Below are 57,671 nucleotides of genomic sequence, written 5' to 3' on the forward strand. Positions count from 1 at the left end.
TTGCAGGCTTTTTGTTTTTAGTACGTTCAGATAATTCATCTAAACTCAACCTGTTTGAGTGAAATCGGTGAGTTATTGGAAAGTTGCAAAAAGACTCACCAACTCTCTCGCAATGGATTGACGATCAACCTGTTCAGTATATGAACATCTTGATTTGGCGGTGGCTGTAAGCATACATTTAAACCATGCTTAAATACCATCGTTATGAAGAACAGTCGATTTGGCTTACAATTCGTTTTCCGGAAACCTAAGGGTGAAACGAGATCATTGCTCCCTCTTTATCTGCGTATCAGCGCCGGCGGGCAACGCACAGAAGTTTCGACGCGTCGTTCCTGGCAGCCCGACCGTTGGGATACTATCACGGGCAGAGCCGTAGGCACGCGTGAAGATGCTCGGACACTCAATGCGTATCTTAGCGCGTTACAGGCACGCGTGTACGAGGTATACCTGCAATTGGTGAACAACCATCAGGATGTAACAGCCGAGGCGCTAAAAGACGGCCTGAGCGGGGATAAGAAGAGCGGTCGGACATTGGTCCCAATCTTCCAGCGGCATAATGAACAACTGGCGAAGTTGGTGGGAGCGGAATTTGCGTCGGCCACGTTGAGCCGATACCAAACTGCGTTGGATCATACCGTCGCTTTTCTCCGATCAAGATATCAGACGGACGACATTAGTATCGACAAACTGGATTACGAGTTTGTGACAGAATATGAATTCTGGCTGAAGTCAGCTCGCAAGTGTGGGCACAATACAGCGGTTAAGTATATCAGCAACCTGCGGAAGGTGGTCAACATCTGTTTGAAAAACGGCTGGCTTGCGCGTGACCCCTTTCTGGGGTACAAGATGACAAAGCGGGAGGTAGTGCGGGCCGTGCTGACGCAGAATGAAGTCGACGTATTGACTAAAAAAGAGTTCGCTATAGAGCGACTGGCGATTGTTCGGGATTTGTTTCTGTTCAGTTGCTACACGGGGCTGGCTTATGCCGATATAAAGAAACTGAAGCGATCTGAAGTTGCTATTGGGATCGACGGTGAGAAGTGGATCTTTACCAGTCGTCAAAAAACAGACACGGCGTCGCGGATTCCGTTGCTACCGCAGGCTATGACAATCATTGAGCGTTACGCAGACAACCCGATTTGTGCAAATAAAGATACCCTGCTGCCGGTGCCAAGCAACCAGAAAATGAATGCCTATTTAAAGGAGATTGCGGATGTATGCGGAATCTTAAAACCGATGACTTGTCATACTGCACGGCATACCTTTGCTACTACCATAACGCTTACAAATGGCGTACCGATTGAGACTGTTAGTAAGATGTTGGGCCACCGCAGCCTAAAAACAACGCAGCTTTATGCCAAGATATTGGATACAAAGGTAAGCGACGATATGTTGAAACTTCGAAGCAAACTAACGTCGTAAACTGGAATGAGTTAGGAGCGCCAATAAGGTTCGACTATAGAAAACGCGAATCGCCAAATTTTCCTATTTTTGATAGAGAATTATATGTAATGAAGACAACGTTGAACCATCTACCCGCCGATAAGCAACAAGAGATTCTGGCCATAACCGACATAATTAAAGAAGTAGCCAAACCAGAAAAAATACTCCTGTTTGGGAGCTATGCAACAGGGGAATACGTTGATAGCGACCGATACGTTGAGAACAACGCTGTATACGAGTACCAAAGCGACTATGATTTCCTGGTAGTTACAGCGCAAAAATCCGGTCCTGAATATGTCCTTAAAAACAAAATAAAGAATCGGTGCCGAGAATTCAGAACACCAATCAATCCTATTATTCACGACATCGACTACATTAACGAAGGCCTGTCCTACGGACAATATTTCTTTGCCGACATCATTAAAGAGGGTGTGCTACTGTATGACACCCAAGTGACCGAATTCGCTAAACAAAAGGAATTGACATCAGCGGAAAAACGTACCGTAGCCCAAGACTATTATGATCACTGGTTTCAAAGCGCAAGTCGATTTTTGGATTTCGCACATTTCGGATATGAGTCTGCCTTGGCAAATAACTACAAACTGAACGACACGGCGTTCCAACTACATCAGGCTGCGGAGCGGTTCTATGCTGCGATACTTTTGGTTTTCACCGGGTACAAACCAAAAACGCATAACTTAGAGGAACTACGTGTACTAGCAAAGCACCTGTCCACCACACTTTATCAGTTGTTTGCGTTCCCACCGGACAACAAAGGTGAGGAACATCTCTTCGAACTTTTAATAAAGGCATATGTCGATGCCCGTTACAAGAAAGACTACGTGATCACGTCCGAAGAGACAAACGATTTGATCAAACGCATTGAAAAGATGAAGGAGATAGTTGGCCGCGCCTGCACTGACCATATCAGCTCTTTGTAGAGGAAGGTTATTTCCCCCGCTTCTTGTAAAGAAAACCTCGACTGCTTATATCCTTGTTGCGGATAAGCTTCTTGCGATCCACAAGATCTTTCAAGATTGCCGATATAGCCGGTTTCAGCAATTCAATTTGAAATACTTTTTTACATTGGTGGGAAACGGCGTCAACCGAACGGGGTATCTCAAAAAAATCCGTCTCCATAAGTTTAAAAAGAACCTCTTTTGTTTTCGGCCGCCTTTTACCTTTTGGGGTGCTACCAACATTGAGATCCAGCGACACGCCAATATTGAAAAGGTCGCGGGGTTGTTTTCCTAATGCTTTAGATATAGCCAATATGGTCCGCAGCGTCGGCGAGTGCTTACCTATCTCGACACGCGAAATCTGATTACCCTCACTTCCGACTAAATACGCGAGATCTTCCTGAGACCAGTTTTTCTCTTCTCGAAGACTTCGAATATTTCGACCGAACGCAAGCTCGAATTCCTTCTCTTTTGTAGTCACAGAGTGAAGGTTCAACTATGTTATAATAATTCTATCATCAAATTTGTAGAACATAATTATTTTAGTATTTTTGGTATACAATAATGTAACAACAAGTCTTGACACTGAGGATTGAGAACCCGCAGTAACTCAAGACTATGAAAGATAATATACTTATATTCAACGCATTAAGTGCGGGCACTCTCTTAACTGACTCAGGAAGGTTCTCAATCCTCAAAGCCGTTAAGTGGAGTCCCGCATTTTTTATTGATCTGTCTATCTCCCGTCACCGACCGCGCGGCAATCCTTCAGCGCACTCTCCTCCGCAGCCACCACCCGGCTTTCCCCTCGTAGGCCAGGTCGCTAAAGGCACCTCCATGCTTTCCGAACTTAGCGCCATCGTGCCACGGTAACCCCAGGCGCGAGTTTCCCCAAAAATAGGAAAGCTTCGCTGGTCTCTTTCTCACGCCACCCGCTGAAACCAGCGGGACCAGAATACTCATGCCCAAAAACTGACCCTTTTCAACCCACAAACTAAAGCACCATGAAAACAGATATAGACCAAGACGTATACGATCCCCAACGCCTCCTGGAGGCCATTACCACGCTTATCGAAGCCCGCCCTGTCCAGCAGCTCCAGCACACAATCGAGACACTCTACGGCTTCTACGATAGCCACAAACAGCCGATAAGTGGCGCCATTAGATGTGCCATCGAAATCCTCACAGTTTTCCTGAAGACTCTTGAAACGATCACCACAACCCTCGGCCCGGTGAACGGACCCTTCGAGCGCGAGTTCAATGCCCTCGGCAAGAAATTACTCGCCTTGCGCCTGGAAGCAGGCACAGACCAGCAGACCGTCGCTGACGCGATCGGCATCGAGCTAAGCCTGCTCCATCGCTTCGAGCAAGGGCAATGCGGTGACATCAGGCTTGGACTGGTGGCGGAATTCGCCGACCATTTTGGCGTACCGCTGAAAACGCTCTTCATGGGAATAAGCTCTGAAAAGTTTAGCGGACCTACGGACGAACCCCTACCAGCAGACCCGTCACCGGAAGCAAGCGACAACGACGAAGGTTCCCCCAACCCTTAAACGCACCGCTATGACAAGCCTGGAATCGATCACCGAGCATCAGATGATGATCCGCGAACTCGCCCATGGTAACGAAGAGGCCTTCCGGTTTTACTATAAGAAATACTGGGACGTCGTCTACCACTTCATTTTCAAGTGCTACAGGTCCGGCCATATCGCCGAACACGGCAGCCAGCAGGTCTTTGCCTGTGTCTGGCAGCGCCGGGCATCCATTACAAGCATCTATATCCTCCAACGCATCATCGCCCTTGGCTGTACCAGCGTCGTTTTAAAGGGCCTGAAGTCAGGCCGTTTGCCGGAGGTGGATATTTTTCCGAAGGCCCGGAAAACAGCCGTAAGCGACCTCGTACGGTATACGCCGAACCTACAGGAACACCTCCAACAGATCGGGCTCATGGCCAATGACCTGAGTAAGATGGACCAGAAGTCTACCGAGCAGTTTCAGGCGGAGCTTGATTTCTTGGGAACGTTCCTGCGGGAAGCAAGACAGCTTAGCGATGACCGCGCTGGAAAGGCGTAAAGAATCCCGGCTGTCGGACGCGTACCCTGAGTGGGCGAACCAAACTATGAAACCGGGGACCCGTTCCCCGGCTATCTCTTTTCCAAGAACACTAAAAAATCGATCATGCCCAACCATAAAAACAAAGATACCGAGGTAACGACCCCAGAGGCGGAAAAGCACATACTCAGGCAACTGTCCGAGCCTGTATCAAGAGTATTCATTGCTATGCGAAAAGAAAAGGGTTACACGAGCTACGAGTCGTTTGCCTTCGACGTCGATTTTCCGAGAGCGCAGTACTGGCGGGTTGAGACCGGACGCCACAACCTGACCTTGCGCACGCTGGCCAGGCTTCTGGCTATTCATGACGTGCCTGTCGTGCAATTCCTTCGGCATGTAATTGCAGAACATGAAGCCATGTATCCGCCGTCAAAAATGGCTGGACGCCCTTCAAAAGAGTAAGCATTTTCGCTGTAGACAAATTCTTATGGAAATGAATAATACACCACAGCCTTTCCACAAGATGTATTCACCGATTTTTCACCAGCGACCGACAATATGAAAACAGATCCGAGCCAGCGAGCAACTGAGATTCACCACGGTGAGAATATCCGCAAGGTGCGGACGCTCCTCAATGAGAAGCAAGACCAACTCGCGAAAAAAATGGGCGCCGCCTGGAGTCAAACAAGATTATCGAAACTCGAACGTACTGCCACGATCGACAAAAAAACAATTCACCTGGTTGCGCAGGTGCTCGCCGTAAGCCCTGACATCATTGAGAGATCAACGCCGGAATCCTTCCTGCTTGTTCTCGAGATGGTTAGATTGATAGCAATCGAAAAAGCAACAACTCTTTCCCAGAATTTAAATAGGCTGATACGACTTTCTCCGCTCGTGGATGCACTAAATGACCAAATTCATCTAACCGAACTGTTATTGAAAGGCCAGCAAGACAATCAAAAACTGCTCGCAGGAATATTGCAAGATGATTTGCCGACAGCGGATTCACATTGTGAGATGGTAAAAGTCAAAGCTTCGCCGGGAGGACCCTGAGATGGCTATCTCATGCACCAGTGTGCGAAAAAAATTACAAGACAGACGGACCGAACAAGGCTGTAATGTCGGCCGCCCTGTATGTAAAGGATTGCCTATATTTTCCCGTCGGAACAAGTCTACGTTCACGTACCAGGCGGCAAAGGGTCGAACGGCTACGGCCCCACCGACGGCATGCCTCGGCGGTGGTAACTAACTGGTCTGCACCGCCGCGCTCTGCGCCGCGAATATCCTCCTTATCGGCCTGCGTCCTGAAAATCTCTTCCCGGAATACGGCCAATTCCACGCTGACAACTTGCCGAATTATCACCGTCAGCTGGTCCACATCAATCTTAATGCTAGCCATGCCATCATGTTAAAGTAAACTGACCTTGCTCCCGAACTTGGGATGATACGACGGTTCATAGGCGATATACTTAAATTCCACCAGACGGCCCATGACACGGTGATATGTGACAATCGAGCGGATCTTCGCCAACTCCATGACCTTCTTGCGCGATATACTAAAACTACACTGACACTGACTTGCCAACCAAAGATTGCACAAGGCCGTGTAAAGGCTGATGTGAATAGCCTGCATTCTTCCGTCGTGGCAAACCTTATGCAGCAAAGATTTTAATCGGAATATCGTTTCCATTTATTTAACGACTAACCCCTGGTATTGTCTGATAATAGCTTCTCTATGTCCTGTGAATTGTAGAGAATGATCCTCCCTACTTTCGAAAACCTCAATATGCCCTTGATCCGGAGCGAATGTAACGTACCGAACGATATGCCTAACATTTTGCTTACCTGGGCTGACTTTAGCCACTGTACCGGTTTTCCAATGGCCTCATTACGTAGTAGTTTCGCTATCTCACTTAAAAGCTCTTCTCTTAGCAAGATCAGATCGCCAACGGTCGCGATATGGTCCCGATGCACTTTCCCCTCTATCATAATCACGTTTTTTCTGAATACAACGTAATATATAATGCTCAGTTCGTCGTATCTCAGGGCTTTAACGATTTTTTCTGATTATTTAAGATTATTTCGGATTTTACACTCTTTCGTGAATCAACCGATCGAGCCCATGCATCCCAATCCATTTGAGCACTTACTTTAGCAGTAATCAACCAAAATCAACAAGATCCAACAGTTGTGAACAGTTTTAAACCTTGGAATCTGTCTTTTAGAAGGACCCGAAAGAGCCGACTCCAGAGTCAGAACACTACTATAAACCGCGCTCCTTGATCGTGGGCTGTAGATATAGCTGACGTGCCTTCTCAGCAGGGACGATCATAGTCTGGAGGCTTTATTACGGCAGCCGAGCCTCATTTTTGCGCGGCCTTCTGCTGCAAATATTTTTGATCGTTATATAAATTAGTGAACTTGTAATCTCCGGCTGATGATACATAATATATTTTTCGAAGCCTGCCTTCCGATTTTATTTCCAAGAGAAGCCGATCACTTTCCTCGGAAACAACAAATTCTGATCTTTTATATAAGTTGACAGAATCAGGGGGAAAATACTGCAAATTTATAAAGTAGTACACATTCTTAAGACGCCGCTTTCTGGCATTTATCTTTTCATAACGTATGGGGTTGGGTTCAGAAGCATAAGTTTGGATCAAAATATCATTCCCCGACGTGATAAATCCATTTACAGGAATCAATAGATTATCAATATTGCTGGTGTCGCCCTTGAGCGATGCTTCAACGTACTTCTCGGGGAACCAGTATTTTGCATCTTTTCTCAATTGCTGAGCACAACAAGACAAATGCACGAAAGTCAAAGCGATCAAGATCGTAGTTTTCATTTTTCTAATTATTTAATCTCCCAAAACCAAATGTAATTACCCGCATAGTAGCCAGACCCCGTCTTACCCTTATTAAAAACATCAATATGATGAATCCCCCCAGGCGCAGCTTGAATAAATATTATCCCGGTCTTGTTCCAATACTTTTTTTCAAATTCCGCCTGCGTCACCACCACGTAATCAGGATAATTTGTTTTAAGATAGTGTTTTAATCGATTGGCTGTCAAGGCCCATTTTTTAAAGTCTTTGTCTAGATCATCCTCTGGATAACCGGCTAGTGAGACCCCAGATTTAATTAAAGCATCGGACAACCTAATGGCACATTGGTTAACGTACAACGGATTATCGCTGGGATGTTGTGTAGGTGTGATGCCGTGAGGATAATTAGACCAAAGTGTCTGAAAATCAGGGAATTTATTTGCTTGAGGTTTAAATATGCGATTAAAAAAACCTTTCCCTTCCTTGAAAGAGATGTTGTTTCCATTCCGGTCTTTCCGCCAGGTAATATCCTTCGCATGGCCGGCCCAGGCAGTGTGACCCTGAAACGTTGACCCCGGCCCAGACATTTCAGCCCCTGCACTATTGTAATAGTGATACCCCCCTGTTGGCTCCCATGTTGCTGTACCACCGGTAGGAGTTCCGAGCCACAATGTCTGGATGATACTCCAGGTGGCGGCAGTAAAACCCGGGTTCGAAATTCCGTAACCAGAAGAGTTGGCCCCGGCAAGCCAATTCAAATAACCATTTCCATAACTGCCCTGATAGGACGTCCCGCCCCCGCCGGTGAAGTTTGGATCACCATAGTTGGCGGTACTGCCATCATCACTACCCCAGCTCGAAGCGCCGGTGGGATCATTGAAAGAAATGGGGTTGTTATAAGCATAACTATAAGGACTCCAGCTGCCAAATTGATCTGCCAGGGGATCCACTTCGTTAAATCGCCCGGTCACAGGATCGTACCCACGAAAATATGTCTCGTACAAACCCGTGGTACTATTGAGTTCATTTTGCTGATTATACAGGTAATTGTTGGGTGTGGCATTCGTGCGTGTCCACGAGTTGGTGGTCGACATCCCAAAGGGATAATATTCCGTATATTGAACAACGTTGGTCGGCGTGAGCGCTATCGTTAGATCGTCAAAATAAACCCAATTATTGGACGCTCCTTCATAACTTAGGTATACAAAAAGATATCCGGGTTCCTCAATGCTCAGTGTATTGAACGATAGCTTTTGTTTATTAAACGTTGTCGCTGGCGCGAGCTGCCAGCCCATATCGACCATCTCGTATTTTTTATTAAAAAGTATATAATTCAGATAGGCGGCAGGTCTCGTATTTCCCTGGCTGCCCCCCGACCCGACGGCATTGAGCGCGTCATTGACCCCTGTGAATATCTGACCGCTTTCCCCGGGGGAACCGCTTACACCGCCAAAAGCAGCAGCGATTGCCGTGACGAGATTTGTCAGCGGAGTGCCGCTTGTGCCATATCCCGAAGTAGCCTCATGGTATTCCCAGGCTTCAATATTCACCTGGTCGCCAGGATATACGGCCAGACTTTTCGATGGACCGATCTTATAACTTTGATTCATTCGAACAACCTTACTGCCCGAGGCTGTGTGGTTTGCTGCTGCAAACGTCACTACGTTAGCAGCGTTAACGTTTTGATACTGGGTACTGCCATCAGCCGCGTTTCCTTCGAAAGAAGCAGCCATTTGTGTGGTCGTGGCCGGGCTGGAACTAAAAACCAGCCTGGAGTTACCCTGGTGGTCGTTGATAGAATATTGATACTCCAGATTATTACCATTTTTAACAACCCGTCCCTCGGCCGTGGGGAAGAAAGCGAGAATACCGTTATCGTATACGAAACCATTGACATAGTCCGTCGTCTGCACCAGCGTTGTTCCCTGGAAAGTCTTCATCGTCAGTTTCTCCCCTGCGGCAGAGTAGAGATATTCCACCTTTCGGCCATCACCAAATGTAATGCTTTCAGGAGTTCCTGTTAGGCTTCGCACGATCGTCGTTACTCCTTTGTTGTTATCGGAAGCAAGGCTACCATTGCTATCGTAAGTATATTCATTGGTGGTATGTATTCCGTCCTTAAATCCCTCTGTCAAAGAAGCTCCGTCTTCGATTTTATTCAGTTGATTTCCGGTGCCATATTGATAGATTAGATTGTCGATAGTACTGACCATACCGTCGGGGTTGGCAGCATTCCTGGTGAGTCCATTGCGCTGAAGCTCCAATATATTACCATTTACGTCGTATCGAAGTGATTCATTGAATCCATTTACCTCTTTATTCCATGCCGTCTCGAACGCCTGGTACTGTGCCTGTTTTTTTCGGTTAATTTTATCGTAGGTAAACCTATAACTTCTCGGATTATTATGTTCACCGCTCGCTGCACCTTTCCACTTGACCGCCGCGATATTTCCGTTATAACGAACAGCACCAGGCGCGTCCGTCAGACCTGTCTCAACCTCGTTATATAATAACTCTAAACCAAACAGATCGTTTGCATCATCATTGTTGCTCGAATTGGCCTGCAGACTCGCATTGTTAATACTGGACAACCAGCCTCGTATCGTGTAACGGTAGTCTATCGACTGTAGGAAAACTGATGATACAGTTCCATGAAGCTTCTTATCAGTTAGCTGACCGAGCTCATTGTAGTCGTATTGTGCCAATAACTGATAGTCAATCTCCGCATTATGCTTCTGAAAGAGTTTTTTCAGCCTCCCCTGATTATCGTACTCCAGTTTATTGAACACCGTGCAGGTTCGCCCATTACCTGCATTGTGATAAGTCTTTGCGGAGCTCATTGAGCCGTCAAAATTGTATTGGAGTGTAGCCAGGTTGTCCACAGCACTGGACAGATGGTTATTGCTACGGATTTGAATGAGTCTCCCATAAGTATCGTAAAATCGATACTCTGTAAGCCAAACGGAAGAACCGAGGACCAATCGCTTCGAACCGGTGAGTTTATCGAATCCGGTACCAGGAGGATTAGTCGATTCTTCCGGCAGGCCCTGACTAGTGTATGACCAATCGGGAGTTCCATCAGAATTAAAGTCATAGTCATCGTAGTAATTAATAATCAACAATGTCGTTCCAGCTGTTGGGAACACGAGGTTCGTATACCCCGAACTCGTAGAACTCCTGTTTTCATGCTGCGACGAAGGATTGACTGGAACTGATTTCAGGTAGTTTTGAAGTTTCTCGTGCGGAGTAGATCCCGCCGTTCCCGGATCAGTGTATGCGTAAAGTCCTTGCAGGATCACACGATCCTTTACATCGTATTTCACAAAATACCACTTGTCCTGGGCCCGGGATATACCGTCCTGAAAAAGAACAGGGCGGTCGTATTGGTCGTAACAGTAGTATACAACCTGCTTGTCGGGCGTCTTTTTTGAGATGAGACGGTTTAAATTATCGTAGGTGTATACGAATATCCAGGAATCTCTGAAGGTGGTACTCCAAACAGTACCGGTTTTTAGTTTTTGGACTGCTTTGGGAGGAACCTGAAAAATTAAGTTCCCGCGAAGATCGTACACATTGTAGGTATCGATATACTCGACGTGGTCCGTAACATTATTCTCTGTGACATCCTCATTAAAATATGACCTTGTCAGTATGACTCTACCAAACTTGTCGGTAAATATCCATATATCATTGTTATTCTCATCTGTCGTTTTAAGTGTAGATAACTCGCCAGCCGAGTATTCGCCGGATGGTCCACTGGCTGTCCACTGAAAGACGTGATCGGCGACCGTATTAGAACGCCTTTCATAACGTGTGGTGTGTCCGGTGCCGGGCTGCCACGCACTACCTTGCGCGCCTACTTCGGTAGCACGTTTCAACGGCGAATCTTCAATCAACATCTGGGCGAAGGGCGATTGGTCATTCGCTATCTGATCTCCATTGGCCTGGTAAAATGCAAGCAGTGAGGGGTAGGCATCGCTTTTCCATTCGCCTGTCGCCGTGGAAGCTACAAAGGGAAGAAACTGTTTTGTTTGTTGTCCATATTTGTCATATTCCTGATGAAGTATGATATCGTACCCTTGGGGACTGGCCTTTCGTTGTACAGTCTGAATGTCACGACCAAGGCCATCTCGATAGTCAATGAAGATGTTTTTCTCCTGATCGGTAGCGTTTAAGACATCAAGCTCTGTCAACTTTCCTGCCTTTTTTAACACAGTCGTTTTCGCATAATTGTCCGATGGAAGTAGTTGCGCAGGAAGACAGACTGGCAGGGACAAAGCGAAGATCGTTAGGAGAATTCTTGATAATGATTTCATGGCGTGCAGCGGTTCAATTACATTTAGCGGGGTCTATCGAACAATTACTGGTATTGTAGGTAACCGTTATTGCATTCGTGATGCCAGTGACGCCAAAGCCAGACACTTTGCAACGTATTGTGAAGTCGAACGGCTGACAAAAATCTACCGCGTAAGAGGCACCGGGCAGAATTTGTATCCAAGTACCCTGACTAAACCTCTCCCAAATAAATGTGAGATCTTCCGGCGCGTAACCTGGAAAGTCAACCCGGAAGGTCTCTTTATAGTCAGGGCTACAGGCGTCGATTTGAGGCTGAGCCAATGACACAAGCGTAAGTTTTGGCATAATTGTCCGCTGCTCCACTTTAAGCGATTTGACGGTTTCGCTTGAACCGAAAACCGCATGGGTAACGATATGCTTTACCTCATAGTTACCCGGGGAAGAGAAAACATGTGAGAAACTGGCAGCAGTGGAGACTGGTACTCCGTCAATAAGCCATTGATGTGATACCGGCTGAATACAGGTTTCTCCCCCTGTTATGACAAGCTGGTCGTTGGCAAACAATCTGCTTTCTTGTGGATAAGGCGTTTTCGTGTATGAAAAATCGGAATAGGGAGCAGTTGAGGGATCTCCTTGAAACTTATAATCTACTTTCCGCGTGATATTCCTTTTATGGTCGCGATAAACACTGGGGCGGCCCATAAAGTCATACTCGACTATTTCACACAATCCGTTTGACGTGCTTATCGAAGTCCGCCCAAAGGCTGGGTCATACGTATAGGAGGTGAGCGAAGATGTGCTGGGATAAAAGGATACGTCATCCATGGCAACGGAAGTTGATGTCGTAACCTCAATCCAAAAACTCGTTCCTGTGATCCCGCTGGTGCCTACTTGTCCTTCTATGAGATCCCACTGATTTGCAGCCGAAAATGGAAGAGTCAAGAGCATCATGTAAGCACCGTCGGGAACAATGAAAGGATGGATACCAACGGTTTTGACTTTGTATATTTTCACCAAAACATTCCCGGAAGTGGATGATTTAACACGCGCGGTAAACCGGAACACCTTGTTTGCAGATTGGGTAACAATTTGATTGAGATCTACTCCTGTGGGCATAATGAGCGCCTTTTTGCCCGTGTAACCTTCACCATACGATACAGTTCCATTGAGTTTGAATTCATGCCCGGTGATTGTCTCAAACCCGGAGAACACTACCTGGTCAGGCGTTGCATTGTTGAACTCGGCCACAGCAAGCCGGTCCTCGTATCCCCAATGATGAGAGAACAACCGACCCTTGCCGTTCGTCGTTGTAAGTGGCTTTCCATTTGAATAATTTAAGAATTCTTCCGAAGTGATATATTGTTCATCCTCAGAGAACTTCTGAGCACCATTAATTGTCTGGAGCGACGACTCCATGAAGCTTACTGAATACGCTAAGTTTTTTGTAACTGAGGGGAGGGGGAAAGAGGTTTCGTATGTCTTATACTTTGTCAGGGTCGCGGACACAACACCCGATGCACCATCCTTTGTTATCGTGGAGAATGTCTCTACAGGTAATCCATGCATGTTGTTTTCGTTGAGTGCTTTTAGTCCGGCGGTGTATTCATCAGCGGCAGTAGAAATACCGGCGTAGTCTTTAGCATACTTGTACCGAGTTTGGTAGACCGCACCATCGCTATTCAACATGCTTGTTCTGCTCAGTAAGGGATGTGTGGGCGTATCATAATAATATGACTTTACAGTCTCAATGGGTGTTGTCTGACCAGACGGATCAAAAATCTTTTCACGTTCCGTCATAGTCACCTTTCCCGTATTTGTGATTAATTTATACTCACCAAGTACAACCATATAATCATAGCTCTCGACCTTAAATGCCCTTATTTCGATGGGCGTAGGTGAAATAATTTGATAATCATACGACGTCGTTTTAACTTGCGCACCTAATTCGTTGTATTCCGATTTAAGGGAAAGCAGCCCTCGTACGAAATCATACTCTCTATTCGGCGGAAATGGATATGCGTAATTACCCGTTTGAATGAGCCCGGGGTTGATGCAGCTACCTCTTAATAAACGCACTTGCGTGACATCCCAGTTGAATATGCTGCCGGATTGTTCGATATATGATGTTGCAGGATAAACTCCAGGCATCTTATATTCATAAACTATTTTTCCTTTGCCGGGTTCTCGAACACTAACACAGCTATAGCCAATTTCCTGATCTTGCGACAGATTGTCTTTGACACGATAGGTAATGTTCTGATGAGATCCAAATGTAAACACCGGCGGATATGTAAATGCACCACTGGATTGCCCATTGGATAGCTTGTACTCATATTCCGTAAGAATGTCATTGTCATGACTAAGACCATCATAAATAGACACTTTCTTCACGCGAACGCCACCGCCCTTGTACGATACGTTTGCATATGTATCTAAATATTCTTTAGGTTCATATTCCAGGGTCGCACTACCCCCCGGAGGAAAAGTGACTTTTGTAAGCGCCCCGCGACTAATGACCTGGTCATTAACTTGACGATTTCCCCCTGATAGCGTTGTATTCGGTGAAACGCCAGGCAGCATATTAATACGGTATTTTTCAGGCCCATTGCCAGAATTATAGACATAGATAGTGGGCGCAAGGGTACTGTTGGGTTGATTATTGAAATAGCCCCAATAATCCTGGCTTTTACTTTCAAACACCGGAAGGTTATTTTGCTTAGCCGCCCAGTTCACGCCTTCGTAGTCAAAGTAGAATGGCGGGTAGCGGTAACATCCGGTGCTTTCTTGTACCGATCGGAGAAAAGACCGCGTTTGAGGACTTCCCAAGGCGTTATTAATATTCTGAATGTCGATTAGAAAGGATCGGACTTCTCTGCCTAACTTCTCGCTGAATACAATTTTTGATTTTGAGATTGATGCGGCATTCGACTCCGCCCGCACAACTTTAAGTTCCCGTTCCTCTATTTCCAACCTCACCTCATTCAGCGTTGTAGCTACATTAGTCTCATTAATGACTTCTACGGGGACAGCGTAGTATTTAGTCACAGGTGTGGTGTATCCGAACTCAATCAGACCGCCTAACGGCGACGTGATTTTGCTTAAATGCCAAGTCGATTTGTAGTTTATCGCAATCGTTCCTTCTTTCATGTAAGTATTGTATTGCCGGCGATAAACTACCACAGGAGATCCGGAGGTGGCGACAGTTTGAATATATTTTACTGTCTTATCGGCGTCCGAATTCTCGAAGGTATAGCGTGTACCTGTATTTGTGATAATCTCAAACTTTATGAGACCGCTAAACTCCTGTGGGTTGATAAAGTAAGGAATAATCTTGACATCGAGGTATGGAACCATCCTGATCTGTTTATTTGAGTCGAAGAAGAATTTTCCCGATAATCCAGGAATGCTAAACGAGAATTCGTCCGGCTCGGTGTCTGTATACGCAAAAGTACCGCTATAAAATGCGGTCCAGTTGGTAGTCTCATCTGTACAGGTTGCTGTGCTATTATCGGCAGTGATCGCGTAATTTGCTATATCCTGCCCGGTAGTACCAATAAGCCATCCTTTTCTCTGAGTGGATTTATAATCGTCGGGCAAATCCCTCACTTCGCGAACAATTTCCCCTTGCCCAAGAAGTCGCCAGCCAATTCCATAGTCTTCCGCTTCTTTTCCAGTCTCCGATACCCGTACAGATGCTTTGTTATAAAACAAGCTTAGCGGTACCGATAAGTCCTTATCGGTAACACTGGATAACGGGATTTCAATATAAGGATCACCTGTCCGTAGATTAATGGGGATATCGATCTGTGCACAGGCAGGGGAGCCCATAAGCAGGCACCAGAGGATGCTACGTATTCTCATGAACAATGAATAAGGAAACTGGCTATTTGGATACTTTTTTCTTAGGTATGTCAGATGCCAACGGTAATAACCCACAAAATCACAAACCAACAGAGCGTTTCAGCATCGTTGTTACAAACTGCAAATTATTAGCGTAAAAAACAAGATATTAACACTTATAAATTCTTATCAGTCAGCGTTGACAAGAGCGCACACCTGCTGCTTTACCCGACCTTTGGCAAACGCGGTATGCTGTTAGAGACGTTCGACTATACCGACCTTGTCGGCCATGACAAAAACTCCTCGACATCGCACAGGTTTTCACCGTTGGCGAGGCGCCCTGGTCGCGCGACCTCATCGGGCAGAAAGTATAACCCAACTACGCTGTGAGTGAGGGAATAAGACCAAAATAGGATCGAATTTCAGGTGACCGGACAAAATCTATTATAATCAACAAATTTCAACAACTCTGAACAGTTTTGAACGTTGGAAACGTCCGAGCAGTAGCGGGGCGGAATAGTGCAAAGTATCAACACGTTGGAAGGGATGATGGTGAATTGCTTCAGCAGATCAGCTAAAATCTTTCAAATCAAGCTATTTTTAGGTTTTTTTAGCTATAATGGCTCCAATTTAGTCATTAAACTGCCTGGCTATGCCGAAGACCCGAAAACCCCAAGAAAGGGCTGAAATTCTGGATGAACTGCTGGCTCATCGAAACTGGACCGGGAATGAATTGTTGGAACAGGTAAATCAAAAACTCCAGAATTTAGATGAAAAGCCCGTAGATATGCGTACACTCAGGAGAGATCTGAACTATCTGGAATTGAAAGGCGCACCGCTTCACAGGCCAAAGAAAGGTGATATGACATATTCGTATGAATATAAATTTTCCTTAAAGGATGTACCACTCGATAGCGATGATTTGCGGGCTTTAAAACAGGCGATAAATATTTTACGAAAGGTTGAGAACTTTCAAATGATGGATGAATTGGATTTAATAATTGGGAAGCTTGCCAACCGGATACACACTAATGTACCGGACAATCAAACAATTGTTCAGTTTGAAAATCATACCAGTGCGAAAGGAGCCCAATGGTTCAATGAACTGTTTGACTCTATCCGTGAGCAAACTACACTGGATATTTTATATCATTCCTATAGACACGCGGAACCAAAAGAGCACGTTGTCCATCCTTATCTATTGAAAGAGTATCGTAACCGATGGTGGCTTATTGGCCGCGAAGACAAGTCAAATAAAGTTTTGACACTTGGTCTCGATCGAATTCAGAAAGTAAAAGTATCCAAGCAAAAATTTAAGTTTAATGATCTATTCCACCCGGACACGTTTTTTGATAAGGTGATTGGTGTGTCCATGGACTACGACAAAAGCCCAGAGGATATCACTTTAAGAGTCAATCCAGTATCAGTTCGGCACGTTGAGTCGAAACCTATTCATAAATGCCAGGAACCAGTTAGAATGGAACGTGATGGAAGTCTTGTAATAAAACTCAATTTGATCATCAACTATGAATTGAAGGCAACAATACTTGGGTTTGGCGATGGAATTGAAGTCCTTGAACCTTTGACATTAAGAGACGAAATTAAATCCATCCTTGAGCGATCTCATAGCCAATACCGACAGACGTGACCTAAAATGTCACAGATCGAAGATTAATTAGCATAGTATTTAGAGCGGATGACATTACACGAAGCAATCGAGCGGGTTTTGATGGAATATGGACGACCAATGACAACTGGAGAAATTGTTCGTGCAATAAAAGATAGGAATCTCTATGAAAGGGAGGATGCCGAAAATCTTTCGACTTTTCAGGTTTCGGCTAGGATAAGCAGTTACCCTGAGTTGTTTGATAGAATTGGCGATGAAATCGTTATGCGCAATAGGTCTTCTGATTCCTTGTTGAGCCTGCTATTTCACATATCCGATAGGTTAAGACCCAAGACCATTTACAACCTTGATTTAGTCATAGGATATTTACTGTTTTATTTCCGAGCCTCTGGGAATTATCTGGGTGAAGAGTATTTTAGTGGCTATAGGTTCGATAGAAATATTGACTTCGCCCATGGGTATAACGAACATTTGAAGTCAAAAATCCTCGATTCGATTAAAAGATTTACAAGGCATGTCAATTTTTTAGATTTGGATGAAGAGTTAATGTCAACATTCAAGAAGTTATCGCACAACAATCTAATCGAGATTGTTGGCGAACTTCAATATTTTGATTTTGAATACAGTTCAATAAGCGAGAGCGAGTTTGCTGATACTTTCAATAATTTTCTTAATTCCTTTTCAGGATGGGGACGCGATAGTGGAGAGTCCATCACACCAACAAACATTGCCAGGTTCATTTCTACAATTGTTCATGTTGCTCCCTATGAGAATTTGTGCGACCCGTTTGCTGGAAACGGAGGACTAGCAAGCGAAATACTAAAGGGACATTCTGGATATGGGTGTGTATTTCAAGACATCAATCCGGTGAGTGTCATGCTGGGACGCATGAACTTGATCCTCCATGGGGTTAAGGAAGTCAGCTACCATATAGGTAACACACTTGATTTATTTTCTAATCATCTAAATGACAGGAAATTTGACTACGTGGTTACACATCCTCCATATGGAGTAAGATACCACCAACATGACTTCTATAAGCTTCCTCCTAATTTTTTACCTTCCAATTCGAGAGGCGAGAATGTGCATATTCAGCTAGCTGTTCATCTATTGGCTGATTATGGTAAGGCCGTAATACTGATACCTGATGGTTTCTTATTTACGAATGATAAAGGGTCAAAAGAAATCAAATATTGGCTACTTCATAACGATTGGATCGAAGCAGTTTATTCGCTGCCCGTTGGCAGCCTTAAACCATACTCTGCAGCCAACACATCAATTCTTGTAATCAACAAAAATAAAACACCGCAGCAAGCTAGGCAGATTCTTTTCAAAGAAGTAAGTGAAAATGAATTAGAGTCAGGTCAAGTGCGCAACACCGGAATGGCGACACTGTTCGAGCCCTATGAATTCTATGATAACTCAAAGAGTAATCGAACGACAGTGATCGACTTGAATGAGGTTTTTGATAATGATCTCTTACTAAACGTCAACAGATACCTTGACAGGATTGAACTTGGGCCGGAATATCAACCCATCCACACTGTACTGGCAAATCATTCAATTGGAGTTGCTGTACCAAAAAAGCATCTTGATTCGAAAGAGGGAATTCCTTACATAACAATTAAAGATCTATCAAGTTCCGATGAGGATTTCTTACTTCCCCAGGAAAGCATCACAACTTTCATCAATAAGATGTCAATAATTAAACCGCACTATATTGTGCGCGGAGGGGCAATATTAATTGCAAAAGTTGGCACTAAACTAAAACCAACATTATTTGCTGGGAGCTCCGCAGCGTTTAGTTCAAATATTATAGCGCTTTATCCGAATGAAGATTTGGTGATTAGCGAATATCTCATTACTCAATTCAATGAACCATATTTTCGACAACAGTTGAATCAAATAAGGGGCGGTGCAGTACAGGTTTTTGTTCGATTAGAAGACTTTCTTCGACTGAAAATCAAAGTACCAACGCTCGAAAGCCAGGAGAAAGAACTTCTTCAAATTTTTAGGCTGCGGGAACATTCAATAAAATCCATTAAAGGAGAACGGGAGCAGGATGAAAAATCGGCACAGCGTGTCCTTTTCTCAGCTATTAAACATGAGTTTTCTAATCTGCATGTTGTTCTGTCCGGCGGTATTACCTCAATTAAGCTTTACCTTGATGGAAAAGCCAAGAGCGGAGGTATAGCTTGGGACGATAAAATTGTTAATCTTCCAGACTCTCGTACAATTCAACAGCTCATTTTCCAACAAGAATTGGTTCTTCAGGAAATGGGGTCATTGTTTGATGACGTACAGGCGCTATTAGCGCTTGACCGATCACAACTAAGAAAGGAAAGAGTTGTTCTTAGATCATTTATTCAGGATCAGGTTGACCTAATGAAAGGTCAACTAAGAGATGTTGAAGTAACCGTTGGATTGACGGAGAAGTCGAGGAAGGACCGGCTCGTAGTGAACATTGATAAACCACTCTTCGCCAAGGTCATTAAGAATTTTTTAACGAACAGCGTCAAGCATGGATTCGCAAATACAACGTTTGATCAAAGATTGATTGCATTTGATGTTTCTGTTTCAGAGGATGAACTATCGGTGGAATTAACCATGATGAACAATGGCAACAAATTCCCAGATGGCTTTACGTTTGAAGATTTTATCTCATTCGGGGTTAAAACGGGCAGTAATAAGGGTGCAGGCATTGGCGGTTTCCTGATAAATGAGGTGGTTAAATTTCACGATGGAACATTTGAAGAATTGAAATTTCCAGAGGGAGCAACTTTGTATATTGCAACCCACTCAGTTTCAACAGGTAAAGAAGCCAACGCTGTATTATCAAAGGCCTTCATTCCGGGCGTAGGATTTAAAATAAGGCTTCCATATAACGACTAACATGATCAAGATTTTATTAAGTGATGACAACGAGGCATTCCGGACGTCCAGCCGGGAGATTGGAGCTGCGCTCGACTGTGACTTAAATTGTTATGATGACTGGGAAAGCGCCCAAGTAGAATTGGACACTAACTTTAATACATATCATGCTGTTGTTATAGATGGCAAAGGGCGGTTACGTGATAGTTCGAAAGGGGAAGATCCCAGACACCTGCTGGAGGCAGTAATATGGTTACGCGAGCAGCGGGCAAAAGGAAGATTCGTGCCCGTTGTTGTTTATACCGGATTCCATCCAGACATTGAACCGGTAACGACTCTCAACGATCAAATTCTCAAAGTCTTTGATAAATCAAAAACGAAATTTGAGGATGTTCTTAAGTTTCTTAAAACGGAAGCCTCTAAACTCCCATCAGAAAGACTTAAAAATAGCTATCCAGCTGTATTTAACTTTTCTGCCAAGTACTTCAATAAAGAGAAGCACGAGCTTTTAATTGAGCTGTTGGACGGATTAAATAATGGTCTTCATGACTTTGTCAGGAAGAAGACGACCTTAGACGCGCTTCGGTTACTAAATGAGGCCCTGGTTGACACCATTCCTCTACATTATTATAGCGCACCGTTTGAGCTGAGAACTTACATTGAAAAAATAAACCGAGAAAATCCACCAAAGCGCCCAGCAAATATGGGTAATCGAACTGTCGCTATTGTGGATTTCTTTGTCGTTGATTTTAAAGCAAAAACTCATACTGAATTTCCCTCATACTTAGTCAATACCATTAAAAATATTTACTACACGGCATCCACCTATGCTTCACACAATCCTGAAACAGTGGGTGCCGACTACCCTTCCTCTGAAATGATCTTGGGATTAGTATATTCCCATTTTGGATGTTATCATTGGTTCAACTCTATTATTACAGACTAACATGCTAACAGGCGAACTACGTTCACAAATCGATAAAGTATGGGACACCTTCTGGTCGGGAGGTTTGGCCAACCCATTGCTGGTAATGGAACAAATTACCTACCTCCTTTTCATTAAAAGACTTGATGAGATTCAAACGCTAAAAGAGAAGAAAGCTAATGATCTTGGCAAGCCCATTGAAGAACCCGTTTTTACAAAAAAACAGTATGAGCTAAGGTGGAGTAAGTTCAAGGACAAGGATGCCGAAACCATGTACCAACTCTTTACAAAAGATGAAGGTGTCTTTGCATTCATCCGTTCATTGGGTTCAAAATCGAATAGTACTTTTAGTCGCTACATGAAGGGCGCTACGTTCATGATCCCAACGCCCCGCTTGCTTTCACTCGTCGTGGATTTGCTCAATAAGATCGACATGAGCAACCGCGACACGAAAGGAGATGTGTATGAGTATCTTTTGAGTAAGATCGCAAGTGCAGGGCAGAACGGACAATTCCGCACGCCACGTCACATCATCAAATTGATGGTAGCGATGATGGAGCCGTCACTCGATGACATTGTCTGCGACCCCAGCGCGGGTTCATGCGGGTTTCTGGTAACAGCGAGCGAATACGTTCGCGAAAAGCAAACTAAAGATTTGCTGAAGACGGAAAACAAAAGACATTTTGAGAACAAGATGTTCATGGGTATGGAGTTCGACCCAACGATGTTGCGTATTGGTGCCATGAACATGATGCTGCACGGCATAGAGGGCGTTCAATTGAAAGATGTGGATGCGTTAAGCCAGGCGAATGCCGGGTTCTTTGATGCCTGTACGCTTGTGCTTGCTAACCCGCCATTCAAAGGAAGCCTCGATGAAGATGTGATCTACGCCGAGCTGACGAAAACAGTGAAGACCAAGAAGACCGAGTTGCTGTTCCTGGCATTAATGCTACGTGGACTAAAAAGTGGTGGACGCGCTGCCGTGATAGTGCCCGATGGCGTACTCTTTGGAAGTAACAAAGCCAATGTAGATCTGCGGAAAGAAATTGTCGAACGCCATCATTTACAAGCGGTGATCTCGATGCCGAGTGGAGTTTTCAGACCTTATGCTGGAGTGAGTACCGCTATCCTGATATTCACGAAGACTGGCAACGGAGGAACCAAAGATGTGTGGTTCTACGAAATGAAAACTGATGGCTACTCACTCGATGACAAGCGTACGCCTCAGGCACCCGAGTTTGAAACATTCAAACAATTAGAGGACAATACAGAGATGAATGACACTGATCTGCCACACATTTTGCACATCTGGAAAAATCTAAAAGCACATCACAAAATGCTGGATAAACTTCCCGAAAAGGGCAGGAATACGAAAAGCTTTTTTGTTACTAAGGACGAGATAGCTCAAAATAGATATGATTTAAGCATGAATCGATATCGAGTCATCGATCATGTGGAGGTAAAGTATGATAAGCCAACGAACATCATTAAAGCAATTCGCAAACTCGACGAACAACGAAGTAAAGAATTGTTACAACTTGAACTGCTGTTGAAATGAATTGGAAACTCACTTCTTTGTCATCAGTAGCAGAAATAATTTCCGGGCAATCGCCCGAATCGAAGTATTACAATACTTCTGGTGAAGGAATGCCGTTCTTTCAAGGCAAGGCAGACTTTAATGACACCCATCCTACAGTACGTTACTATACAAATAAGGCAACTAAGATTGCAATTCCAAATGACATTTTGCTGTCAGTTAGGGCCCCAGTAGGACCAACTAATATCTGCAATATTGAATCGTGTATTGGAAGAGGGCTCGCAGCAATTAGACCTGGAAAAGAATTACATTTCAAATATGCCTACTATTTTTTTAAATCTATAGAAGAAAAATTAGCAGCATTGGGAAATGGCTCTACTTTTTCCGCAATAACTAGCGGTGTTGTTCGAGATATTCAGATTCCTGTACCTTCTTTAACTATTCAAAAAAAGATTACCAACATACTTGATGCGGCCGATCGCCTTTGTCATAAGGATAAACTGCTCCTTGAGCATTACGACCAACTATCCCAAAGTATCTTTCATGACATGTTTGGTAATATCACAATAAATGAACGGAACTGGCCATTAAAGAAATCTGAGGACTATCTGACCAAACTAACAGTTGGAGTGGTGGTAAAACCCGCATCATATTATACCGAAAAGGGTGTCATTGCATTACGGTCATTGAATATTAAACCCAATAGAATTGATCTTGGAAATTTAGCCTATTTTTCCAAGGAGGATAACGAGAAGCTACTTTCAAAATCAATTCTACGTGAGGGTGATGTTGTTTTTGTGAGGACAGGGATTCCTGGAACTGCTGCTGTTATTCCAAAAGAGCTTGATGGTTGCAATTGTATAGATTTAATCATATCTCGGCCCAAAGACAATGTAATCCATCCAATCTATTTAGCATACTTGTTCAATTCTGAAGAGGGTAAAATGATTGTCTCATCAAAAAAAGTTGGTGGAATTCAAAAACATTTCAATATTGGTGAATTCAGAAAACTTAAAATTCCGATACCAGATTTCAATCTTCAAAAAAAATTTGCTCAGATTATGAAGGTTATTCATTTGGAAAAGAGCCTAGCTGCGCACTCCTCAATTAAATCCGGGGAACTTTTTCAGAATCTTCTCCAACAAGTCTTCAAAGGTGAATTTGTAAAAGAACACTAAACTCTTATCTTGGTAAGATGTAGCTAACCCTTGGTTAACAGATGGCCTCTAATTTCTCATTCTTCCAACAGGATTTCCCTGGTCTTTACGAACTCTGCACTGAAGCAGAGAAGGTTGCCATTAGTCAGGCCGATGTGTCGCTTATTTTGTCGCGCAAATGCCTGGAGGCAATGGTGAAGTCGGTTTATAAAATAGAAAACCTGGCATACCCTGCTCTGCGTGATGAAAAAGCGAAGCCAACACTTGGCGTACTCCTTTTCAATGGGAGCTTTCTCAATCATACCCAACTAGCTCGATACATTATTACCGACAGTTATGGCAAAAGACACAATACCGGTCTCATGCAAAGTGCAGACATCGTGTTACATGCAGGTAACGATACCATTCATTTGGATCATGATTTCGACCCACGACAAAGCATAGGCAAATCAAAGTCAAATAAGGCCAAAGTCATTTTGCGTAACTTACACAATGTGGCCACTTGGTTTTACTATCGATATGCCGGTGCTGATGGTCAGCAAGTGAATGCCTTTGATCCCACGCTTGTCAAACCCGTTAGCCCCACTGTGCCAGTTGCCGAACTTGAGAAGCTTGATCTTGACAACCTCAAGGTTCGCAAGTCCAACAAAGAGCTTAAAAAGCAGTTGCTCTCCAGCAAGCCTCATGTGTTGGTCATTGACGAAAAGCAAACACGCAAAGACTATATTGATCTTGCATTGATGGATGCCGGTTGGGATCTGGATGCCGCCAATGTAAAAGAGTATCCGCTTGTCAGCGGCAAACGCGCAGATTATGTGCTGTGGGGTGATGACGGTAAACCACTTGCTGTTGTAGAAGCCAAGCGCACCATGCATGATCCTCAAGTTGGCCAAGGCCAGGCCGAAGGGTATGCTAATGAACTGGAGCAGCAATTCGGCCAGCGCCCGGTTATTTTCTTCACCAATGGTTTAACCATCTGGTTGTGGGATGATCACCCTTCGTTGACCTACGTGCCACGGCCCGTGCAAGGGTTTTATCGAAGAGAAGAACTTGAACGCCTGATAAGTCGCAGGGAGCGAAAGCCGTTGCTGATCTCGAATATCAACAACACCATCATCGACCGGCTCTACCAGACCAAAGCACTCGAGAGTATTGCCGAGGCATTTTCGAAAGAGAAAACTAGAGCAGCATTGTTAGTGATGGCTACCGGGTCAGGTAAAACACGTACAGCCGCTGCGCTGGCAGATTTCCTCAGCAAAGCACATTGGGTGAAGAACGTTTTGTTCCTTGCCGATCGAGACTTCCTTGTAACGCAAGCCAAGGCAGACTTTACACAGTATCTCACCGAATATTCATTAAGTGATCTGCGCGATGATAAGGACCCATTGCGAAGTCGTATAGTATTCTCAACCTATCAAACACTACATAACGTGATTGATGGTGCGAGAGAAAAAGATGGCAGCCGCACTCTCGGTCCTGGTTTTTTCGATCTGATTGTATTTGATGAAATCCACCGTAGCGTGTACAACAAATACAAAGCGATCTTTTATTATTTCGATGGATTCAAAGTTGGGTTGACTGCGACACCAAAAAAAGATAAAGACAAAAATACCTATCGGATTTTTGGCCTTGAAGATAAAGATCCGACCTACTCATTCGAGTTAGAAGATGGCGTTGCTCTTGGAGTTTTGAAGCCATTCAAGCGAGTTCCGGTTCAAACAAAGTTTTATTCGGAAGGCATTACATATAAAGACCTGAAGAATGATGAGGAGAAGGCGCACTATGAGGAGAAGTTTACTGATCCTGACACGGGAGAAATACCTGATGCCGTTGCAGCCTCTCAGGTTCATCAATGGATCATGAATAAAGATACCGTTCGCATGATTCTTGAAAAATTGATGGAAAAGGGATTACGCGTGGCTGGTGGTCAACGTATTGGAAAGACGATCATTTTTGTAAGCAGGCGTGAACATGCGCTGTTTATGATGGATGTCTTCAATGAGATGGAGCCTAAAGATGGCGGAAAATTGCTACGTGTAATTGATGGGAAAGATAAATCACGCTATGATGATTTCCGCACCGCAGAGAAGCTTCCACAGATTGCCATAACCGAAGACTTGTTGGAAACCGGGGTCAATATTCCGGAGATTGTAAATTTAGTTTTCTGTAAACCAGTGCGTTCATACACTAAGTTCTGGCAGATGTTGGGACGCGGTACCAGGCCAGTTAAAGACCTTTTTGGCCCGGGTCTTGATAAACACCATTTTCTGGTATTTGATTGGTGTCATAATTTTGAATTCTTCGATGAAAATCCGGAAATAGATAGCAGCAGTAGAAACAAAACGTTAGGTGAGCGCTATTTCAATAGCAGACTGAAGTTGGGGCGAGCTCTTATTGAACAAAAGGAAAATTCCCTCCATCAATTAGGATGCATATTAGTGGATGAGCTTCAAAGCGAGGTAAGAACCCTCGATATTAAAAGTTATGCAGTAAAAGCTGAACTCTCATATGTCGAGAAATACAAGAGCATTGAGAATTGGTATGCTCTTGCCAAGCCTGCGGTACGCGACATTATCGAACACATCAGTCCATTGGTGAGACAAACCACAGAGGCGGACAATGAAGAAGATGCACTCCGTTTCGACACTAACGTGATGACTTTGCAAGAGCAACTGTTGACCAAAGATCCGGAGCAGGAATTGAGCACAACGCGGATTAAGCGAATTGCAGAAGGATTATTAAAAAAACGAACAATGCCATCTGTTCTTCAGAAAGAACCGTTGATTCGTTCTCTTTTAAAGGATGAATACTGGGCAAATGTCACTCTACCTCAGTTGGAAGAAGTTCGTAAGGAACTACGGGATCTTGTCCGCCATGTTGATAAAGAATATCGTACTGTCATTTACACCAACTTCACGGATACGTTTACGGGGAATCTTGCCGAGGAAGAAGTCCAAACCTATGCCAGCTTTACGTCAGCTGATTACAAACGAAGAATGGAGAGTTTGATCTATCAACACAAAAATGATCTCGTTATTCAAAAGATAAGAACTGCTCAACCGATCACTGTTGATGAAGCGAACAGACTTAGCGACATTTTTTTTGCAGAGAGCAGGATACAGGACAAAGAAGCATATTTGAAAGCATTGGATGGCAAACCTTTGACAGAACTCATCAGGCGCTCACTCGGTCTCGATCAGGGAGCCGCCAATGAAATTTTCAATTCTTTCGCAAAAACTCATAATGCCACGACAGAGCAATTTTCCGTACTCGAACTCTTGATTAATTCCTACATCTCAAACGGAATCGTTGAAAAGGATATGTTATATGAGTCGCCATTTATCGATGACGGCAAGGGACTGGACAACTTTCCGGACAAAGACCGGAAGGAACTTCTTCAGCTTATCGACCGGATAAACCAAAGCATACAGGTAGCATAACGTTGTTTCAGCCAGACAAAAATGGCGATTTTTGGCCGTTTTAAGCCTTTTCAGGCTTTGAGCGAGTGACAATAGATGTCACACTTGGTGAGTTATTTTGAATATTCAAAGTAATCAAATCTATATGCGGCTTAATAACGGACAACTGGAAAACTTTATCACCCGAATCAAACTGAAGCGGGATGATATGCCCAAGTTTAGAACTCAGATTAACAATCTGCGAGAAAAACTTGAAGAAAAAATTAAGAATGACAAGAGAACCGGGTTAAAAGTAACAAGGTTCATTATTGCGGGTTCCTGGAAAAAAGGTACCATACTTCGACCAACAGGAGAACATCCAATCGATGTTGATCTCGTTCTTTACGTTGAAGGTGATGAGAACATACAGGGTGACCTAAAGAAACTGCACGATTTCGTAGTTGAGTATCTCAAGGAAATATACCCAACGAAAGACATTAACCGGGACGTGGATGCTGAGGGTAATACAAAGTCCATCAAGATCACCTTCACAGGAACCGGATTGGAGATGGATATTGTTCCAGTTGTTCCATTATCATCGCATAAAGAATATGTGGTTCAGCCTCAGCGTGGTGGTGGTGGAAAGAAATACATCACGAGCGTAACAAAACAGCTTGACTTTGCTCAGGGAAGAAGATCGAAGAATTCATCCTACACAGCAATAGTTCGAGCGATCAAGTGGTGGCGTAATTACAAAGAACTAAAGCCGGTTGATGATGAATCTGGCATTTCTTCCTTCGCGATTGAACTTATTGCTGCCCATCTTGAAATTACGAAAGGGTGTGCACAGAGCATTGAAGATGGATTGCTTCGCTTCTTCAAGTTTGTAAGCGATCCCGGATTTCCTGTCATCACTTTCAAAGATGCCATTGGGAAAGTACCCTCATACGATACTCCGATATTCGTATCGGATCCCACTAATAACGAAAATAATGCTGCAAAAAAGCTAGATGATAAAATCTGGAAAGAGGTGGTAGCGGAGGCTAATGATGCTTTCGAATCACTATGCATCGCCCAATCTAAAAACTTCGAGGGCGAAACAATTGAGGAGTGGAACCGGGTATTTGGATCATCTTTTAACATCGAACCAACGGAATAACCATGTACAGTACTTATACAAACACATCAACTTATACAGTTGTTGATATCAGAAGAACTTTCGAAGGTTTCAGTGCCGACTTCCGGATGATCGCTGCGCGCACTGAGAAGATGTCTGTCCAGGATGTTGAAAACACTTTGCATGACATCATGGCCTGGGCTGAATCCAAATACCTTGATTATGTTGATATTACCCTCCTTGATCAGAATAACAAACCGGCACGTGCCACACGCTATACGGTTGATGAAAAGGGTAAAGCTATACAAAGTGACAGAGCAGGAAGCAACAACTGGCCAAACATAGCCAATACGCACCTTACAGTGATTGTGAAAAATAACAAAGCTTGGGATGGGCTTACGCAAGAGCAACAATCAAAATTTGAAAGGGACAATGGCTTTAAGCGAAATTGGGGGCCTTCCTCCATCGATAACTCCTATTCGCATTTGTCGAAATCGGGCGCTCAACTATACGGAAGCAATGGTTACGAACTTAGAAAAGACAATTTTCAATAATGGCAACCTCCATATTTGACAACACGATAGAATTACCAAGCACAGCCGTGAAGGAAAGAGCAAGCCATTTGATTGGCTTCGAATCCAGGTTTCAACGCATCCACGGCAACCTTAAACTTCTACTTGATCAGGAAGGTCTTGTGAAATGGAGTAAGCAGTTTTATAAAGCAGAGCTTCCAATAATCAGCCAATTAACGGACCGACATCCTTTGATAATTTTAGCGGGAGACGCGGGTACCGGCAAGACAGTTTCAGCTGAGGCAATCGCTGATAGAATGGTTCGGGAACTTGGCAAAGAAGGTTTTTTCCTTAAGCTTAGTACCAGAGTGCGGGGTGAAGGTCTGCACGGTCAAATGGGCAACTTGGTAAATGATGCATTTGATAAGCTCAAGACCGAGGCTGGCAAAAAGAGACTCGCATTTCTGTTCATTGACGAAGCCGATGCGATCGCAACTACACGTTCAACGATGCAGATGCACCAGGAGGAAAAGGCTGCGGTTAACACACTTATCCAAAAAATTGATGAGATCCGAGAGCTAAAAGGAAGAGCTGTTGTATTTATGTCTACCAACCGGCTTCATTTTATCGATGAAGCAATCGTAAGACGCGCGGCGGTAGTTCTTGAATTTCAAAGGCCATCCGGAGAAGAACGGGTTGAGTTATTCTCCAAAAGTCTCGAGGGCGTTTCACTAAGCAATCGGGACTTACAGGAATTGGCAGATCTAACTGGACCCGAGAATAATGATGGGTTAGGTTATTCATTTTCGGATATCCGACTGAGGATACTTCCGGAATCAATCGCTAAATGTTTTCCTAAAGAAGAACTTACTTTCAAGATCCTGAAAGAAACCATATCACACGTTAAGCCAAGCCCCAAAATCATATGAAGTATCTATTACAGGTTATAGCAGCTACAATCCTTATTGTCGTCGGAAGATATTTTCTAAGCGATGAACTACGACCGGAATTTGTTGGAAATGGTTTGGGCATGTTTGTCCTTCTGTTTACGGTTGAACTGGTGTATGACGCGTATACGAACTGGCATCGGCTTTGGTTGGTTATAAGGTGCTGGTGGTTGGGTCTGTTCGGTGGTCACGTTCGTTTCTCTATGTCTTATCTCTACCGAATAAAAGTAAACGATAAGTACCTACTGGTGAAGAATTCTAATTGGGATCACTATCAGCTCGTTGGTGGTAAGTATAAGCGATTAGCATTAACGCAAAAAATACTGAACGACTTCGATGCTATTGATGATCTACAGATGCCTACAAATGGATTAAAGAAGGATGATCTTGCCGTTTTTGTTCCTGCAAAGAATGCGATTAAGTTCATTGACTGGTTTAATACAGGCAAGGACAGAGAGGTCTCGCATTGGCGTGAATTTTATGAGGAGTTGATTGATGGTAAGGGAAAGCTTTTGGACCAGAAAGCTTTCTCTTACGTGAATTATAACTTTAGAAAGACGGTATGTACACCGCTAAAGCGCGCATCAAACTGGGATTGTTGGGAAATCCTGCAATACGATATTCTTGACTTTGTTCCGAATGCAGAACAGGAAAAAAGGATGGAGGAGCTGTTCCAAAAAGGAGACTCCGACTATGTTAAATGGGCAGATGTTTCTTTGATTCAATCGTTGGGCTTTGATGGCCGCCAAGCAAAGACGATTTATAAAATTGGACAACATACCAAGTGGGCAATAAATCTTAAATGGTCGAAATAAATATGGATATGTTCGATGAGAGGGCATATGAGAGGCGAAGCAAAGAACTCATTCCGGTGCGGATGAAGATAGCCTTGGAGGGCTTTTTCTGTGAGGTCGAAAAGTTCGAGATTGCACCTGAGCTTATGGTAAGGAGAGCTCCACTGGACGAACGTCAAGCATTTTGGTCCAGGACGAATAACCCCAAGGATGTTGAACAAAAGGCTCTTGACAATGAATTTTTTGCGGAATTTGACTTTCACATTCCCCGTGGGTTGATTCAAGGACTAGCTCCAGGTAATGGAATAAATCTTGTTTCAATTTTCTTTTCGGTGGTCTCTGCAAACATTCTCAATATCAACAGAGGAAATTTCTATTTAGTGAATGGAAAGGAATTTCAGTCAGCGGGGTTTTATACAATGCCCAATGAGTACCGCTTTGCCTCCAAAGTCAAATTCACAAGTGATGAGTTGAATTCTTTGCGTGTATTTTGGCCGTCTTTTAAAGGTGAATTTGAAGGTAACTTCAGTTTTGCACTTGTTGCACGAAGATATTTTTATTCTCAGCTTCGGTTAAATCTGGAGGACAGGATTATCGACCTTATGATTACACTTGAGGCTTTATTGGTTCCTGAAAAAAGTGGAACTAAAGGAGAAAAAATAGCAACCCGGTTGGCGCAAATGATTTCACCTGAGCACGATTCTTCTGTCGTTAGAATTCTCTCTAGCGAAGCCTATCGACTTAGAAACAAAATCATCCACGGTGGACGGGCTCACTTAGCCGAGGCGTTCGACATTGACCTCATGTCAAAGTACTGCAGGGCTGCCATCCGAAAATACCTGATTTGCTATAAAGGGCTAAGCTCGAGACAATTGATAAAGGTTTTATCACCAGGCGACGACTGTAATTACGCTAAATGATTACAATGAATAAGGAATAAATGTTGATGATTGTGAATCATTAGCGAAGTGAAAGCTATGGCGACCCGTAGGTTTTCATAAAAGTAAAAGTATCTATAGGGAGTTATCAACGACATTTACCGACATTTAACAAACAGATGACTCCAGTTCTATAAATATACAGTATTTTATACGGCTTAAATGCATAAAAGAAATAATTCAGAATAAAAAATATGAATCTTCAAATCGGAACAGGAAAGAGTAGAACGCTAAACAAGAAAAATATAGGCGATGCAATATCCTCCTATTTCAGATTACTGGATAGCGTGTCCCTGTCGATTTCGGCGACCAATGTTCATAGTTTCCTACTGGGCTTGAAACGTGAGACTATCAAGGCCGGTCCTTACCCTAATGTTTCAATATTCGAGGCGGCCAATCGGATAATGACGGACCTCACGATTTTGTACGGCGTGCAAGCTCTACTAAATGGAGTGTTGGAGGCTGTAAGATTTGATGAGTATGAAGTACTGTTTGGAAATGAAAATCACAATGCTTTTGACGTCATGGCCAGAAATGAAAGGAATAAATTGATCGGTGAGGCGTTTAATGTGGCTACGTCCTTTTTTCCTGGAAAGAAGGCAGCTTCCATGAAGAAGTTGCGTGCATCCAAAGACTCTGATGTAATAATCCTTCTTTTGTACAATGCAGATGCTGTCAGCGATACCTATAAGCCTAAGAAGGAAAATAACGTATTCCACTTACCTGTTCATATTCCGTTCTAAGGGAAATTCCGCCCTGCCCTTCCGTTGGAAAGCAAGAGTCAGTCGACCTGCGTGAGCGTCCATTTTAATTCGACAGCACGTCAAAATATGCCCCAATAGCCTTATATTTGACGTACTTACAGCACTGCCACTTTTATTGAAAAAGCGGTGAGTACGAAGCAGGACTTAAATAAGTGCGTTGAATATCAGTCGGTTACGGAATAGTTCTACTCCCGTCCGGTCCGCATCCAGAAACAAAAAAGCACCGATCTCTCGATGCTTTTTTGGTTTTGCGCGGTCCTATCACAACTTACTTATTCTTCCACAAGACCTAACTCTTTCAGACGAATCGCCATGGCCTTTCTAGAGACGTTAAATATTTTTGCCAATGAATTAAATGAGCGTCCATTAAAATATTCTACTGTTGCGAGATAATAAGCAAGTCCACCTATCTCTTCTATCCTCTTCCGAAAGGCGCTAGGAACACCTCCACGCAGTTTGAAAACTGTATTTTCATCGGCTACGAATCTGTCCATCCCGAACAGTTCATAAAAGTATGATGTGACAAGTGTACCTGGCATAAGAAAGAAAGCTGCAAATTTATCAGCTTGCTTTTCCCTGACATCTTTATTCTCATCAGAACCATCTAACGGGCGATCACGATGAAGCACATTGCCACTATGAAGCAATGCATGCCCCAATTCGTGTGCCGCCGTAAAATTCCGAACTGAAGGGCGCATGTCCCCAGAAACTCTAACTACTCTCCTGCCCTTGTCAATTTCACCAGCCGCTTCATATTCCCTGCCGTCTTCTGCCACAAATCTCCCCAACGATGCGTAACCAAATTGGTAGCCCAACAGCCTGTTGATCGCCACTTCCGGCTTGAGTACATCTATATAATTTTCTGGAACATCCTTTTTCCAGATTAAGTCACGATACATCCATAACACATTTTGTACATCTCTCGCCAACTTCTCTATCGAACTTTCAGAAGTAGTAAGCTCTTCCCACTTACCCGAACGCAAATCAGTCACTATTTTCAAAAATGCTTGATGATGAATATCCGCGTTTTCTTTTTCAAGTAATCCAGCACATTCTGCTGCTTTTCCCAATAACTCCCGATGCTTGATCTTCAACATCGAGATTTCTTCCTGAACTTCACAGCTCCATTCGTCACGGCTAGTAAAGCTGACGAGATTGAGTTCAACAATTGAAATGCATCCCGCTAATGCTGCTATAGCACCACTAAGTGCAACAGCAGAGTCACCTCTCACATCTTTGAAGGCATTCTTAAAGATAAATTCCCCGACTTCCGCAAGTCCAACGCTAAACTGAGCAATAGCGACAGTGTTTTCCGTAGCCTCAGCCAAACGATCCAACTTTATACGATGCAAGTGCTCTCGTTTCTCAGGATTTTTTTCCGCTTCCCACTCCTTGTAAGCTCGTATGTATTCATCAAATTTATCAGAGTCTTGCTGGAATAAATTTTCAAGCTCCGGATAAATACGATCGTTGATATCCAATTCCCGCCGTCGCAGTTCGGGCAATACGTTGTCATAAGTCGGCTTGAATTTATCCTTGCCTGTGAGCTTAATGACTGTTAAAATTAATTTCGCTGACAACATCGCTTGCAAAGACGCTGCACTGCCAGATCCAGGTGTCGGTCTTCCCGCACCAAATAATTCCAATAGATCGTTTGCCTTATGATCCAACAGTTTACCTTCCATATTATTGATATATATTGAAACGTCAGCCTTCATGACCAGCACTAAACACTGATTGTACGCAATAAGCGGATGGCCAAACGTGAATTAAGATACTAAAAATACCTGATATTCAATCACATAAGACCAAACACCTAGACTAGAATTAAACATGACACTTAGTGTCGAAAAAAAATATTTCTCTAAATATCATTATACCTATCAAATAAAAACATCTCTAAATAACAGCCCTGTCTCATTATCGTTCAACTAACCGGCAGGATTTCATTAATATGTTTGGACTGTTTACTGCAAATAAGAAGCTTCCTGAACGAAGCTTAGACGAGATAAAACAGATATGCAAAGTTCTTTTTATTGATGACAAAAATTTCCCTTTAATTGAGATCCTAAAAACCGCTGGGTGGGTAAACACCCGGCGGATCAAAGATGTCGACTCTTTGGATCAGTCAGAGGTAAGAGAATCTCATATAATGTTTGTTGACATCCAAGGAGTAGGAAAACGCCTCAAATTTCACGATGAAGGACTTGGTCTAATCGTAGCTCTTAAAACTAAATATCCAAGCAAGAAGATTATTGCTTATAGCGCCGAAGACCAAGGCCAGGTGCAAGCTTTTTCCGACGGTATCAACATGGCCGACAGCCGAATGAGTAAAAATGCAGACCCATACCAGTTTCAATTTTTGGTTGAGAAATTTGCGAAAGAGGCATTCTCGCTTAACGAATGCATAGAGAGAATTAAGCAACTTCTAATAAAAGAAATAGGACGAAGCGTGGAAAGCGATGCAATACTTAAAAAACTAACCAAAATTGCAACCAGCAAAAATTTCTCTGTAGATGAAGTTGGAAAAGTTTTCAACCTTCAAAATGCAGCCAATGTGTCGTCAGTAATTCAACTGTTCTTAACTGGAGGCGGATGAAAATTAAATACTATCATATCATCTATGAGGGGAAAATTATTGCATCAAATCTCCCAGAATCACATTTAAATGAATTACAGTCTTGCGACACATCTATAAAAAAATGTGTCTGCGAAATAGAAGGATCGCACAAGCGACATGGAGCTCGGAAATACACCTCTGGCCTCGTTTATCTTGTTTCATATGACAAAAACATAACCAATAAAATTCTCGAACACTACTTTGACGCATGTATATTTTTCATTCCGTATATAATAAAAAACAAAGAAGACATTAGAGATGGTGAAGAGAGGAACTTCAAACGTCTCAGACACAATTTAATCAGTCACAATGCCAATATTTTACAATACATCTATAATCTTGTCCCTCAAGATTCACTAGTTTTGAATGGGAAACGACAGACAGAGGTTATAAAAGAAATTGTCATAAAAAAACCAGACGAAACATCTCGAACAGTCTTGCGGGTACTTAAGAGCGCTAATTTCATGAAATCTGAGTTCGACGTTTTTGACATGATCAATATGGAGAATCCGTATCTGGAATTTCACAAACACTCGGCACACAAAATAACTCTTTTGAATTTAACTCCCTTTTGGCTTGACTTAATCGAAAAAGGTATCATTATAGAAATAGGTCCATGCCACGAACATGTAATAGTTGATTATAAATCAATTTCCGTTGCACTCTGTCATCTGTTTGACAATGCAACTAAATATATTCTACCTAACACCAGTTTTAGTATATACTTTCGAAGTAGCCCAAAAGAAATAGATATTAATCTGGAAATGACCAGCATAAAAATCACCGACGCTGATATCGGAAACATTTTCAAGGAAAACTATTCTGGCGAGATAGCTACTAAAATTGGTAAATCAGGCAGTGGATTGGGGATGAATATTGTAAAAAAACTAATAGAACTAAATCATGGCGAAATATCAATTAGAAGAGATATTGACACGAGGCAACGCACTAAATCTATCGTCCCTTTTGAACGAAATTTATTCCAAGTTAAACTAAGCAAGTAAGATATAGCTGAAGAGGAAGCCGAGCACTACGAGTGGCAGGCAGCCGAGGTTACGATTTTCTTATTTTGTGCTTTGCGATATTCACGTTCGGATGGGGATAGTGGGACCATAGGCTAAGTTTTAGTACGTACATGACGAGAGGTATGCAAACGTACTATTGCCGTGGGACGGACGCATGAGAAGTTTTCCGGATTGGTTCTTTTAGTTTCCGTGTGTTATGCCGGTGAGCTTGATGACAGTGAACTGACAACTGCCTGGAGCACAAACTGATCCCCCTACGTCATACGTAAATTCACCCTCTTCAATATTAGACAAAACAAAAAAGTTTCGAAAACTTTCGCTTCATTGCGTTCCGCCCATATCCGATGCCGGGTATAAGAACCGACCTTACGGACTTTGAAACAAAGAGATCTTTTGCCAGTATGGCTGACGGAGCGGGCTCGAATCCCCACATTGCCCGATGTTCCAGGAATGTCTTTTCCCAAATTTCTATCATGACCGTATTATGTATTATTTACAAACCCTGTCCGGCAATATATCACATAGGTGTGGCTATGCTCGCGATGTGTATGAAGCTTGCCCATAAATGCAAATTTAACGCCGCAGTCGATGCTGGCATGCAGCATTTCGCGAAGCTGATCCACGGGGTTTTCCGAGCTCATCATGGCCGATTCCATCGCTTTCTTACAGCTTGACACCATCTCTTCGCTACAGCTTTTAATGAGTTCCTCACGATCCCGGAAGTAATCTTGCTTTATTATTAGAATAATTAATCAAAAATAATGCTTCCCAGCCGTTGTTTTGTGGTAGTACGTTCGGATGGAGATAGTGGAATTTGTGATTTTTTATCTGACCGGTTATTCCTAACTTTAATTTCCGCGGATACCTGGAAGATTGCTGATTCATTTCTAAAAAATTACACCATGGATCTATCTAATTTATTGTCTATTCTCTATCCTGTCATCGGCCCCTATCTGAGCAAGGGGCTGGAAGAATTTTCCGGGGAGGCTGGGAAAAGTCTTTGGGAATTGATTAAGAAGCCTTTTCAGAAAACGGAGGAGAAAGCCATTATCGCGAAAGCTGAATCTGCGGCTAGCAGCGCGGTTGACCACGAAGCCCTCCGGACGCTGATAGCGGAGCGCCTGGCCGGAGATCTGGCCTATCGAACCGATCTTCTGAAATTCGTCCATCAGCGCAATTCCACTGTGATTGTGAATCAGTATGGTGAAAAGTCGGTGTCGGTGATTACAAGTACAGGCACTATCAATATCGGTTGAGTGCCCTATGCTGCAGGGGATCACGCAGGTTATACAGATCGGAGGCGTTAATGTTCTGGTTTCGGTCAATACCGGTACGATCAACATCAACGTTCCCGCGAGGCCTATTCCAAAACTTCTGACGACGATACCGTTTGTTGATGAAAAAAGAGTCGTCGGACGGCTGCCGATTATGGAAAAGCTTGCCCGGACAATCGAAGAAAACCGAGGCAGAAAAAGTATTCAGCTTGCCGGCGTTGGCGGTATTGGTAAAACTACGATTGCCGAATGCTTCCTTAACACCCATCAAGCGCTGTTCAGTCATATCTGTTACCTGGAGGTCAAGTCCACGGTAAAACATGCTCTTGTTAATAGTATACAGCTGGTGGATAGCCTGGGGCTTCACGATGAGGTTCGTGGCAAAAGCCAGACGGCCAGGTTTAATCTGATTGTAAACCGTCTTCAGCAATTAAAAGGCGATAATTTGCTGGTATTGGACAATGTTTCGGAAGAAACTGAACATTCCGATCTCTATAGCGCACTTAGCCTTTCTGGTGGATGGAGCACGGTGGTGACCTCGCGCGATCCTTTGCTGAACTACGTTCAGGTACCGGTTGATCCATTAACTATGGAAGACGCCGTACAGTTATTTTATCAGCACTACACTTTCGAGACAGATGACCGGCTCGTGGAAGAAATCATTCGAATGATCGATTATCATACCCTGACGATAGAGGTAGTGGCCAAGACCTCTGAGCTGCGAATTTTTAAGCTAGCGGAAGTTTTAGCGATTGTAAAAAAAAAGTCCTGGGTATTTCAAAAGGACTTTCCCCGGGAGTTAAAATTAAACGAAACAAGTACAGGCAGTTTGACAAATACAACCGGTTCCTATCCGGAATTTTCGATTTAAGTCGATTCGACCAGGAACAACTAGATTTGCTTTTTCGCCTCGCTTCGCTGCCTCCCGTGGAATTTCAGTATCGGGACGACCTGAATGCGGTGGACCTGTTAACACTTTTTAACGTTGGAGATGAGGAGCGGTTATTTGATTTCCCCGAGAGGCTTCACCGGCTGGTGCGGGCCGGTTGGATTCAGCGTAACCGCCGGGCTTTCAGGGTGCATCCGTTACTACAAGAAATCGTCCTGAAAAAACTGCGAAGGAAATTCAACTCGGAGAGTTTGGCGATACATTTGGGCAGACGGCTGGCCGATGGAAACCAGCAGGATCCATTTGACAAACTGCCGCTGATCCCTCTGACCAGGGTAATCCTGGCGGAGCGTCTTGCAAGTGATCACACGTTATACAAGGTGGCAAATGTAGCCAGTGCCGCATTCATGCGGGTGAAAGACTGGAAACCGGCATTGGAGTACCAGATGATCTCGTATCGGTTCAAGCGGTATGTACATCGAAGGAATTCCATTTGGGAGGACCTTTCATACGCACATGCCAACCTGTTTCAAATCCACCGGTCGCTGGGAAACATCAGCGCCGCCAGGTACCACTCAAGAAAGGATCTGAACGCCAAACGGGAAGCCGGCATTACGGGAATCAATCTGGCTAAATCTATGGATGCCGTTGGGCTTCTCAGCGAGGATTTGGGAAGATACAAGGATGCTCTTTCGGCTCATCAACAGAGTATCGTTATCAAGCAGGCATTGCTTGCGCAGCTCGACGAAAGGCGGCACAAACTGGAGGCAGACACGGATGGGAAACCCACCTTAACAGATCAGGAAAAGATCGAGTTAGAATTGTCTCTTGCTGTCTCATATAACAACATTGCGTTAGCCTTTCGAAAATGCAACAAGAAAGAGGAGGCTGTGCGGTATAATCTCGAAGCCATTGCTATCCGAGAGCGCAACTTACACCCCAACCACCCTGACCTGGCTCAGTCATATGGCAACTATGCGGATACCCTATTTTTTTTAATGGATTCATTGGACGCGGCGATGATCTACCAGAAAAAGGCTGTTCGCATTCATCAATCGAAAGGGAGGTACAACCCGGCGCTTGCAATTTCCCTGAATACGTTTGCCCAGATGCTGATGCGGAAATCAACGGAAGAAGATGCTTTCCGTGCGATTAGATTAGCCATCAAAATTCGCCGGATTGAATATCCTAAAGATCATTTTCTGTTAGCTCCCGTCTACAGAACCTTTGCTGAGATGTTGAAGGCAACGGCTGAGACAGGCAAAGCAAAGTATTACATCGACGAGGCAGTCCGGATCCTTAGCGCTTATAATCCCGATCACCCATTGCTTAAAGAATATGTCCAATTCAGTTTCGAACTCGCGGGTATATCCATTAAATGATCGGAAATTCCAGGGGTGCTCACTGTCGTCGTGTACACCGTTGCATCGATGTCGTGTTCTGCCATAGTTTAGTTTGGCGGCGACGTACGTATAGCGTGAGAGGGTACACAAACAGCGGCCGCGCGGCACATTTTCCTGAGTAGCACTTTTAGTTTCCGTGTCCACCGAAAGCCGGTTTGCAGGTTTCGGAAAGAACACGTTAACGCACGGAAACCCGGTTGCCGTTGTCAACTAATCTGTCATAACTATGGCAACCAATATCCTGGACCGAAACAAGGTCAAGAGATCGGCCAAATAAATACATCATCTTTATTATACTTATTTGATCTTGTACACTCTTTACACTAGTGAAGCTGCGACCTGTAAGTGTATATCCAGCCACCCTACAACCGAATCACGCCTAACTTTCAACAAATGAAAAGCATCATTTTACTGTTTACATTATTATTTTGGGCCATTTCAAATGAGGCGTCAGGCCAACGGATTGGCGTCGGCATAAGCTATGCTACAAGCAACGCCGTAGGCTTTGAACTCCTCTACTTAAAGGATTATCGCCACCTCTTCAAGTTGGGCGGTGCATTCCAAATGTCGGACATGCGTGGAAAGGAGGTCGAGAATCAACTGGCAAATTATGGACAAACTACCGACGGAAGTGGCGAATCCTTTTTCAGTATCGACTTAGGCTATGGACGAGTCATTAAGCAAAAATGGATCGTGGACGGTGAGTTGTCTATTGGTTCTAATAGCCATTACACTAACTTTATTGACAGAAGATTTAGCGATGACGGTTATCACATAATAACCGCTAGAGAATCTGTCGTTGGTGTTGGTGTGAATGGAAGCTACATGATTAACGAGAATTTTGTCATTTTTACCGGTTTCAATACACTGAAAAAGTTGCAGGTTGGTCTTCGGATGATCCTGTAGAATAACAGAGCGCCTTGAGATTTCAGGCCGGCCCGCGTCGAAGTAACGGTGAATTTCTAAAAACAGGAATTGCAGCGCTGTAGCTTCCGTGTCGATCTGGTGAAAATTCGGAATACCCTTGCATGATGTGCGGCATTGAAAAGGAACAAACAACCGTACGATGAAACAAACCATACTTTTCCTGACTTTTTGTTTTCTAATGCCTACCGTTTTCGCCCAGCAATATTTGTGGACGACACAGACAGGTGACAGTGCAATCGGTAAATTCCAAAAACAGATCGCCCTGGCAGACGTTACCGGCGCGGTGCTGGAGTTTTACGACCAGTACCAGCTATACCACGATATGGCCGGTTACAGCAAGGAAGCGTTCATCAAGACAGTTGACTTCGGCTTCAAAGATTGGAGTTGGCTGAATGACGTGCACGAGCTTACGGTGTTTGCCGTGCGCACGAATGCTGGGCAGGGTTCAGTCGTGATCGTGCTATGCGTGAGCAATGACAACGTGAACATGCTGGCATTTGCCAACATGGCCATCGCGGGAAACTACAATTCTCGGCCGACCCTATCGCGCGAGAAGTTCACGAGGTGGTTCCAGACGCTATTAAACTGATCTTTGGTCTCTTGATATGATCCACTATATATTGTGCGATTTGGAGAACAAATTCGTGCATTTGTCCGCGCGGGATCCGATGAACCTCGAATTGTTGCGCCCCTACAGGGCTTATACGTGGTTTGTGTGTCCGTCCGCCCCAGGCCTCCGCGGGCGCTTCAGCCTGGGCTGTGGTATTTCGCCCTTTCAGGGCTGGCCGGATTATTTCAATGCCATTCCAACACTCATCCCGTATGAATTCCAGCGAACCTAATTCTTCCAAAGCCGTTCTCGAAAACAATACGCAGGTATTATCGGAGAGGACTTACCGGCGAGCCTGCGTGGCAGGCTTGTTATGCCCCGATGGCTGGCGCCCGGAACCTCCGGCCCAGAAGGGATACAGGGTATGGGTGCGACGTGGCACGCTTCCGCCGAAAAACATGCCGTCGGTGCCACCGGTACTGTTGCGGATGTAGTTTTTCAGTCCGTCGTATCCGTCAAATCCGGCGTAGTCGACGGCGGTGAAGTAGGTTTGTGTAGCAATGTTTGTTTTTGGTCCGCTGCCAGGAAGTGGCGTAGGAATCCTGGGAAAGATTATTTGCTGCGTGCCGGGTGGCGCGAATATCTCCCGTGTTAAAGAATATTCGTTGCTGACCATATAGCTATAATAAGCATCGACGCCGGTGCCGGTTACTGTGCCTTCGATGTCGTTGTCGGTGATGGCGAGGTTGAAGGAGGCACTCAGTGCAGTGCCGTCGGGCAAGCCGTTTAGATTATTACGGTGAAATTCTCCTTCAAACTCATAGTAGTATTCGTGGTAGTAGGAGGCAAATGCGTTGCCCGGATATGCATACTGCAAGGTATTGTTCAAAGTATTAAAGCGCCCGATCCAGAATAATTCGTTAGGGGCGGAATTTGCGGGGACTCCCCAAAGGCCAACCGTACCGACAGGAAGTTCCGTTGTGACGGTTTGCTGCGTTGTGGGTTGGTTTACCTGGCTGAGGTCGATCGTTGGATTCAGACCGGCCGTAATGTTGGACGACGTCAGCCCATAATGCGTAGGGTACCGTACGCCCGTGACGGGATCGATAACGTCTCGGGTAATGAATACTTTGCTGTACGGGTGGCCATAGAGACCAAATGTAGTTTGCGTGGGCGTATTGAGCTCTTGGTACGTACTGTTGATCGCTACGGAATAGTCGGCACCGGGTATGGCGTTGCTGAAGCTGACGGACGCGCTGCCATAATTGGGCGGTATATAGCTCTCCGTATGATAGCTACTGATGACCCAGGGGCCGCGTTCTACATGACAGAACGTCTGGGCGCGCGTCAACCCAAAGGTGACGATGTTGTAGAGTTCGGTTACGTAAAAAGACGCGCCATCGAACCCGGGTGCCCGCAGTCGCAGTGTGTCGCCCGGGTGATACTCCTGCACGACGATTGGTTCACCCTGCTCGTCAGAGAGCAGGATGTAGCCCTTTAGGGGAGATTGCCCTGGCGGCGAGAAAATATCGGCGGGTATATTGATCGACAGCAGAATGTTGCGCACGGTTATCGACACCTGCCGTGCCTGTTGACCACCCAGGCTGTCCCTGGCAACGATGGTGAGTGTGTGCGGGCCGTCTTCCAGCGGCTGGGTGTCAACAGCCAGCGAAAAGGAAGGGGCGGTGTGGGTGACGATGGCTGTGCTGTCAAGGCTTACGGTCACGCTTTCAATGCCGGCGTGGGGCGGTGCTGTAATACTTAGCGTGAGGATGTTCCAGACCAGGCCGTCGCTGGGAATACCGGCTACCACGATGTCGTCAGCGGTAAACAGGGTGCTGGCGGCCGGGGCTTTCGTGTCTGCGGGGGCGATTTCCTCCTGCTCGTGGCAGGATAGAGCTGTCAGGGCGATAACCAGGGCGAAGGCAACGGTATGCGTCCATGCCCGGGGAGAATTACTGCTATACATGGTAGAATAGATAGAACGTTTAGCAATGATACGGAATTTTTTGACGATTTATAGGCGGGCGACTATAAAGAAAACCCGGGGGTGATCCAGGGGCTCAAACGATTCTGGCTTTAAAAACGAAGGAGGCCGTCTCTGACTTTTGAGACGGCCTCTTTTTTGTTTTCAAGGTTTTCTCGGAAGCCACCTGCACAACACCGGTATGCCCGGTTCCAACAGACTCACCCCGTATGCATCCATCGAACCGTATCTATACCATGAACCTGCAGATCAAATCATCGTGAGCTTCTGTTTTACCTTGTCGTAAAATCTGGAGTCAATGTGTTACGGGCTCAAAAATGTAGCGAATATCGCTAAACGGGTAAAAACTGACGAAGCACAACGCCTGGGATACTATAAATCTCCCAAAAACAACGGATTCATTACATGCGGAAGATTTTACCCACGGTCGACCATTTACCTTTCTTTGCATCCGCTACTTTCGTTACAAACGAAATCAATAAAGATTCTCATGAAAAGAAAGATTTACTTACTCCTGGCGGTATCCGCCGCTTTTATGACCTGGTCTTGCAGCGATGATGATGACACCGTTCACGTCACCGAAGTGAACGTCAGCGACGACGCTTTCACGCTTTTCCTGGACGAAGAAAAAACCATCACCGCCGAGGTCATGCCGGCGAATGCCGGCAACCCGGCCATTGAATGGAGTACCTCTGCCGCAGACGTGGCCACGGTAGACGCCAATGGCAACGTAAAGGCCGTAGCACCCGGTACCGCTGTCATTACCGCGAAGGCGAAGGACAATGCCGTAACCGGCACCGCCAATGTTACGGTGGTCAACGGCTTTGTATTGGGCACCGAGCGCACGGAAATTAAAGCCGCCTACTATGACGACGCCGACCTGGGCGAGACCGAGGGTGGTGGCTTGAGCTTCTACTTCTACTCCACAACAGAGGTTGGCGACGGAGAGGATTATAGCATCTGGATCGATATCCCGACGGAAAGACTGAACACGACGTTCTCGTTGACAGAAGAAGATCCGTACAACTGGAGCTGGTGGATTGAATACCAAAAAGCTGAGCCGGCCGTGCATTACGAGGGATTTGGCTCCGAGGGGAGCATGGAAGATGTCGTGAGTGGCACTATGAGCTCGAAAGTAGAGGGTGGTGGCAAATTCACCGTAACATTCGACATTCTCCTGACCGACGGAAAAACGCTGAAAGGCAAATACTCCGGCGTGATGCTGGACTCGGAGACCGCCAACGGTCGTGTAAAAAGAGAAACGGTAAACAGAAATCGTTAATACGGAGTCCGGCTTTATATCGATACCTGCCCAAGGATAGGGCAGGTATTTTTTTGCTTTCCCCTGTCCCAAATCACCCCTAAAGTCTGTATCCCCTACCTCACAAGTCTGCCTCGGAAAATAACCAGCACCGCGCGCTGCTATATTTCCTTTAACATCCGATCGTATATTCTTAAAAAGAATTTGTGGCTGATATACTCATGGAAAAACCAGGTAGCGATAGCTGCGCTAAGAACGAAAACCTTTAGTGCCATCGGTAATGTGGCAATGGGCATGAAAATTAACATACCTATGGCATTAACAATCATACCGCGAGCAACGCGATCACGGCTGCTGCGCATGTCCATTTGATTCTGAATATCTTTGTATTGATGTTCTATCAGTGCTTTCACTTTTTGTGATTTCCGCAAATCAAAAACATTCTCCTCCCGTCGATAATGCATGTATTCAGCGAATTTCCTCACTACTTTCGTTTTAAACCAATACGTCAGAACGAAGGCAATGCAATCGATCAACATGCCCAATATATAAGCAACCGGGACCAGAAAAATTCCAAAAGATTGAATTTCCTGTTTGGGAAAGGTTGATGGACAAGAAATAAAAATCCAAAGCAGCGTTATCGCACCGGAGATCAGGTGCTCAATAAGTAAACCGGGTAACGAAATCATTTCAGGGTCATTAAAAATGTTATAAAAAGTGGATTCCTTTTTGGTCTAACTGTCGCAGCATCAGATTATTTTTTACACGTGATCAAAAAGAACGGATGCTATAATCCTGGCCGGATCTCTCACCGGTCCCTCTACCCGCAACACTGTAGCGTCGCAGCCGGAAGGTTTCCGGTCGCTGAGATCAACATTGACCCGTAGTGCCGGAAAATCCTGCTCAAGAAGCATGATGTTGGCAAATTAGACAAATTTCTCGCATTTGAGACATTAGGATGGGACCGTTACACGACAGGAACACGTGGATGGATGGGATTTACCAAATGGTAAAATCAGCACTCATTACAGGAGCCAACAAAGGCATTGGCTTCGCCACAACCCGGGAATTATTACAACACGGCGTCATCCATAGCGCGGGGAAATATGCGTGGCCAGATGTAGCAGCGGCATTACCGCAACAGACCGTTGTGACCAAATATAGGCCAAACAGGAAGCCGCGCCGTTACACGCGTGTTACAGAAATTTTTCCGTATGTAACATAAAGTCATTAAATTGGTTATCAGATCATTAATTCATAAAAACAGTACGGTGGCATTCAAGTACCCCATAGTAATTCTTCTCGTTTTTACATTTTCCCACGGCTATACGCAGCCTGGAAAGTTGTTTACAGTGGATGCCGAGCTCTCCAGCAGCATGGTGAACGATATTTACCAGGATCATCACCAGGTCATCTGGATGGCAACAGACAACGGGTTGAATCGGTATGACGGATCCAAATTCACCGTGTACAAAAACAACAGGAATGACAGCACGTCGCTGTCGCATGACTATGTCAGGGCCGTGTCGGAAGATAGAAAGGGCCGACTATTTGTAGGCCTGGTGAATGGTTTGCAGTGCTATGACCATGCGTTCGACAGGTTTCAGGCCGTTCCGCTGCGGCTCCTGGACGGTAAGATATTTCCGGCGCATGTCACCGCCGTGCTGGAGCGGAAGAACGGCACCATTCTTATCGGGACAACAGGGCACGGGCTTTTTGTACTCCGGGAGAACACCGGAAAGCTTGAAGCGCAACAGCTGGCCACCCCGATGCCGAGCTATCTGATCAAGACGCTCTACGAGGATACGCATCAGAATTTATGGATCTGTACACAAGACAAAGGTCTTTTTCGGGTCGACCCGCATAACCAGCTCACGCAGCCGGGCATTGCCGGAGACAATGGAAATATTTTTACGTTATGCGAAGATGCGAAAGGAAACCTGTACGCAGGAAGCGGCACCACGGGGCTCTATACGTACGACAAAAAGTCAAATACCTTCACCCCCACCCTGGCAGCCGCGTCGCGATTGCCGATCACGAAGTTATTGCTGACGCGTGCCGGCAAAATCCTGGTCGGTACGGAAGGAAGAGGCCTCAGCCTGTTTGACCCTGAAAAACAGGAGCTCTCGAACGGCAATTTTACCGTGAGCACCATCAACCTTTCACGAAATAAAATTCACGCGTTATGCGAAGACGATGCCGGCAACCTGTGGATCGGGGTATTTCAAAAGGGCGTGGCGTTATTACCCTCCAGGACAAAACGTTTTCAATATTATGGTCACCGCTCGGTCCAGCATGATGTGATCGGTTCCTCCAACGTAACAGCGCTCCACAAAGACCGGCTCGGCATGCTGTGGGTGGGCACAGACGGCGACGGTATTTATGGCCTCGACAGCACGGGCAATCGAAAGGTACACTTCAAACCTTCCGGGGAGGCGGAGAGTGTACCGGCTACGATCCTGGACATTTACGAAGACTCCGACCAAAACCTCTGGCTGGGATCGTACGACAATGGCATTTGTATCGTTAACCGCGCCACAGGGCGGTGCCGGTATATCAACCCGTTGCTCATACCAGACGACGGCCAGGTGCCCAAGGTATTTGAGATGGTAGAGGATGAAGAAAAGCGTCTCTGGATCGCAACCATGGGGCTGGGACTTTATTCGCTCGACCTGAAAACATCCGAAGTACGGCACTACAGAGCGGTAGGCCCCGGCTATCGGCCTGATCTCGATGTGTTACCCAACGACTGGATCAATGCGGTTTCTGTCAGCAATAAAGACAAGCGGGTATATATCGGCACGGCCGATGGATTGGGGTGTCTGGACTTGAAAACAGGAAAGTTTAACGCCGCGTTCCATGGCTCCAGCCGGATCCTTCCCGGCGTCATCGTCCACACGGTGTATGAAGACGCCGCGGGCATACTTTGGCTGGGAACCTCGGAAGGTCTCATCGCGTATCACCCGACAGAGGGCAGTTTGATGAAACTGACGGTGGAAGACGGCTTACCCAGCAACGTGGTGTCTGCCGTGCTGCACGATACCCTGGACCACCTTTGGATCGGCACCAACTACGGACTGTCGCGGGTGCATAAGAAAACGCACAGCATCGTTAACTACTACCAGGACGACGGCTTACAGGGGAATGAATTTTCAGGTGCAGCCTATGCCGACGCGCATGAATTACTCTTCGGCGGCATCAACGGGATCACGATCTTTAATCCCGGTCATATCACCGACGAAGCGAAAAAACTGGAAGTGCACGTTACCGGCTTTTACATTCACAACCAGGCGGTGAAAAAAGGAATGAAGTCCGACGCGCGCGACATCGTAGACGCCGCCGTCATGGATGCCGACGTGTTCGAGCTTTCGCAGAAAGATAATTCTTTCACCATTGAATTTTCAGTCATGGAATTCAACAATCCAAACCGCATTGCCTACATGTACTCCTTGCAAGGAAGCCATGAGTGGATCGAGCTGCCCCCCGGAAAAAACACCGTAACGTTCAGCGATATGTCGCCCGGCACCTACGCGTTCCGCGTGCGGGCAAAAGACTACGGAACGTATTCGGAACCGAAGGTGATTTCCCTTGTCGTCCATCCCTTCTGGTATTTTTCGTTTTGGGCGAAACTGGCGTACGGATTTCTGGCGTTGGTTATTGCCGGTGTTATTGCACAACAGATCCGGCAGCGTAAAGAGACGAAGCGTAAGATACAGGAGCATATCCACGCCAAACAGCTGAACGAAGCAAAGATCCAGTTTTTCATCAACATCGCCCACGAGCTTCGTACGCCGATGACACTGATCCTCAGTCCGCTGAAAAAACTCATGACCAAAGACAAAGATCGTGATCGACAACGGTCGTACGCGGCCATGGAGAGAAATTCAGACCGCATTCTGCGTCTGGTAAATCAGCTGATGGATGTTCAGCGCGTGGATCGCGGCCAGCTGGTGCTGACCTTTCAGGAAACGGAAATGGTTGCGTTTATCACCGAGCTCTGCCGCGCATTCGATGAACAGACACGGATGAAGGAAATAGACCTCTCCTTCACCCATACTCCGAAGTGTCTTACCGCATGGGTCGATCCGTTCAATTTCGACAAAGTGATCTTGAATATATTGGCCAATGCCCTCAAGTTTACCCCCATCGGGGGAAAGATCCAGGTTACATTGAGCACGTGTATAGAAGAAAATGCGGCTGCCGCACCTCGGGAATACCTGCAGGTGGACATCGCCGACACGGGAAGCGGGATCCGCGAGGGAGAATTGGAGAAGGTCTTCGAATGTTTTTACCAGGCACGCGACAGCCACCATAGCGTCAGCTCGGGCGCCGGGATCGGCCTACATTTAACGCGTTCCATTGTAGCGTTGCACCATGGCAGAATATGGGCGGAAAACAATCAGAACGGGCAGGGCTGTCGGTTTGTTTTCCGAGTGCCATTGGGGCGGGCGCATTTGAAAGCCGAAGAGATCAGGCTTCCGGAGACAGGACAAAAACCGGCGCATGCCATCGAGATGCCCGCCCGGGCCGTGGTGGATACCCCCGGGGCAAAAGTGAAGTCCAAAAGTACCTACCGGGTGCTGGTCGTAGACGATGACGCCGAGATCCGGCAATACATACAAACAGAAATGGCCCGCGACTACCACGTGTCGACCTGTAAGAATGGAAAAGAAGCGCTGTCCTACGTATTGCAACATGCCCCGGATGTCGTCATTTCCGACATCAGGATGCCTGAAATGGATGGCATAACGTTCTGCCAGAAGATCAAGCAGAATGTGAACATCAACCATATACCGGTCATTCTGCTCACCGCCAAAATGGAAGAAGAATACACGATCGAAGGATTGGGAATCGGGGCGGACGCATACCTCCAAAAACCTTTCAACGTAGAAATCCTTCGAAAGACCGTCCAGAATGTCATCCGCACCCGCGAAATTCTGCGCAACAAATTCACGGGAAATCAGCTTCAGAAAGATAAGGTTCAGGATATCGTGTTGGCTTCCTCGAACGAGAAGCTGCTGACGCGCATCATGGGCGCCATCAATAAGAATATATCCAATCCGGAGCTGAACGTAGAGATGTTATCCCGCGAAGTAGGGATCAGCCGGGTACATCTGCACCGTAAGCTCAAAGAATTGACAAGCCAGTCTACCCGGGACCTCATTCGGAACCTTCGCCTGCAGCAAGCCGCCAGATTGCTTTCCGAAAAGCAGATGAACATCACCGAGGTTGCATTTTCAACGGGCTTTGTCAACATCGGGCATTTCTCGAATTCATTCAAGGATTTCTACGGCGTGCCTCCGTCGCAGTACATGGAACATCATCTCAACGCAGCAAAAGAAAAAAAGCTGGCGGACAGAAGCATTCCCGAGTAAGAGGGCATCCTTGTGAGACGCCCTCTTTCAACATACGCAGGTGCCATGCTATTTCAAGGCATCGCTGAAGGCTCCATACGCGCGTTTGCGGGCATATCCCTCCGTCCACAACCCGATAGGCTCGCCTGCCCGCCAGGATGAACCCGCCGGACTGTCCCGCGGGCTCCAGACGGTGATGCCGTACTGCTGCTTCACGGGAATGATCTCCAGATATTTCTCCACCACGAATTTATACAGTTCAGCCTGGGCCTGGTAATGATCATCGGTCGCTTTATCGGTTTGAACACCAACGCCGATATCCAGTTCGGAGATCTTGATCAGCTTGCCCGTCTCCGCCAGCAGCTCGAACATGGCCACGATCTTTTCTTTGTCGGCAGCGGTACTGATGTGCATTTGCGTTCCGATGCCATCCACACGTCCGCCCTGACTTTCGATATATTCGGCATACTGGATCAACCCTTTGCACTTATCGAGGCTATACTCGAGGTTATAGTCATTGATAAAGAGCTTGTCTGTGCTATTGCCATACTGCACGGCCAGTTTGAACGCCTCCACGGCATAATCCTTACCCAGATAGTCCTGCCAGTAAAACTCGTCTTCGCCCAGCTCCCTTCCCACGCCGGTTTTTAATTCATACGGGTTTCCATCATCCATGGGCTCGTTCACGACATCCCAGGATTGTACATACTCCCGGGATACTTCCATCATACCGGCAATCCATCGATCCAATTCATGGCGGATAATCTCCCGCTTCTGCTCCGGCGTTTTTTCAATGACCTGCGCGCCACCGCCGTCGGGGTTGTATTTCGTTACCGCGATATTGTCGAAGTAATAGCTCGTAGCCGTATTGCCAAGATTAAAAGCAATGGCCGTTACACCCGATGTTTCTGCCGTGATCGTTATTTCCTTGACGTACGGCGCCCAGGTGGTCGTGGCGCTGATCTGACCGAAGAAATCCCAGTGTTTGTACTGATACGGAACCACATGCGCCTGGGTAGAGAACGTTGCGGCGGCATCGGCGCGAATGTCCAGGCGCAGTGTATATTTTTCACCCACTGCCGTAGGTTGCGGAAACGTAAAAAAGAACTGACTGTTCCAATCGTTTGCCTGCACCGCCGCGTTGGTAACTTTCAGCGCGCGCCCTGTGCCGGCAGCCCCGGGGGAAGAAAAACTTCGGGCCGCCTCGCCATTGGAGGTATAGTTAGCTTCACTGTCGGTTTCGAAGTCGTTCCCCGACATCAGATCCCACGTGGGTCCGCCACCGCCGCTTTCATTGAGCTTCTTCACGGTGACGTTGTCGAAGTAATAACTGGTCGCGGTGTTCCCGAGATTAAAGGCGATGGCCGTAACACCAGACGTTTCTGCCGTGATCGTTATTTCCCGGGTGAATGTTGCCCAGGTGGTGGTGGCGCTGACCTGACCGAAGAAATCCCAGTGTTTATACTCATAGGGGACAACGTGGGCCTGGGTGGCGAACGCTGCCGCAACATCCGCCCGAACGTCCATGCTGAGCATATACTTCTCTCCTACGGCCGTAGGCTGAGAAAACGTGACGAACAGCTGACTGTTCCAATCATTGGCCCGCACCTCGGCGTTGGTAACTTTCAAGGCCCGGCCGGTTCCATCCGCCCCCGGCGTGGAGAAGCTACGTACGGCTTCGGCGTTGGAAGTAAAGTTGGATTCGTCGTCGGTCTCGAAGGTGGCAGAGGTCACAACGTCCCACGAAGGTCCGCCGGTACCGGGGATGACAGTCGGTGCAATCGTACGGTTCAGATAGCCGGCATTCTGATTGGCATGCCAGCACAACGTATGACCGTAAACCGATACATTGGCAGCTTTTGCTGTAGAAATAAAACTGGAGACACTGGTAAGATTGAGGCTTCCGTCATCCTGAACCACGGCGCCATGTTTCATTTCCCAACCGGCAACGACTTCATCAAAGTTCGATACAATCATGCTGTAGTCTACTCCCTTTTTTGTGAAGTCGCCGACGGAGATGCCGGCACCCAGTGTAAAATTGGGGTTGGCTCCGCGGTCCACGTATGACTTCAGCACATCGTATCCGCGGAGGTATTCCAGCTGCGCCAGGTTGGCCGGCTTATTTGCGGCGAAGAACAATTTACTCTCATCGGCGCAAGCAGCCAGCACCGAAACGGCCATCAGGGTTATCCAAAGTTTTTTCGAGCGTATCATAACATCGCTGTTTATCCGTATTATTCTTTATAAAAAGGCGTTAACACCTCCACCTTGACGCCCCGGTCGCGAACGACCAACGTATCATGGGTGACATAACGAACCTGGTCAAGTCTGTCGGGAAGTCCCAAGCTAGGGTACCGGGTTTCCACCTGGTAGCTGACGTCGTATTCCAGGTATAATGCATCCCGATCTTTGTTGCCCCAGCTCTTCTTCTCCCCCTTTTTTACAAAGACCCCGTTTCCGGTCGCAGCAATGTTGAACACGCGCACGGAATCGTTTACATCGTATGCCGCCGTCAGGGGCGCAACAGTGCACTTTTCGCTTTCATCGAAACGGAGCTTCAACGACAAACCGAGGTTGAGCCCGGCGTACGATTTGTAGTCCTGCGGATACGCAAGCTCGTGCAACGACAACGTGCTCAACGCACGGACCTCGTCCGCTTCCACCGTAGGTTGATGACGCGTTACCGAGGACGCGGCCCCGTTAACGGTGATCTGATCTTTACCGCGCCGGAGATAGTTGGAATGCCACGGGTTGATGAATTTAACGAAGTACAGAACGTAATCTTTCGGCTGAATATCCCAGTGTGCCGTATTCACGCGGTCGGGGCCCTCCACCTTGGCCGTGCCGGCGAGGATGGCATCGGCATGGGTGACGTTCACCATCCGCAGGGGAATGGCATAGGTGGTTCGCAGGGCATTGGGGTCGGCAAAGAAGGCGTCGGTAAACTGCACGCCGACGGCACCCTGCAGGGTATGATCCAGCGAGATCTGCTCTCCTGCCAGTGTATAATAGTTTGCCGGCATGGCCCGAACGGCAACGGTACGGGCGTCGTCGAAAAACAGGTTATCCGCCAGGGAGTTATCCACGGCAATTTCGATGTCGATCTTTTTCCTGTTCTGATACACGCCGCCCATGGTCGCATAGATCTCGCACCGGTGCTCGTTGTCAAGCGATGTATCATAGATATCTTCGCCCAGCACAATGGTTCTGACCGGGTATTGATAGGCGAAATACACGGTGCTCTTGTCATAATCCGGGAACTCGATCTCCTGGTTTTCGCACGACATCGTCCATACGGAAAGAAGCCCGCCACACACCATCGATTGTATAGTATACCATTTCATATTTTGCTATTTATCGTCTTGATGAATCCGCTATTTACCAGCCTGCATTTTGTTGCAGCAAGCTCCATTTATTGATTTCGCCATACGGAACAGGACCGTGATACATATGTTCCTGGTAATTCCGCGTTTCCACCTGTACGGGGGTATAGTGCAGCGAATTGCCGGATTGGGAGATCTCAACGCCACGGACGGTTTCGTTCAACTGACCGATGTCTACTTTCCACCGGCGAATATCCCGGAAGCGATGGTTCTCAAAACAAAGCTCCAGGCGACGTTCGTTGCGGATCAGTTGTCGCATTTGCTCCTGGTCGTTCTTTACCGATTCGAGATACGCGTCGCCGCCGGTGATCCCCGCGCGTTGACGAATGGCCCGGATTACATCATAGGCCGAATATGTATGCGTGCCGGTGCCGGTAGGGCCCCAGGCCTCGTTCGCAGCCTCCGCATACGCCAGGAAAATCTCGGTATAGCGGATGCGCGCGGTGTAGTGCTTTTGATTCGTGTTGAACGCCGGATCGGGGTTGACGTCAGACCGCAGCAGCTTTCGCAGGTAATAGCCCGTGCGGGTCGAGAATCCCTTCTCCTGGTTTATGGCATCGTTGTTTGTGCCGTACGTACCGGTAATGATCACAGCGGCTGCCGGCCCTTGCTGGCTTTCGTTGACGACAATATATTTTGTGAGCCGCGGATCGCGATTCTGATAGGGATTGTTCGCGTCATAGCCACTGGACGCATGCGTGATCGGGTAACCATTTGCCATGGGGAATGCATCGACCAAATTCTGACTGGGGTTGACCCGGCCGTTTCCAAACAACGACGGTGGGTAGTTGTCCCGTTCCAGGTCCAGGCTTTGTGTAACATCGCTCCGCCAGAGGATCTCGGCAGGCGTTTGTCCCGAGGCCAGTTGCTCCACGCCGGAATCGGCCGTATACCACGTGCCCCCGCTCGGGGCAAGACCGCCCACGCCGCCAATGCCGTTGAGCACCTGGGCGGAATAATTCGCGGCAGCTTCCCAGGTAACATTCGTACCCGCACGGTAGGCAGGGCTGGCCGCGAGCAGCGCCGCCTGCGCGCGGATGGCCTCCACGATTCTTCCGGACATCCGGCCGCGCATATGCTCGCCGTTAACACGTTCATACTGCGTAGCCGTTAGTCCTTCGATGCCCGCGTACCTGGGTGGAATTTCTGCCTGCGTGAATTTTTTATAGTCGCGGGGCAGAAGCTCTAGGGCCTGCTCGGCGTCTCGTAAAATCTGGTCGATACACTCCTGGAACGTGTTTCGGGGTTTGTTGAAATCAGAGGTCGGGGTTTCGGGTTCGTTGACAAGGGGCACGCCCAGCAATTGTCCATCCAGCGTCCAGCCGCCGTGGGCGAGCAGCAGATGATACAGCTGCAGCGCACGCAGCCCATAGGCTTCTCCCTTCAGGCGATCGCTGAACAACATGCGAATGGTTTCGTCGTTTGCCCAGGCTACCTGGTCGGCGTTCGCCAGGAACAGGTTGAGGTATTGTATGGCATTCTTTCGCCCTTGCCATTGCGACGTGGGGTCGTTGTTTGCCGACCATGCCCCCGAGGCCATTTGCAAAAAGGCGTTATCGATATTGTTGGAGACGGCATCATCGGTTGCCACGTCGGTGGTAGGGGATGCCGAGTATGGAAGGAGAATGTACGCGTTTGCCAGGATACCCTGGGCATACCCCGGCTCCTGATACATGGCGTCGAGTCCGCGTATATTTTCCTTGGCCGGATAAAAGACATCCTCGCACGCCGTAACAAGCAGGAAGAGGGCGAGTAGTTTTATGGGATTTTTCATCGTGTAATGCCTGTTTTGTGAAGGTTCTAAAATGCTGCGCGCACACCCAGGTTGTAGAATCGTGTTTGCGGCGCGCTGGTGGTGCTCGTCTCGAGAATCTCACGTTCTTTGGAAATCGTCAGCAGGTTTGCGCCGCTGAGGTAAACCGAAATGTCTCGTACGAAAGATTTCTCCAGGACCTTACGCGGCACGGCATAGGTGATCTGGATCCGGGCAAGCGTAAAGCGGTTGGTTTTGTACAGCCAGAAATCAGAGCTGCGAAAGTTGTTTACGCCATTCTCCGTCGTCAACCGCGGATAGGTGGCCGTTTCTTTTGTTTCTTCCGTCCACCGGCCGCGAACCACTTCCGAATATTTGCGATTACCGTACACCCAGAAGTACGAGCTGTTTTTCATGGCATATCCGCCAACATGGGCCGTGCCGAGCGCAAACACTGTAAAACCCTTCCAGCGGGCCGTGACGTTGACACCGCCGGTAAACGGGGCGCCGTTCCAATCGGCGCGTCCGAGAAAAATTTCGTCGCGCTCGTCTATTTTATTGTCGTTATTCTGATCGACATACCGGATGTCGCCGGGGCGTATGGTCCCGCCGAACTTCTGTTGTGGACTGTTGTCTATTTCCGCCTGATCCTGGAACAACCCGGCACTTTGTAAACCCCAGAGGCCATCCAGGGGTTTGCCCGCCCGGTTCCGATAAGCATCTTCAAAATTCTCATCGACGCGGGTTGCTTCGCTCTTATAATACATCCCCACCAATCCCCACGACAACCCGACCGCTCCTAGTTGTTTGTTGACATTTACAGCGAAGTCGATGCCCTTGCGCCGGTGATTGTTATAATTAGTGAAGGGCATGAAGGAAGCGCCCGGAAAGCCTGTCGCAAAATAGCTGGGGTACTGCGTCGCCGGCTGAATGATCAGACCCTCCATCGTGTTGATAAAGAACGAAGCGTTTGCCGTAATCAAATCGTTCCATAAAGATGTGCTGACGTTGGCGGCGATTTCTTTCCGGTTGACGAAATCCAGGTCGCTGTTGCTACCGCGCAGGGAGTTTGTTGAGCGCTCGACCGCGCCGTCGTACCACCCCCACCACGCGCCGTTTGCCTGCGTATAGTTTTCTTCCGAAAGGTTATACTCGCCGATGTCCATGTCGGTCTTTAAAACACTTCCGGAAATGCCCACGGTCAGATCGTTCACGACCGACGACGTAGCCAGGAAGCCTTCTTTGCTCAGCTTCCATCCCAACGTTGCGGACGAGGAAAGTCCATTGCGGTCGCCTGCCGCAAGTTTTGCAGACCGAACTAACGCCAGGGCCTCGCTGGCATAGTACTTTTCGCGATAGTTATAGTCAACGGCCAGCCCGAGGTTGGCATTGCCGGTGCGATGATATACCTGCGAGCGGGTCTGCTGAAAGCCTGTTGCCAAAAGCTTGGATTCCAGGTGGTGCCCGCCCCGGAGCGGCGATACATAATTGAAATAACCCGTGAAAGCAATGGTTTGACGGTTGCTGCTGCCGGTAATATTCTGAACGCCCGACTTCCGGTCATTGTTATACTTGGTGAGATCAGCGATGACATCGGCACCGTTGTAATCGGACCACAAAGGCTGGTATACGGCGTAGGAGTTGTTATACGACGACGTGTACGAGGTGGCATAGTCCACCGCATATTGGGTATGAAACGTAAGTCCCTTAGCGACATTCGACAGATCGAAGTTCAACCCGGCGTCGAACTGAAATTGGCGGCTGGTCCATTTGCTGCTGCCCGCGGCATAATAGTCGGCGACGACATTTTGAAGATCCGTTTGGGAACCGCCCAGGAAATATTTACCGTCGATGATATTACTGCCGCCCCCGACCGTCCGGAGGGCGTTTAACGCATTCGGGTCGATGTATTCCAACGGGATCAGCGGCGCCACGCGGTTGGGACGCGCGGTGGCTGCGTACGTCCAGTACGTATCGGTATTGTTGGCGTTGTTCGGATCGCTGTCGGCGGCATTGCCGCTGCGTGCATTGTAGAATGTGGCGTTTGCATTGACAAATGCGGTGATCTTCGTGGTGATATTCAGGTCAATATTGCCCCGGACGTTGAAACGGTCCACGTAATTGTTTTTAGCCTCTCCGAAATCAAACACATCGCCCTGGCGCAGATAACCGAGGTTGGTATAGAAACGGGACCATCCATTTCCGCCCGCCAGCTCCGTGGTAACATCGGTGCGATTGTATACTTTTTTCAGGTAATCGGATGAATAATAGTCGACATCCGGATAACGATACGGATTGGCACCGGACGCATAGTGATAGATCTCGTCATCCGTATATTGAATGGCCTGACCGTCGTTGATGCGCGCCTCGTTGTAGAGTGTCATGTATTCGGCCGATCCAAGATATTTCGGGTAACGCTTCGAAACATGAAAACCGGTGTTGACACGAACATTCACGTCCAACGGTTCTGCTTTGCCTCTTTTGGTAGTGATGTACACCACGCCCTTCGCGGCGCGACTGCCATAGAGCAATACAGACGACGCACTTTTCAGAAACGTGATTTGATCGATTTCGGTAGGCATAACATTGTTTGCATCGCGGGGAACCCCGTCTACCAGCACCAGGTACTCGCCCATGCCCCACATCGAATTGCCGGTCCAACCGCCGATCAGGCCTTCCATGTTGTCCAGGCTATAGATTGTGTAGTTCTTCTCCAGCAGGCTTGCCACGTTCACGGTAGATACCCCGTTGGGAATATCGTTTTCAGCGACATGACGGAAGCCGCGGTGCGTGAAGGCGTCGGGCTGATGGCCGGCAATCGTCGAGTCGGCGTTGTCACCCTCGATTTCCTGCGCGACGATGACGGAGGGAAGGCACAACGCGGCGCATAAAATGAAACTTATTCGTATATAATATTTCATGTGTATATTTTTGTCTTGAGGCATAGGACAGCAATTACCAGCCGGGGTTCTGTGCAAACTCCGGATACATCGATACATCGGAGACTTTCAGCGGGAACCAGTAGTGACGCGTGCCGAACTGCCGCGTCAGGATGACAACCTCCCGGAAGTTGGCTACCCGCGCTTCGCGGGGATCGTTTGTCTGAAAGAAGTCGGCGTCTTCGAGCCGGTCGAACTCCTGCGAAGTCTTGACGTTGTAAGGAGGCTCCGTGAGCAGCAGCCAGCGCTGCAGGTCATTGAAGCGAAATCCTTCGAACGACAGCTCCACCGCACGTTCTCT

40 protein-coding genes (1 of these 40 running past the window's edge) are annotated in these 57,671 nt (G+C 46.5%); 27 read left to right on the forward strand and 13 right to left on the reverse strand.

From position 1 onward, the window contains the following. Positions 1 to 204: 204 nt before the first annotated feature. Both KK078_RS22840 and KK078_RS22845 read left to right on the forward strand, forming a co-directional pair. On the forward strand, positions 205 to 1,422 hold the full coding sequence (locus KK078_RS22840) for a site-specific integrase (RefSeq protein WP_254092643.1): 1,218 nt from the start codon (positions 205 to 207) through the stop codon (positions 1,420 to 1,422). Between the two features lie 89 nt (positions 1,423 to 1,511). Next, complete coding sequence (locus KK078_RS22845; RefSeq protein ID WP_254092644.1) at positions 1,512 to 2,384, forward strand: HEPN domain-containing protein; 873 nt, start codon at positions 1,512 to 1,514, stop codon at positions 2,382 to 2,384. 7 nt (positions 2,385 to 2,391) lie between these two features. Here the strand turns inward: KK078_RS22845 and KK078_RS22850 are convergent, their stop codons facing one another. Then, complete coding sequence (locus KK078_RS22850) at positions 2,392 to 2,883, reverse strand: helix-turn-helix domain-containing protein (RefSeq protein ID WP_254092645.1); 492 nt, start codon at positions 2,881 to 2,883, stop codon at positions 2,392 to 2,394. A 523-nt stretch (positions 2,884 to 3,406) separates the two neighbouring features. Between KK078_RS22850 and KK078_RS22855 the strand changes: the two genes are divergently transcribed. From KK078_RS22855 to KK078_RS22870, 4 genes are all read left to right on the forward strand, one after another. Next, the gene (locus tag KK078_RS22855; protein ID WP_254092646.1) at positions 3,407 to 3,955 is read left to right on the forward strand and encodes a helix-turn-helix domain-containing protein; all 549 of its coding nucleotides are present in this window, start codon (positions 3,407 to 3,409) and stop codon (positions 3,953 to 3,955) included. A gap of 10 nt (positions 3,956 to 3,965) precedes the next feature. After that, positions 3,966 to 4,475 carry a hypothetical protein gene (locus tag KK078_RS22860; RefSeq protein WP_254092647.1) on the forward strand — a complete coding sequence of 170 codons (510 nt, stop codon included), beginning with the start codon at positions 3,966 to 3,968 and terminating at the stop codon, positions 4,473 to 4,475. 105 nt (positions 4,476 to 4,580) lie between these two features. Continuing rightward, a complete protein-coding gene (locus KK078_RS22865; RefSeq protein WP_254092648.1) occupies positions 4,581 to 4,916 on the forward strand; it encodes a hypothetical protein in 336 nt (111 codons plus the stop codon). Between the two features lie 96 nt (positions 4,917 to 5,012). Further along, positions 5,013 to 5,507 (forward strand): helix-turn-helix domain-containing protein, encoded by a 495-nt coding sequence (locus tag KK078_RS22870; protein WP_254092649.1) that lies wholly within the window; start codon positions 5,013 to 5,015, stop codon positions 5,505 to 5,507. Positions 5,508 to 6,155: 648 nt separating this feature from the next. Here KK078_RS22870 and KK078_RS30880 read toward each other — a convergent pair. The 4 genes from KK078_RS30880 to KK078_RS22885 form a co-directional block, all read right to left on the reverse strand. After that, the gene (locus tag KK078_RS30880; protein ID WP_394370589.1) at positions 6,156 to 6,443 is read right to left on the reverse strand and encodes a helix-turn-helix domain-containing protein; all 288 of its coding nucleotides are present in this window, start codon (positions 6,441 to 6,443) and stop codon (positions 6,156 to 6,158) included. A gap of 374 nt (positions 6,444 to 6,817) precedes the next feature. After that, positions 6,818 to 7,303 carry a hypothetical protein gene (locus KK078_RS22875; RefSeq protein WP_254092650.1) on the reverse strand — a complete coding sequence of 162 codons (486 nt, stop codon included), beginning with the start codon at positions 7,301 to 7,303 and terminating at the stop codon, positions 6,818 to 6,820. Between the two features lie 8 nt (positions 7,304 to 7,311). Then, positions 7,312 to 11,598 carry a T6SS effector amidase Tae4 family protein gene (locus KK078_RS22880; RefSeq protein ID WP_254092651.1) on the reverse strand — a complete coding sequence of 1,429 codons (4,287 nt, stop codon included), beginning with the start codon at positions 11,596 to 11,598 and terminating at the stop codon, positions 7,312 to 7,314. Between the two features lie 13 nt (positions 11,599 to 11,611). Further along, entirely contained in the window at positions 11,612 to 15,439 is a 3,828-nt protein-coding gene (locus KK078_RS22885) for a hypothetical protein (protein WP_254092652.1), read from the reverse strand. Between the two features lie 631 nt (positions 15,440 to 16,070). On the opposite strand from KK078_RS22885, the gene KK078_RS22890 reads away from it, so the two are divergent. The 12 genes from KK078_RS22890 (at position 16,071) to KK078_RS22945 (ending at position 31,984) form a co-directional block, all read left to right on the forward strand. Next, positions 16,071 to 17,066, forward strand: a complete 996-nt coding sequence (locus KK078_RS22890; protein ID WP_254092653.1) for a helix-turn-helix transcriptional regulator — start codon at positions 16,071 to 16,073, stop codon at positions 17,064 to 17,066. Between the two features lie 48 nt (positions 17,067 to 17,114). Beyond that, positions 17,115 to 19,937 (forward strand): N-6 DNA methylase, encoded by a 2,823-nt coding sequence (locus KK078_RS22895; protein WP_254092654.1) that lies wholly within the window; start codon positions 17,115 to 17,117, stop codon positions 19,935 to 19,937. 1 nt (position 19,938) lies between these two features. Continuing rightward, positions 19,939 to 20,862 (forward strand): DNA-binding transcriptional response regulator, encoded by a 924-nt coding sequence (locus KK078_RS22900; RefSeq protein ID WP_254092655.1) that lies wholly within the window; start codon positions 19,939 to 19,941, stop codon positions 20,860 to 20,862. A gap of 1 nt (position 20,863) precedes the next feature. After that, complete coding sequence (locus KK078_RS22905; RefSeq protein ID WP_254092656.1) at positions 20,864 to 22,399, forward strand: type I restriction-modification system subunit M; 1,536 nt, start codon at positions 20,864 to 20,866, stop codon at positions 22,397 to 22,399. Next, complete coding sequence (locus KK078_RS22910; protein WP_254092657.1) at positions 22,396 to 23,556, forward strand: restriction endonuclease subunit S; 1,161 nt, start codon at positions 22,396 to 22,398, stop codon at positions 23,554 to 23,556. Before KK078_RS22905 ends, KK078_RS22910 begins: the two co-directional genes overlap by 4 nt. A 41-nt stretch (positions 23,557 to 23,597) precedes the next feature. Next, positions 23,598 to 26,975 carry a type I restriction endonuclease subunit R gene (locus KK078_RS22915; RefSeq protein WP_254092658.1) on the forward strand — a complete coding sequence of 1,126 codons (3,378 nt, stop codon included), beginning with the start codon at positions 23,598 to 23,600 and terminating at the stop codon, positions 26,973 to 26,975. Positions 26,976 to 27,099: 124 nt separating this feature from the next. Then, on the forward strand, positions 27,100 to 28,092 hold the full coding sequence (locus KK078_RS22920) for a CBASS oligonucleotide cyclase (RefSeq protein ID WP_262898772.1): 993 nt from the start codon (positions 27,100 to 27,102) through the stop codon (positions 28,090 to 28,092). A gap of 2 nt (positions 28,093 to 28,094) precedes the next feature. Then, positions 28,095 to 28,604, forward strand: coding sequence for an HORMA-1 domain-containing protein (locus KK078_RS22925; protein WP_254092660.1), 510 nt, complete (start codon positions 28,095 to 28,097; stop codon positions 28,602 to 28,604). 47 nt (positions 28,605 to 28,651) lie between these two features. Beyond that, positions 28,652 to 29,491: an AAA family ATPase gene (locus KK078_RS22930; RefSeq protein WP_254092661.1), complete on the forward strand. Its 840-nt coding sequence runs from the start codon at positions 28,652 to 28,654 to the stop codon at positions 29,489 to 29,491. Further along, a complete protein-coding gene (locus KK078_RS22935) occupies positions 29,488 to 30,324 on the forward strand; it encodes an SMODS-associated NUDIX domain-containing protein (protein ID WP_254092662.1) in 837 nt (278 codons plus the stop codon). Before KK078_RS22930 ends, KK078_RS22935 begins: the two co-directional genes overlap by 4 nt. Positions 30,325 to 30,326: 2 nt before the next feature. Beyond that, positions 30,327 to 31,223 carry a HEPN domain-containing protein gene (locus KK078_RS22940; RefSeq protein WP_254092663.1) on the forward strand — a complete coding sequence of 299 codons (897 nt, stop codon included), beginning with the start codon at positions 30,327 to 30,329 and terminating at the stop codon, positions 31,221 to 31,223. Positions 31,224 to 31,435: 212 nt separating this feature from the next. Then, positions 31,436 to 31,984 (forward strand): hypothetical protein, encoded by a 549-nt coding sequence (locus KK078_RS22945; protein WP_254092664.1) that lies wholly within the window; start codon positions 31,436 to 31,438, stop codon positions 31,982 to 31,984. Positions 31,985 to 32,277: 293 nt separating this feature from the next. Here KK078_RS22945 and KK078_RS22950 read toward each other — a convergent pair whose 3' ends face one another. Next, the gene (locus KK078_RS22950; protein WP_254092665.1) at positions 32,278 to 33,723 is read right to left on the reverse strand and encodes a cyclodeaminase/cyclohydrolase family protein; all 1,446 of its coding nucleotides are present in this window, start codon (positions 33,721 to 33,723) and stop codon (positions 32,278 to 32,280) included. A gap of 236 nt (positions 33,724 to 33,959) precedes the next feature. Between KK078_RS22950 and KK078_RS22955 the strand changes: the two genes are divergently transcribed. From KK078_RS22955 to KK078_RS22985, 7 genes are all read left to right on the forward strand, one after another. Further along, positions 33,960 to 34,604 carry a hypothetical protein gene (locus tag KK078_RS22955; RefSeq protein ID WP_254092666.1) on the forward strand — a complete coding sequence of 215 codons (645 nt, stop codon included), beginning with the start codon at positions 33,960 to 33,962 and terminating at the stop codon, positions 34,602 to 34,604. After that, positions 34,601 to 35,629, forward strand: coding sequence for an ATP-binding protein (locus KK078_RS22960; protein ID WP_254092667.1), 1,029 nt, complete (start codon positions 34,601 to 34,603; stop codon positions 35,627 to 35,629). The genes KK078_RS22955 and KK078_RS22960 overlap by 4 nt, the downstream gene beginning before the upstream one ends. A gap of 923 nt (positions 35,630 to 36,552) precedes the next feature. Beyond that, positions 36,553 to 36,906 (forward strand): hypothetical protein, encoded by a 354-nt coding sequence (locus KK078_RS22965; protein WP_254092668.1) that lies wholly within the window; start codon positions 36,553 to 36,555, stop codon positions 36,904 to 36,906. 7 nt (positions 36,907 to 36,913) lie between these two features. After that, positions 36,914 to 37,795 (forward strand): NB-ARC domain-containing protein, encoded by an 882-nt coding sequence (locus tag KK078_RS22970; RefSeq protein WP_254092669.1) that lies wholly within the window; start codon positions 36,914 to 36,916, stop codon positions 37,793 to 37,795. Between the two features lie 26 nt (positions 37,796 to 37,821). Then, positions 37,822 to 39,195 carry a tetratricopeptide repeat protein gene (locus tag KK078_RS22975; RefSeq protein WP_254092670.1) on the forward strand — a complete coding sequence of 458 codons (1,374 nt, stop codon included), beginning with the start codon at positions 37,822 to 37,824 and terminating at the stop codon, positions 39,193 to 39,195. 414 nt (positions 39,196 to 39,609) lie between these two features. Next, the gene (locus KK078_RS22980; protein WP_254092671.1) at positions 39,610 to 40,122 is read left to right on the forward strand and encodes a hypothetical protein; all 513 of its coding nucleotides are present in this window, start codon (positions 39,610 to 39,612) and stop codon (positions 40,120 to 40,122) included. Between the two features lie 160 nt (positions 40,123 to 40,282). Further along, the gene (locus tag KK078_RS22985; RefSeq protein ID WP_254092672.1) at positions 40,283 to 40,732 is read left to right on the forward strand and encodes a hypothetical protein; all 450 of its coding nucleotides are present in this window, start codon (positions 40,283 to 40,285) and stop codon (positions 40,730 to 40,732) included. Positions 40,733 to 41,036: 304 nt separating this feature from the next. On the opposite strand, the gene KK078_RS22990 is transcribed toward KK078_RS22985, so the two are convergent. Then, positions 41,037 to 42,662: an Ig-like domain-containing protein gene (locus KK078_RS22990; RefSeq protein WP_254092673.1), complete on the reverse strand. Its 1,626-nt coding sequence runs from the start codon at positions 42,660 to 42,662 to the stop codon at positions 41,037 to 41,039. 508 nt (positions 42,663 to 43,170) lie between these two features. On the opposite strand from KK078_RS22990, the gene KK078_RS22995 reads away from it, so the two are divergent. Continuing rightward, a complete protein-coding gene (locus KK078_RS22995) occupies positions 43,171 to 43,962 on the forward strand; it encodes an Ig-like domain-containing protein (RefSeq protein WP_254092674.1) in 792 nt (263 codons plus the stop codon). A 140-nt stretch (positions 43,963 to 44,102) separates the two neighbouring features. Here KK078_RS22995 and KK078_RS23000 read toward each other — a convergent pair whose 3' ends face one another. Further along, a complete protein-coding gene (locus KK078_RS23000; RefSeq protein WP_254092675.1) occupies positions 44,103 to 44,630 on the reverse strand; it encodes a hypothetical protein in 528 nt (175 codons plus the stop codon). 663 nt (positions 44,631 to 45,293) lie between these two features. On the opposite strand from KK078_RS23000, the gene KK078_RS23005 reads away from it, so the two are divergent. After that, entirely contained in the window at positions 45,294 to 49,316 is a 4,023-nt protein-coding gene (locus KK078_RS23005; protein ID WP_254092687.1) for a two-component regulator propeller domain-containing protein, read from the forward strand. Positions 49,317 to 49,364: 48 nt separating this feature from the next. Here the strand turns inward: KK078_RS23005 and KK078_RS23010 are convergent, their stop codons facing one another. The 5 genes in view from KK078_RS23010 to KK078_RS23030 are tightly spaced (at most 34 nt apart) and all read right to left on the reverse strand, a layout consistent with a single transcriptional unit that may run on beyond the window. Further along, entirely contained in the window at positions 49,365 to 51,509 is a 2,145-nt protein-coding gene (locus KK078_RS23010; protein WP_254092676.1) for an endo-1,4-beta-xylanase, read from the reverse strand. A 20-nt stretch (positions 51,510 to 51,529) separates the two neighbouring features. Next, a complete protein-coding gene (locus tag KK078_RS23015) occupies positions 51,530 to 52,639 on the reverse strand; it encodes a DUF5627 domain-containing protein (protein WP_254092677.1) in 1,110 nt (369 codons plus the stop codon). Between the two features lie 34 nt (positions 52,640 to 52,673). Further along, positions 52,674 to 54,452 carry a RagB/SusD family nutrient uptake outer membrane protein gene (locus KK078_RS23020; RefSeq protein ID WP_254092678.1) on the reverse strand — a complete coding sequence of 593 codons (1,779 nt, stop codon included), beginning with the start codon at positions 54,450 to 54,452 and terminating at the stop codon, positions 52,674 to 52,676. Positions 54,453 to 54,478: 26 nt separating this feature from the next. Beyond that, positions 54,479 to 57,430 (reverse strand): SusC/RagA family TonB-linked outer membrane protein, encoded by a 2,952-nt coding sequence (locus KK078_RS23025; RefSeq protein ID WP_394370590.1) that lies wholly within the window; start codon positions 57,428 to 57,430, stop codon positions 54,479 to 54,481. Beyond that, positions 57,387 to 57,671, reverse strand: partial view of a RagB/SusD family nutrient uptake outer membrane protein gene (locus KK078_RS23030; protein ID WP_254092680.1) — the end only. The gene runs 1,662 nt beyond the window's last position; only the last 285 of its 1,947 coding nucleotides appear in the window; its start codon lies beyond the right edge, outside the window; the stop codon is at positions 57,387 to 57,389. Before KK078_RS23030 ends, KK078_RS23025 begins: the two co-directional genes overlap by 44 nt.

Source organism: Dawidia soli, assembly GCF_018598185.1.
Taxonomy (GTDB): Bacteria; Bacteroidota; Bacteroidia; order Cytophagales; family Cyclobacteriaceae; genus Ohtaekwangia; species Ohtaekwangia soli.

What these genes read in the sequence shown, in the direction of transcription:
- KK078_RS22945 (WP_254092664.1), top strand. Translation starts at nt 31,436, where the DNA reads ATGAATCTTCAAATCGGAACAGGAAAGAGTAGAACGCTAAACAAGAAA.
- KK078_RS22865 (WP_254092648.1), top strand. Translation starts at nt 4,581, where the DNA reads ATGCCCAACCATAAAAACAAAGATACCGAGGTAACGACCCCAGAGGCG.
- KK078_RS22935 (WP_254092662.1), top strand. Translation starts at nt 29,488, where the DNA reads ATGAAGTATCTATTACAGGTTATAGCAGCTACAATCCTTATTGTCGTC.
- KK078_RS22845 (WP_254092644.1), top strand. Translation starts at nt 1,512, where the DNA reads ATGAAGACAACGTTGAACCATCTACCCGCCGATAAGCAACAAGAGATT.
- KK078_RS23000 (WP_254092675.1), bottom strand. Translation starts at nt 44,630, where the DNA reads ATGATTTCGTTACCCGGTTTACTTATTGAGCACCTGATCTCCGGTGCG.
- KK078_RS23020 (WP_254092678.1), bottom strand. Translation starts at nt 54,452, where the DNA reads ATGAAAAATCCCATAAAACTACTCGCCCTCTTCCTGCTTGTTACGGCG.
- KK078_RS22995 (WP_254092674.1), top strand. Translation starts at nt 43,171, where the DNA reads ATGAAAAGAAAGATTTACTTACTCCTGGCGGTATCCGCCGCTTTTATG.
- KK078_RS22920 (WP_262898772.1), top strand. Translation starts at nt 27,100, where the DNA reads ATGCGGCTTAATAACGGACAACTGGAAAACTTTATCACCCGAATCAAA.
- KK078_RS22910 (WP_254092657.1), top strand. Translation starts at nt 22,396, where the DNA reads ATGAATTGGAAACTCACTTCTTTGTCATCAGTAGCAGAAATAATTTCC.
- KK078_RS22970 (WP_254092669.1), top strand. Translation starts at nt 36,914, where the DNA reads ATGCTGCAGGGGATCACGCAGGTTATACAGATCGGAGGCGTTAATGTT.
- KK078_RS22915 (WP_254092658.1), top strand. Translation starts at nt 23,598, where the DNA reads ATGGCCTCTAATTTCTCATTCTTCCAACAGGATTTCCCTGGTCTTTAC.
- KK078_RS22980 (WP_254092671.1), top strand. Translation starts at nt 39,610, where the DNA reads ATGAAAAGCATCATTTTACTGTTTACATTATTATTTTGGGCCATTTCA.
- KK078_RS23025 (WP_394370590.1), bottom strand. Translation starts at nt 57,430, where the DNA reads ATGTATCGATGTATCCGGAGTTTGCACAGAACCCCGGCTGGTAATTGC.
- KK078_RS22940 (WP_254092663.1), top strand. Translation starts at nt 30,327, where the DNA reads ATGGATATGTTCGATGAGAGGGCATATGAGAGGCGAAGCAAAGAACTC.
- KK078_RS22965 (WP_254092668.1), top strand. Translation starts at nt 36,553, where the DNA reads ATGGATCTATCTAATTTATTGTCTATTCTCTATCCTGTCATCGGCCCC.
- KK078_RS22895 (WP_254092654.1), top strand. Translation starts at nt 17,115, where the DNA reads ATGACATTACACGAAGCAATCGAGCGGGTTTTGATGGAATATGGACGA.
- KK078_RS22885 (WP_254092652.1), bottom strand. Translation starts at nt 15,439, where the DNA reads ATGAGAATACGTAGCATCCTCTGGTGCCTGCTTATGGGCTCCCCTGCC.
- KK078_RS22860 (WP_254092647.1), top strand. Translation starts at nt 3,966, where the DNA reads ATGACAAGCCTGGAATCGATCACCGAGCATCAGATGATGATCCGCGAA.
- KK078_RS22950 (WP_254092665.1), bottom strand. Translation starts at nt 33,723, where the DNA reads ATGAAGGCTGACGTTTCAATATATATCAATAATATGGAAGGTAAACTG.
- KK078_RS22905 (WP_254092656.1), top strand. Translation starts at nt 20,864, where the DNA reads ATGCTAACAGGCGAACTACGTTCACAAATCGATAAAGTATGGGACACC.
- KK078_RS30880 (WP_394370589.1), bottom strand. Translation starts at nt 6,443, where the DNA reads ATGATAGAGGGGAAAGTGCATCGGGACCATATCGCGACCGTTGGCGAT.
- KK078_RS22925 (WP_254092660.1), top strand. Translation starts at nt 28,095, where the DNA reads ATGTACAGTACTTATACAAACACATCAACTTATACAGTTGTTGATATC.
- KK078_RS22960 (WP_254092667.1), top strand. Translation starts at nt 34,601, where the DNA reads ATGAAAATTAAATACTATCATATCATCTATGAGGGGAAAATTATTGCA.
- KK078_RS22990 (WP_254092673.1), bottom strand. Translation starts at nt 42,662, where the DNA reads ATGTATAGCAGTAATTCTCCCCGGGCATGGACGCATACCGTTGCCTTC.
- KK078_RS22890 (WP_254092653.1), top strand. Translation starts at nt 16,071, where the DNA reads ATGCCGAAGACCCGAAAACCCCAAGAAAGGGCTGAAATTCTGGATGAA.
- KK078_RS22955 (WP_254092666.1), top strand. Translation starts at nt 33,960, where the DNA reads ATGTTTGGACTGTTTACTGCAAATAAGAAGCTTCCTGAACGAAGCTTA.
- KK078_RS22985 (WP_254092672.1), top strand. Translation starts at nt 40,283, where the DNA reads ATGAAACAAACCATACTTTTCCTGACTTTTTGTTTTCTAATGCCTACC.
- KK078_RS22855 (WP_254092646.1), top strand. Translation starts at nt 3,407, where the DNA reads ATGAAAACAGATATAGACCAAGACGTATACGATCCCCAACGCCTCCTG.
- KK078_RS23010 (WP_254092676.1), bottom strand. Translation starts at nt 51,509, where the DNA reads ATGATACGCTCGAAAAAACTTTGGATAACCCTGATGGCCGTTTCGGTG.
- KK078_RS22840 (WP_254092643.1), top strand. Translation starts at nt 205, where the DNA reads ATGAAGAACAGTCGATTTGGCTTACAATTCGTTTTCCGGAAACCTAAG.
- KK078_RS22875 (WP_254092650.1), bottom strand. Translation starts at nt 7,303, where the DNA reads ATGAAAACTACGATCTTGATCGCTTTGACTTTCGTGCATTTGTCTTGT.
- KK078_RS22870 (WP_254092649.1), top strand. Translation starts at nt 5,013, where the DNA reads ATGAAAACAGATCCGAGCCAGCGAGCAACTGAGATTCACCACGGTGAG.
- KK078_RS22900 (WP_254092655.1), top strand. Translation starts at nt 19,939, where the DNA reads ATGATCAAGATTTTATTAAGTGATGACAACGAGGCATTCCGGACGTCC.
- KK078_RS23015 (WP_254092677.1), bottom strand. Translation starts at nt 52,639, where the DNA reads ATGAAATGGTATACTATACAATCGATGGTGTGTGGCGGGCTTCTTTCC.
- KK078_RS22880 (WP_254092651.1), bottom strand. Translation starts at nt 11,598, where the DNA reads ATGAAATCATTATCAAGAATTCTCCTAACGATCTTCGCTTTGTCCCTG.